This window comes from Thermomonas sp., assembly GCF_035369645.1.
Lineage (GTDB): Bacteria > Pseudomonadota > Gammaproteobacteria > Xanthomonadales > Xanthomonadaceae > Thermomonas.
This window is the reverse complement of the sequence record NZ_DAOOUM010000019.1, coordinates 1-42,208: the sequence shown is the minus strand read 5'-3', so window position 1 is coordinate 42,208 and position 42,208 is coordinate 1. Positions and strand designations below refer to the sequence as shown.

42 protein-coding genes and 1 pseudogene are annotated in these 42,208 nt (G+C 61.8%); 28 read left to right on the top strand and 15 right to left on the bottom strand.

Annotated features, from left to right (window positions below; genetic code table 11):
- Window positions 1-151, top strand: a 151-nt coding sequence (locus PK789_RS11665; protein ID WP_503011905.1) for a pentapeptide repeat-containing protein, incomplete at its 5' end; no start/stop codon positions are given.
- Window positions 152-815: 664 nt separating this feature from the next.
- On the opposite strand, the pseudogene PK789_RS05470 reads toward PK789_RS11665, so the two are convergent.
- From PK789_RS05470 to pilG, 5 genes and pseudogenes are all read right to left on the bottom strand, one after another.
- Window positions 816-2,501, bottom strand: a pseudogene (locus PK789_RS05470) (Hpt domain-containing protein); the annotation flags it as partial.
- Between the two features lie 79 nt (window positions 2,502-2,580).
- On the bottom strand, window positions 2,581-4,596 hold the full coding sequence (locus tag PK789_RS05465; RefSeq protein WP_324307570.1) for a methyl-accepting chemotaxis protein: 2,016 nt from the start codon (window positions 4,594-4,596) through the stop codon (window positions 2,581-2,583).
- Between the two features lie 33 nt (window positions 4,597-4,629).
- Complete coding sequence (locus PK789_RS05460) at window positions 4,630-5,211, bottom strand: chemotaxis protein CheW (protein WP_324307574.1); 582 nt, start codon at window positions 5,209-5,211, stop codon at window positions 4,630-4,632.
- A 275-nt stretch (window positions 5,212-5,486) separates the two neighbouring features.
- Window positions 5,487-5,852 carry a response regulator transcription factor gene (locus PK789_RS05455; protein WP_324307569.1) on the bottom strand — a complete coding sequence of 122 codons (366 nt, stop codon included), beginning with the start codon at window positions 5,850-5,852 and terminating at the stop codon, window positions 5,487-5,489.
- Between the two features lie 20 nt (window positions 5,853-5,872).
- Window positions 5,873-6,274 carry a twitching motility response regulator PilG gene (pilG, locus tag PK789_RS05450; protein WP_324307567.1) on the bottom strand — a complete coding sequence of 134 codons (402 nt, stop codon included), beginning with the start codon at window positions 6,272-6,274 and terminating at the stop codon, window positions 5,873-5,875.
- A 156-nt stretch (window positions 6,275-6,430) separates the two neighbouring features.
- On the opposite strand from pilG, the gene gshB reads away from it, so the two are divergent.
- The gene (gshB, locus tag PK789_RS05445) at window positions 6,431-7,393 is read left to right on the top strand and encodes a glutathione synthase (RefSeq protein WP_324307565.1); all 963 of its coding nucleotides are present in this window, start codon (window positions 6,431-6,433) and stop codon (window positions 7,391-7,393) included.
- Entirely contained in the window at window positions 7,393-8,280 is an 888-nt protein-coding gene (locus PK789_RS05440) for an energy transducer TonB (RefSeq protein ID WP_324307564.1), read from the top strand. The genes gshB and PK789_RS05440 overlap by 1 nt, the downstream gene beginning before the upstream one ends.
- Window positions 8,281-8,308: 28 nt before the next feature.
- Here PK789_RS05440 and PK789_RS05435 read toward each other — a convergent pair whose 3' ends face one another.
- The 4 genes from PK789_RS05435 to prmC form a co-directional block, all read right to left on the bottom strand.
- On the bottom strand, window positions 8,309-8,800 hold the full coding sequence (locus tag PK789_RS05435; protein WP_324307563.1) for a hypothetical protein: 492 nt from the start codon (window positions 8,798-8,800) through the stop codon (window positions 8,309-8,311).
- A 47-nt stretch (window positions 8,801-8,847) separates the two neighbouring features.
- Window positions 8,848-9,555, bottom strand: coding sequence for a tRNA (adenosine(37)-N6)-threonylcarbamoyltransferase complex dimerization subunit type 1 TsaB (gene tsaB / locus PK789_RS05430; protein ID WP_324307562.1), 708 nt, complete (start codon window positions 9,553-9,555; stop codon window positions 8,848-8,850).
- Window positions 9,552-10,499, bottom strand: coding sequence for a prolyl aminopeptidase (gene pip, locus PK789_RS05425; protein ID WP_324307561.1), 948 nt, complete (start codon window positions 10,497-10,499; stop codon window positions 9,552-9,554). Before pip ends, tsaB begins: the two co-directional genes overlap by 4 nt.
- 64 nt (window positions 10,500-10,563) lie before the next feature.
- The gene (gene prmC, locus PK789_RS05420; protein WP_324307560.1) at window positions 10,564-11,409 is read right to left on the bottom strand and encodes a peptide chain release factor N(5)-glutamine methyltransferase; all 846 of its coding nucleotides are present in this window, start codon (window positions 11,407-11,409) and stop codon (window positions 10,564-10,566) included.
- A gap of 160 nt (window positions 11,410-11,569) precedes the next feature.
- Here prmC and ahpC point away from each other — a divergent pair, with 160 nt between their 5' ends.
- The 6 genes from ahpC (at window position 11,570) to PK789_RS05390 (ending at window position 16,847) form a co-directional block, all read left to right on the top strand.
- Window positions 11,570-12,133, top strand: a complete 564-nt coding sequence (gene ahpC / locus PK789_RS05415) for an alkyl hydroperoxide reductase subunit C (RefSeq protein ID WP_324307558.1) — start codon at window positions 11,570-11,572, stop codon at window positions 12,131-12,133.
- Between the two features lie 145 nt (window positions 12,134-12,278).
- A complete protein-coding gene (ahpF, locus tag PK789_RS05410) occupies window positions 12,279-13,853 on the top strand; it encodes an alkyl hydroperoxide reductase subunit F (RefSeq protein ID WP_324307557.1) in 1,575 nt (524 codons plus the stop codon).
- Window position 13,854: 1 nt separating this feature from the next.
- The gene (gene oxyR, locus PK789_RS05405) at window positions 13,855-14,760 is read left to right on the top strand and encodes a DNA-binding transcriptional regulator OxyR (protein ID WP_324307556.1); all 906 of its coding nucleotides are present in this window, start codon (window positions 13,855-13,857) and stop codon (window positions 14,758-14,760) included.
- Between the two features lie 15 nt (window positions 14,761-14,775).
- Window positions 14,776-15,423, top strand: a complete 648-nt coding sequence (locus tag PK789_RS05400; RefSeq protein WP_324307555.1) for a hypothetical protein — start codon at window positions 14,776-14,778, stop codon at window positions 15,421-15,423.
- 42 nt (window positions 15,424-15,465) lie between these two features.
- Complete coding sequence (locus PK789_RS05395) at window positions 15,466-16,455, top strand: CapA family protein (protein ID WP_324307554.1); 990 nt, start codon at window positions 15,466-15,468, stop codon at window positions 16,453-16,455.
- Complete coding sequence (locus tag PK789_RS05390; protein ID WP_324307553.1) at window positions 16,452-16,847, top strand: hypothetical protein; 396 nt, start codon at window positions 16,452-16,454, stop codon at window positions 16,845-16,847. Before PK789_RS05395 ends, PK789_RS05390 begins: the two co-directional genes overlap by 4 nt.
- A 6-nt stretch (window positions 16,848-16,853) precedes the next feature.
- Here PK789_RS05390 and PK789_RS05385 read toward each other — a convergent pair whose 3' ends face one another.
- Window positions 16,854-17,786, bottom strand: coding sequence for a DMT family transporter (locus PK789_RS05385; RefSeq protein ID WP_324307551.1), 933 nt, complete (start codon window positions 17,784-17,786; stop codon window positions 16,854-16,856).
- Between the two features lie 86 nt (window positions 17,787-17,872).
- Between PK789_RS05385 and PK789_RS05380 the strand changes: the two genes are divergently transcribed.
- Genes PK789_RS05380 through rlmM form a run of 3 tightly spaced genes read left to right on the top strand, consistent with a single transcriptional unit; the run spans window position 17,873 to window position 21,251 of the window.
- Window positions 17,873-19,618: a glutamine--tRNA ligase/YqeY domain fusion protein gene (locus PK789_RS05380; RefSeq protein WP_324307549.1), complete on the top strand. Its 1,746-nt coding sequence runs from the start codon at window positions 17,873-17,875 to the stop codon at window positions 19,616-19,618.
- Window positions 19,619-19,627: 9 nt separating this feature from the next.
- Window positions 19,628-20,191, top strand: a complete 564-nt coding sequence (locus tag PK789_RS05375) for a nucleoside deaminase (RefSeq protein ID WP_324307573.1) — start codon at window positions 19,628-19,630, stop codon at window positions 20,189-20,191.
- Window positions 20,187-21,251, top strand: a complete 1,065-nt coding sequence (gene rlmM / locus PK789_RS05370; RefSeq protein ID WP_324307572.1) for a 23S rRNA (cytidine(2498)-2'-O)-methyltransferase RlmM — start codon at window positions 20,187-20,189, stop codon at window positions 21,249-21,251. Before PK789_RS05375 ends, rlmM begins: the two co-directional genes overlap by 5 nt.
- A 26-nt stretch (window positions 21,252-21,277) precedes the next feature.
- Here the strand turns inward: rlmM and murA are convergent, their stop codons facing one another.
- Both murA and PK789_RS05360 read right to left on the bottom strand, forming a co-directional pair.
- Window positions 21,278-22,534: a UDP-N-acetylglucosamine 1-carboxyvinyltransferase gene (gene murA / locus PK789_RS05365; protein ID WP_324307547.1), complete on the bottom strand. Its 1,257-nt coding sequence runs from the start codon at window positions 22,532-22,534 to the stop codon at window positions 21,278-21,280.
- Window positions 22,534-22,767, bottom strand: a complete 234-nt coding sequence (locus PK789_RS05360; RefSeq protein ID WP_324307545.1) for a BolA family protein — start codon at window positions 22,765-22,767, stop codon at window positions 22,534-22,536. The genes murA and PK789_RS05360 overlap by 1 nt, the downstream gene beginning before the upstream one ends.
- A 54-nt stretch (window positions 22,768-22,821) precedes the next feature.
- Between PK789_RS05360 and PK789_RS05355 the strand changes: the two genes are divergently transcribed.
- The 13 genes from PK789_RS05355 to mgtE all read left to right on the top strand — a co-directional run bounded on the left by PK789_RS05355 (window position 22,822) and on the right by mgtE (window position 33,981).
- Window positions 22,822-23,820 carry a KpsF/GutQ family sugar-phosphate isomerase gene (locus PK789_RS05355; protein ID WP_324307544.1) on the top strand — a complete coding sequence of 333 codons (999 nt, stop codon included), beginning with the start codon at window positions 22,822-22,824 and terminating at the stop codon, window positions 23,818-23,820.
- On the top strand, window positions 23,820-24,368 hold the full coding sequence (locus tag PK789_RS05350) for a KdsC family phosphatase (RefSeq protein WP_324307542.1): 549 nt from the start codon (window positions 23,820-23,822) through the stop codon (window positions 24,366-24,368). The genes PK789_RS05355 and PK789_RS05350 overlap by 1 nt, the downstream gene beginning before the upstream one ends.
- On the top strand, window positions 24,365-24,919 hold the full coding sequence (lptC, locus tag PK789_RS05345; RefSeq protein WP_324307541.1) for an LPS export ABC transporter periplasmic protein LptC: 555 nt from the start codon (window positions 24,365-24,367) through the stop codon (window positions 24,917-24,919). Before PK789_RS05350 ends, lptC begins: the two co-directional genes overlap by 4 nt.
- A gap of 31 nt (window positions 24,920-24,950) precedes the next feature.
- Window positions 24,951-25,436, top strand: a complete 486-nt coding sequence (lptA, locus tag PK789_RS05340) for a lipopolysaccharide transport periplasmic protein LptA (protein ID WP_324307540.1) — start codon at window positions 24,951-24,953, stop codon at window positions 25,434-25,436.
- Window positions 25,436-26,155, top strand: a complete 720-nt coding sequence (lptB, locus tag PK789_RS05335; protein WP_324307539.1) for an LPS export ABC transporter ATP-binding protein — start codon at window positions 25,436-25,438, stop codon at window positions 26,153-26,155. The genes lptA and lptB overlap by 1 nt, the downstream gene beginning before the upstream one ends.
- 72 nt (window positions 26,156-26,227) lie before the next feature.
- Complete coding sequence (locus PK789_RS05330) at window positions 26,228-27,655, top strand: RNA polymerase factor sigma-54 (RefSeq protein WP_324307538.1); 1,428 nt, start codon at window positions 26,228-26,230, stop codon at window positions 27,653-27,655.
- A gap of 59 nt (window positions 27,656-27,714) precedes the next feature.
- A complete protein-coding gene (hpf, locus tag PK789_RS05325; RefSeq protein ID WP_324307537.1) occupies window positions 27,715-28,041 on the top strand; it encodes a ribosome hibernation-promoting factor, HPF/YfiA family in 327 nt (108 codons plus the stop codon).
- Between the two features lie 31 nt (window positions 28,042-28,072).
- On the top strand, window positions 28,073-29,029 hold the full coding sequence (gene hprK, locus PK789_RS05320; RefSeq protein WP_324307535.1) for an HPr(Ser) kinase/phosphatase: 957 nt from the start codon (window positions 28,073-28,075) through the stop codon (window positions 29,027-29,029).
- A complete protein-coding gene (gene rapZ, locus PK789_RS05315) occupies window positions 29,026-29,919 on the top strand; it encodes an RNase adapter RapZ (RefSeq protein WP_324307533.1) in 894 nt (297 codons plus the stop codon). Before hprK ends, rapZ begins: the two co-directional genes overlap by 4 nt.
- A gap of 109 nt (window positions 29,920-30,028) precedes the next feature.
- Window positions 30,029-30,421, top strand: coding sequence for a PTS sugar transporter subunit IIA (locus PK789_RS05310; RefSeq protein ID WP_324307532.1), 393 nt, complete (start codon window positions 30,029-30,031; stop codon window positions 30,419-30,421).
- Between the two features lie 36 nt (window positions 30,422-30,457).
- On the top strand, window positions 30,458-30,727 hold the full coding sequence (locus PK789_RS05305; protein WP_324307530.1) for an HPr family phosphocarrier protein: 270 nt from the start codon (window positions 30,458-30,460) through the stop codon (window positions 30,725-30,727).
- Entirely contained in the window at window positions 30,727-32,460 is a 1,734-nt protein-coding gene (gene ptsP, locus PK789_RS05300; protein WP_324307529.1) for a phosphoenolpyruvate--protein phosphotransferase, read from the top strand. The genes PK789_RS05305 and ptsP overlap by 1 nt, the downstream gene beginning before the upstream one ends.
- A gap of 159 nt (window positions 32,461-32,619) precedes the next feature.
- Window positions 32,620-33,981, top strand: coding sequence for a magnesium transporter (gene mgtE / locus PK789_RS05295; protein ID WP_324307528.1), 1,362 nt, complete (start codon window positions 32,620-32,622; stop codon window positions 33,979-33,981).
- Window positions 33,982-34,006: 25 nt separating this feature from the next.
- On the opposite strand, the gene PK789_RS05290 is transcribed toward mgtE, so the two are convergent.
- Entirely contained in the window at window positions 34,007-34,942 is a 936-nt protein-coding gene (locus PK789_RS05290) for an aspartate carbamoyltransferase catalytic subunit (RefSeq protein WP_324307527.1), read from the bottom strand.
- A gap of 114 nt (window positions 34,943-35,056) precedes the next feature.
- Window positions 35,057-37,357, bottom strand: a complete 2,301-nt coding sequence (locus tag PK789_RS05285; RefSeq protein WP_324307526.1) for an NADP-dependent malic enzyme — start codon at window positions 37,355-37,357, stop codon at window positions 35,057-35,059.
- A gap of 86 nt (window positions 37,358-37,443) precedes the next feature.
- Between PK789_RS05285 and gltS the strand changes: the two genes are divergently transcribed.
- The 3 genes from gltS to PK789_RS05270 are packed head-to-tail and all read left to right on the top strand — an operon-like array spanning window position 37,444 to window position 41,236.
- Window positions 37,444-38,640 carry a sodium/glutamate symporter gene (gene gltS / locus PK789_RS05280; protein WP_324307524.1) on the top strand — a complete coding sequence of 399 codons (1,197 nt, stop codon included), beginning with the start codon at window positions 37,444-37,446 and terminating at the stop codon, window positions 38,638-38,640.
- Between the two features lie 5 nt (window positions 38,641-38,645).
- On the top strand, window positions 38,646-39,905 hold the full coding sequence (locus PK789_RS05275; RefSeq protein WP_324307523.1) for an FAD-dependent oxidoreductase: 1,260 nt from the start codon (window positions 38,646-38,648) through the stop codon (window positions 39,903-39,905).
- On the top strand, window positions 39,902-41,236 hold the full coding sequence (locus PK789_RS05270) for a hypothetical protein (protein WP_324307522.1): 1,335 nt from the start codon (window positions 39,902-39,904) through the stop codon (window positions 41,234-41,236). Before PK789_RS05275 ends, PK789_RS05270 begins: the two co-directional genes overlap by 4 nt.
- 7 nt (window positions 41,237-41,243) lie before the next feature.
- Here PK789_RS05270 and PK789_RS05265 read toward each other — a convergent pair.
- The coding region (locus PK789_RS05265) for a hypothetical protein (RefSeq protein WP_324307520.1) at window positions 41,244-42,208 on the bottom strand (965 nt) is incomplete at its 5' end.

Here is a 42,208-nt window from a genome sequence, read left to right as displayed (position 1 = left end):
TCGGCTTCGACACGTTCGGCTTCGACACGTTCGGCTTCGACACGTTCGGCTTCGACACGTTCGGCTTCGATGCGTTCGGCTTCGGCGCGTTCGGCTTCGATGCGTTCAACCTCGGCACGTTCGGCCTCAACGCGCTGGGCACCGTCAATAAACGGCAGGCTGGATTCGGGCAATGCATCGCGCAACGCGGTGATGTGCGCTGCCAGCGCTGCGTGCAACGGCACTTGATCAGGCGTAGTTTGCAGTGCTTTGGTTGAGGCCTTGACCGCTGCAGCCATCTCCGCGATGGCCGCGATACCCGTAGCATCCGCATCGGCTTGTGCGCCAAACAGACGCTTCACATAACCTTCTGCAGGCGCGGTGAAGGCGGTGACCGATACCACTTCGGTCATCGCGAATGCGCCATTGAGGGTATGAATGGCGCGAATCAAACCATCGTTGACCGTCGCTTTGCCGCTGCGTGCTTTTTCCAGCCAAGCGTCCACGGTTTCCAGATGGCTGCCCACCTCGGTACCCAAAATATCCAGCAAGATCGGATCCACGGTAACTGCAGTGGTCTCCGCCGTTGCGGCGTGCTCGCTCGACGATGCAATAACCGGCTCAACGTGCGCAGGCGCGGCGCTTGCTTGCACAAGCGGCAACGCGGTCAATTCCACATCCTCGCCCGCTGCCAGACGATCAGCAATTGCCTCCATCGCCGCAATATCGACCGCGACCTTGCCTTCGCCCAACAAGGCGGCGTGTAGCTGTGGCAACAGTTGATGCGCAAGACCTGCGAATGACAGCACCGCAGTCGTGGCAGGACGTGATCCATCCAGCACTCGGTTCATCATGCTTTCGACATGCCAGGCAAATTCGCCCAGCACCTTGGCACCAACCAGACGACCACTGCCTTTCAGGGTGTGGTACACACGACGGATCGGGCGCAGGCGCTCGGCATCTTCCGGTGCTATCCGCCATGCCGGCATCAATGTATCGAGATTGGCGATTTCATCTTGGAATTCCTCCAAGAAAATTTCGCGGATTTCGTCGTCGATTTCTTCGCCCATTGACTCGAAACCAGCGGCCACTGGTTCGGCATTGGTCGCCACCTCCGCCGCTGCGGTAACAGCAGCTGGCGCGGCAACGGCGATCGGTTCTTCTTCGCTGCTGACAGATGTTTGCGCGGGTGCCGCAGCTTCGTGCGCAGTCAATTCCACCGGGGCTTCACTGCTGTCCTCAGCCGCATCACTCACCGGTGGCACTGTCGCCGCAACATCAGCCTGCGGAATTGGCCAATAGCGCAAAACTTCCAAGTATTCGCGGGTCTTGTCCAACAAATCCAAGCGCTGACCCAGTGGGTCATGCAGGGACTCTAAATAATATTCCATGCTGGCCAATGCATCGGCCAGTGTGTCCAACTGACGGCCGCCAGGCACGTACTTGCGGTCAATCAGTTCGGCTTGGGTATAGGCTTGCAGCGCATCCAAGTAACCGGCTGGCACAACCTGATCCACCATCCGCAACACACCCGCCACTTCCGCAAGCAAGCGCGGCACTTTGGCAAGACTGGCATGATCCCAGTTGGTTTCGACAAAGGCCACGAAGGCATTGCGCACTTCGGCAAAATTACCGATCGTGGCCTGGGTCAATGCCCCCATGACCTTGCCTGATTCTTGTGCCAGCAAGCTGCTGCTATCGGTTCCGCTGCCCAAGCGTGCGACCTGATCATCCAAAGAATGATCGATGTAAATCAACGCCCCGGCCACATCCAGCAGGTCCGCTTCGTTGAATGGCCGTTGGCTACTGGCGATGGCCTGTACCAATGCACGCTGTTCCTGGACGACGGCGCTGGCACTGTCTAAGCCCAACATGCCAAGGGTGTCACCGATTTTATCGAGTGCATCCGCTTGCGGCATCAAATCTTGGACGTTGCTGCGGTTGCCGCGCAGGTAGAGATCCAGCGCGTCTTTCACTTTCAGCATGTCTTCCTTGATTGCGGAAGACACAGTGTCCAACAGGGCACGATTGCGACCGGCCAGACTGCCACGCGCATGTTCGATTTCGGCCTCGCTCGGCGCGACCAACAAACTGGGCAACTGATCTTGTGACAGCGGCGCGGCACCATGCGCAGCACGCAGATCATTGATCAACGGCAGTAGCACAATGGGGATATCACGATGGCCGCCTTGCAGGCGTTCCAGATAATCCGGCAACTGCACCAGACCGCGCATCAGGGCCGCTAAGGCTTCATCGCGATTGGGTGTCGTTGCCGCCTGTAATGCTGCCGCGACCTGCTCCATTTCCACCGACACCATTGCCGGTGTCTGTAGCTCAAGCATGCGCAAAGTGCCCTGCACTTGGTGCAGGTGACCCATGCAGGCATGCATTGGTGCGGCGTCAGCAGGTGCTTCCGCAAATGCTTCAAGCTCGATTCGAGCCTGACGCAAGGCCTCGTCGATCTCTGGCTTCACCCAGCCCAGCGCGGCATGGTCGATGGCGTCTCGCTGTACCGTGGTCATAACCAGGCTCCGCTAAATCCAAGCAAAACGTTTCTGCCCTGAAGGATGCTGTTCATCCTGATCCTTGTCTCAATCGACGTCAGGCAGGCAGCTTGAAGTCGGCGACCGAGCGACGCAGGTCGGCGGCAAGCTGTGCCAGGTTTCCAATGGATGCCGCCGTTTGACTGGCACCTTGCGAGGTTTGCGCGGTGATCGACTGAATCGTATTCATCGCTTGGGTGATATTGGTCGCCGCCGAGGATTGCTCCTGCGCTGCTACCGAGATCCCTTCAATCAAGCCAGACAAGTCGGACGACACCTTTTCAATTTCACCCAGCGCAGTACCTGCATCTTCGGCCAAGCGTGCACCCGCCACCACTTCCGAGGTGGTTTGCTCCATCGAACTCACCGCTTCGTTGGTATCTGCCTGAATGGTTTGCACCAGCGATTCGATACGCTTGGTCGCGCTGGAAGAGCGTTCTGCGAGGCGTTGCACTTCGTCGGCCACCACCGCGAACCCACGGCCCGCTTCACCGGCGGAGGCCGCCTGAATGGCCGCGTTCAGCGCCAAGATGTTGGTCTGTTCGGAAATGTCGTTGATCAGTTCCACGATCGAGCCGATTTCCTGCGAGCTTTCACCCAGACGCTTGATGCGCTTGGAGGTTTCCTGAATCTGGTCGCGAATGCTGTCCATGCCGGCAATCGTTTGCCGCACCACGCCCGCACCATTGGTGGCGATTTGCACCGAGCGGCGCGCCACCTCGGCGGAGTCGGCGGAGTTACGCGACACCTGATTAATGCTGGTGGCGATTTCGTTGATACGGCCCGTGGCGGAATTGATTTCCTGCGCCTGGTGCTCGGCCGCATCGGCCAGATGCATGGCGGTGGCCTGCGTTTCTTGCGCGCTGGCCGCCACTTGCACCGAGGTGTCGTTAATCGTGGCCACCAAGGTGCGCAGCTGCTCCACGGCGAAGTTGATCGAGTCCGCAATCGCGCCGGTCATGTCTTCGGTAACGGTGGCTTTTACGGTCAAGTCACCTTCCGCGAGCGAACCCATTTCGTCCAGCAGGCGCATGATCGCCTCTTGGTTACGGTCGTTCAGCTCTTTGGTGGTCTGATAACGAACACGTTGCGCGCGCCCCAGGGCCCACAACAAGCCGACGATCGAGAACAGTGCCACCACACCTGACAGGATGCTGACCCAGACGCCGCCGATAATGCTGGTGTCTTTCAGTGAGCCAAATGAGGTGAACGCGGCAAAGAGGCTTTCGCTATCGCTGAGCAATTTGTCTGAGCCTGCCGCCAGCGCGCTGGCCGAGGCCTGCGCCACGATCAGACGCTTGGAGTCCCCAACGATGGCGTCCAAGTCTTTCTTCATGCCCTGCCACATGCTGTGGGCTTGGTTCAACGGGCCCACAGCACCTGCGGCGCTGACTTTGCCGATATCGGCACCGCCGCTGACCAAGGCATTCATCTGCCGATCGAACACTGCCGCATCGCGACCCAGCGCATCGGCTGCCACCTGCGCACCGGCACCACCGGCACGCAGCTCGGCAATACGACGGGCCATCGTGGACGAGGTCACCACTTGGTTCAGCGCGGTGAACACCTGCGCCGAACTGGCACCACCGGAAGCCAAGCCGCGCACCACTTCGTTCAACTGCGCTTGCAGCTGCGGAATTTTGCCGGTGAAGCTATCAGCGTGGCCAGCCAGCGCCAACACCGCCTGCTGTGAGCCCATGACTTCGTCGGCACGCTTGGCCAGCGGATCCCATGTCGCGGACACAGTACGGATTGGCGCAGTCACCCCGGCGGTATCACCGAAGCGGTCATTGAGCAGTTTGATGTCGGCGTCGATCTCGCCTTTGGTGCCCTTCAGTGCATCGAACGCCTGGCCTTTGCCGTCGATCGCTTCGCGGCCTTGGTTGGCCAATCGCTGCGAGTTCAACTGCAAGCGCGACGCCGCAGTACTGGCACCGCCCAAGCGCGAAGCCTTGGTGGTTGCATACAAGGTATTACCGGCAAACACGACCAGCGAACCGATCAGCAACCAAATCCAGAAGTTGGTGCTGAGATTGCGGCCTTTACCGGCGGCGGAATCCATCAAAGTGCTCATCGTGCGACCTCGGCTTGCTTGGGGTTCCGCCAGTTAGGCGGCGGCTTGGCGGAATTCGGGAGTACGGGCAAGGCGCTCAAAACTGAAAACGCCCCAATCTTGATCATTCATGCGGTAAGCGCGATCAATGAAATGCGCATAGCGCCCTTCACTGAGGGTATCGGCAGCGATGCCCTGCGCATCGACAAAACTACGCTGCCCATAGAGTTCGTCAATCGTAACGGCGACATCACCGCCCGGCTGACGCATCACCAACACCCGCTGGCGTTCGTGCAGGACGGTACGCTCACCTTCCAGAAACTGCTTGAGATCGACCACCGGCAGCAAGGTGCCGCGAATATTGGCGACCCCCAGCATCCACGCCTGTGAACCAGGCACATGGGTGAGCGCCGGTAGCGGCAGGATTTCGATGACTTCGTTGAATCCGGAGGCCAACCGGTGCGCACCGACGCGGTAGGCAACACCGCGCCACAACCCCGGGGCGTCCAACTGTTCGGGCAAGCCAGCAATATGCGCCAGGCTGCGCTGTTCGTAGTCGGCCAGCACCAAGAATGGCGAACGCTGCTCACGCGGGCGCGCTGATGCGCGCGGAGCACGCTTGGGCTTTTTGCTGATGACGGGTTCGGACGCCACCGGTGCGGGCTCTGCCTGTTCCGATGCGGGCTCCTCCGCGGCCATGATCTCGACAACAACATCGTCGGCGGCATCGCTGGTGGGTACGGCGGCCTCGGCCTGCGCCTCTGCATCCGGCACGATCACAGCGTCGGCCACTTCGACAGCCGACGCCTCAGTGGCAACTGCCGCCTCTTGCGCAGCCGGTACCGACGTGGGCTTGACCGTCTCGGTCTGCGCCTTGCCTTTCTGTTTTTGCTTGCCGCGCTTGGCCATGTTCAGTGCCCAATCAGTGCGTTGATGCGCGCGATCAATTCGCTCTCGCGCGGCGGCTTGGTGATGTAATCCTTGGCACCCTGACGCATGCCCCAGACGCGATCGGTCTCTAGCCCTTTGGTGCTCACGATCACGATAGGAATATGGCTAGTTTCACTATCGCGCGATAGCGCACGGGTCGCTTGAAACCCATTCATGCCGGGCAAGATCACGTCCATCAGCACCAAATCCGGCTGATCGCGCTTGCAGGCGGTGATACCGTCCTCAGCGCTACCCGACGTGGCGACCTGATGGCCATTGCGTTCCAGCAACTGCACCATGACTGCGGTTTCAGTCGGTGAATCTTCGATAAGCAGTATGCGTGCCATGCTGGTCCTGTCCCCCCCGGTCAGGCGTTGACGTATGTCCGAATTGCGCCAAGTAGTTCTTCACGTGTGAACGGCTTGGTCAGGTATTGCTCGGAGCCGACAATACGACCTCTTGCCTTGTCGAACAAACCATCCTTTGACGAAAGCATGATCACTGGCACGTTTTTGAATGTTTGGTTGTTCTTAATCAGGGCACAGGTCTGATAGCCGTCCAATCGCGGCATCATGATGTCCACGAAAATGATCTGCGGATTGTGATCCGCGATTTTCGATAGCGCCTCAAACCCATCGGTCGCCGAAACCACGTCGCAACCCTCGCGCACAAGCAGCGTTTCCGCCGTGCGCCGGATTGTCCTGGAGTCATCAATGACCATCACTCTCAACCCCTGAAGGTTGACGCCTGTACCTTCTTGCTGCGCCATGTGTTCCCCTTGCGCGTTGACCCTGACCGCCACACCCAGCGGCGATGACAGTCATCTATATCCCAGCATGGGCCCAGCGTGTCAAGCATTTGCCGCAACTGCGTGCAATTTTGCATGCCTGCTAACATCCACTTGCCCTTGTTTGGACGCCTTGCAATGCCAGCCATTCCCCGTCTCGATGTCGTGGTGGTCATGGACCCCATCGACACGATCAAGATCAGCAAAGACTCGACCTTTGCCATGTTACTGGAAGCCCAACGCCGCGGGCATCGCCTGCATTACGTCAAACCCGGCGGCCTGTATGTTCGCGATGGGCAAGCCATGGCAACGGCGGCGGCGCTACAGGTGCGCGATGTGGCTGGCGACCATTACACCGTGGGCGCTTGGTCAAACTGGGTGTTCGCACGTGGCCATGTGGTGTTGATACGCACCGACCCGCCGGTGGATGCCAATTATCTGCACGACACCCAAATCCTTGGGTTGGCGCAGCAGCAAGGCGCGCTGGTGGTCAACGACCCGCAAGGCCTGCGTGATTTCAATGAAAAATTGGCAGCATTGCTCTTTCCGCAATGCTGCCCACCCACCTTGGTTAGCCGTGACAGCAAGACGCTGAAAGCGTTTGCGAGCGAACAGGGGGAGGTGGTGCTGAAACCGCTGGACGGCATGGGCGGGCGTTCGATTTTCCGCAGCCACGCCGGCGACCCCAACTTGAATGTGATTTTGGAAACCCTGACCGATGGTGGCCGGCATCTGGCGATGGCGCAGCGCTATTTGCCTGAGATCGTGCACGGCGACAAGCGCATTTTGCTGGTGGACGGCAGACCGGTGGACTATTGTCTGGCACGCATTCCACAAGGCGACGAATTTCGCGGCAATCTGGCCGCCGGCGGGCGCGGCGAGGGCCGGCCCCTGAGCGAGCGTGACCACTGGATCGCAGCGCAAGTTGGCCCTGAATTACGCCGTCGCGGCATGCTTTTTGTGGGTCTGGATGTGATTGGCGACGCACTGACCGAGATCAATGTCACCAGTCCCACCTGCATCCGCGAATTGGACGCGCAGTTTGGTCTGAATATCGCCGGTCTATTGTTTGACTGTATCGAAGCACGCGCCCATTCCTGATGATCTCTAGTACTGCCCCAACCTTGCCGGCTGCGCCGCGCATTGGTGAAACCGAGCGTCTGCGCGCCACCGTGGTGCTCTCGGTGCTGCTGCATGCGCTGGTCATTCTGGGTATTGGCTTCAGTCTTGAGGATGCCGCCCCGCTGGTGCCCACGCTGGATGTCATCCAGACCCGCACACAAACCCCGTTGACGCCGGCGCAGGCCGATTTCCTGGCGCAAGCCAATAACCAAGGCGGTGGCGAGCACGACAAGAGCAGTCGCCCCAGCGCGCCACAGGCTGGCCCATTACCGCAACCCGTGGATGGCTTGGCACCCCGCCCACTACACGCACAATCCCCCACCCCCAGCCCGCCGCAAAAACCGCCGGTGGTGACCTCCACACAGGGTAACAGCGCATTGCCTTTGCCCACGCCTACAGCGGAGGCTGCCGACAACGGCCAACCCCCTGGGCGCGAAAAAATCGACCGCGACATCGAAATGGCACGCTTGGCCGCAGAAATCCAACTGCGCTCGGCCGAATATGCCAAGCGTCCGAAGCGCAAATTCGTGTCCGCCAGCACCAAGGAATACGCTTGGGCGCAATACCTGCGCAGCTGGGTGAGCCGGGTCGAGCGGGTCGGCAACCTCAACTACCCGGATGAAGCCCGCCGCCGCCATATCGGCGGTCTGGTGGTGATCAGTGTGGCAGTACGCCGCGATGGCAGCGTGGAAAGCATGCGCATCATCCGCAGCAGCAATATTCCGATGCTGGACGATGCGGCACTGCGCATCGTCAAGCTGTCGATCCCGTTTGCACCGCTGCCCAAGACGCCGGAGGACCCGGATATCTTGCACATCACCCGTACCTGGCAATTTTTGCCGGGCGGCGAATTGGTAGACCGCTGAAACCTAGGCGTGATGACCTGCGCCTGCCTTAGCGATACAGGCAATCGACCAATGCGTTTTCACCCAGAATCAACGCATCCAGTGATTTTTCCCAGCCGCTTTCTTTTTGTGTCAGCGGTCGAAAGTCCACGGCGTCTCCGCTGCCTAATGTGGCCACGGCAACTTCGGTTTCAGTGATCTGGAACCCCCCGTTGGCGGCCTGCAACTGCAACCGGCTCTTGACCGAATAACTACTGAACCGCGCGCGATAGTCAAACTTGGTGGTCGCCACGAGCTGGCCTGCGCTGGGGTCACTGGATTCCACATGGATCCCAGTTTGCGTGGCCAAACATGATTGCGCCTTATTGATGATCTCATCGGGTGCCAATGAAATAGCGTAATGCGAGCCCAAGACCCGACGAATCGGCCGCGCGTCCTGATCCGCCGCGACATCCAATGTTCGCCCGTTATAGGTTACGTCCTCGGCCAGTGCCGACGTTGCCACCAGTGCCAGTACCCACCCAAGTACTCGAATATTCACGCTACCCCCCAATAGCTGCTTCCATACGGGGGAGCATAGCCAAAAATTTAGACTGCTGCGGATGCGGGTTTGCGCAATGCCTGCTGTTGGGCCAAGGTCAGGGCGACGGCGTTGCGCAGATAGGCCGGCTCAACGCGCTCTGGGGCCATCGCCTCACCACGCGCATATGCCTGTACGGCCAATCTGGCCACATCGGCCGCATGCGGCAAGGCGCTGCTATCAACACCCTGCAAGTGTCCCTGCAGCCGCTGCTGCAACGCCGCATCCACTGCGGCAAAGCCTGTGCCCACGCCGTACCAGTCATTTCCTTGCAGTGGTTCAACAAGCTCGGGTTTGGTCACGGTTTCCACCGACAACGCGCGCAGGCCGTCCGCTTCGGGGGCAAATGCGCCCAGATAGACCTCGCCCATGCGCGCGTCGATGGCGGCCAAGCGCCGGCCCGGTGCATCTGTGCGCAACGCCAGTGCCGCCAGGGTGGACACTGCCAGCACCGGACGATCTAGCGCCAACGCGATGCCCTGGGCAATGCCAATCGCCAAGCGCACGCCCGTGAATGCGCCGGGGCCACGCCCCACCGCGATGGCATCCAACTGCGCCCGCGCAATGCCGGCCTCGGCCAGCAATGCCTCGGCCCACGGCAGGGCCAACTCGGTATGCCGACGCGGGGCAACTTGGAAGCGTTCGCAAACCTGCCCATCCACCCAAACGGCAACGGAACAGGCTTCGGTGGCGGTTTCAAATGCGAGCAGTTTCATCTGGTGGCAAACGTGTCGGTGGCCTGCACTAGGGCAGCGATGTTTTCGGCTTCGAACGCCGAATGCCCGGACGCAGCACTGACGATGAGTTCTGCTTGCGGCCACGCTTTGTGCAAGTCGAACGCATTTTGGATCGGGCACACCACGTCGTAACGGCCATGCACGATCACGCCCGGAATACCCGCCAGTTTGTGCGCATCGCGCAGCAACTGATCTTCCACTTCGAAGAAACCACCGTTGACGAAGTAATGGTTTTCGATGCGTGCGAAGGCCAAGGCGAATGCCGCATCGCCGTGGCTGCTCATGAAATCGGGGTCGATATGCAGATAGCTGGTGGCACCTTCCCAGATCGCCCATGCCCGCGCGGCGGCCAAGCGGGTGGCCTCATCACTGGAGGTGAGGCGGCGATGGAAGGCGGAGATCAAATCGTGCCGCTCCACCACCGGGATCGCGTTGACGTAGTGCTCCCACGCATCCGGGAACAGGCGTGATGCACCTTCTTGGTAGAACCATTCCAATTCCCAGCGGCGCAGCATGAAGATGCCGCGCAGCACCAGCTCGGTGACGCGCTGCGGGTGGGTTTGCGCGTAGGCCAGCGCCAGCGTGGAGCCCCAACTGCCGCCGAAGACTTGCCAGGTGTCGATACCCAGATGCTCGCGCAACTGTTCGATATCGGCGACCAAGGTCCATGTGGTGTTGTCGGTCAGATCGGCATGCGGGGTGCTGCGCCCGGCACCGCGTTGGTCGAACAACACGATGCGGTACTTCGCCGGATCGTGGAAGCGCCGCATATTGTCGGTACACCCCGCCCCAGGACCGCCGTGCAGCATGACCACCGGCTTGCCATTGGGGTTGCCGCATTCTTCCCAATACAGGGTGTGGCGGGCATCCACCGCCAAGCTGCCGGAGCGGTACGGGGTGGTTTCGGGGTACAGCGTGCGCATGGGCAATCCTGCGGGGGTGGAGTCGGTAATTTTAACCCCATCCAAGCATGGGCTTTGAGAGCGCCTACGTGCGTTGCCCCAAGGTGACGCGATCACGCGACTCCAGATCGCGCACGGTTTTGACGCCATAAAACCCAGCGTCGCGCAGCAAGGTGCGCACCGCCGGGCCTTGGTTAAGCCCATGCTCCAGCAACAACCAGCCACCGGCACGCAAATGCGCCGGAGCGGCGATTGCAATCATGCGGATGGCATCCAGCCCATCCACGCCGCAGGACAGCGCCATCGGGGGTTCAAAGCGCAAATCGCCCTGTGCCAAATGCGGATCCCCGTCGGCGACATACGGCGGGTTGCTGACGATCACGTCCATCCGCTCCCCCAGCAGTGGCGTCAGCCAGTCGCCGTGACGGAATTCGACATTGCCGATGCCATTGCGCTGCGCATTGCCGCGCGCAACCGCCAGTGCATCGGCGCTGGCATCGGTGGCCACCAGCTGCGCCTGCGGGCGCTCCTTGGCCAGCGCCAGCGCAATCGCGCCGCTCCCGGTGCCCAAGTCGGCCACCCGCACGGCGGCATCGCTGAGGATGCGCAGCAAGGCTTGTTCGACCAGCAATTCGGTTTCCGGGCGCGGGATCAAGGTGGCCGGCGTCACCGCCAAGTCCAGCGTCCAAAACCCCCGGTTGCCGGTCAAGTACGCCACCGGCTCACCGTGGATGCGCCGCTGCAACAAGGCGTCAAAACGCGCGGCAGTATCGGCATCCACAAGGTCATCGGCATGTGCAAACAGCCAACTGCGCGGCTTGTTCAGCACATGCAGCAGCAAGTGGTCGGCATCGACAGCCTCTATGCAGGCACGCGCCTGGGTCAGCAGCTTGGCAACGGTGGGCGCGGTCTGGCGGGCGGTCTGGGGCATGCGCAAATGGTACCGGCAACGCGACACTTGACCTTGAAATTCAAACAATAGTCATAATCTATCGATAGGATACCAATAATCAATTTCACAAATTGATAGCTGCCGCCTAAGCTGGCCGCACATCTGATCCACCCCACCCACACCACACCGGAGCATTCTCATGTCCCTGATCAACACGCAAGTGCAGCCGTTCAAGGCCAATGCCTTCCATAACGGCAAGTTCATCGAAGTGACCGACGCCAGCCTGAAAGGCCATTGGTCGGTGCTGATCTTCATGCCGGCTGCGTTCACCTTCAACTGCCCCACCGAAATCGAAGATGCCGCCGAGCATTACGCCGAGTTCCAGAAGGCCGGTGCCGAGGTCTATATCGTCACCACCGATACCCATTTCAGCCACAAGGTGTGGCACGAAACCTCACCGGCGGTGGGCAAAGCGCAATTCCCGCTGATCGGCGACCCCACCCATCAGCTCACCAACGCCTTTGGTGTGCATATCCCGGAAGAAGGCCTAGCCCTGCGCGGCACCTTCGTGATCAACCCGGAAGGCGTGATCAAGACCATGGAAGTGCACGACAACGCGATTGCGCGTGACGTGGCCGAAACCGTACGCAAGCTGCAAGCCGCGCAATACGTGGCCAGCCACAGCGGCGAAGTGTGCCCGGCCAAGTGGAAGGAAGGCGCCAAGACCATCGCGCCGTCGCTGGACCTGGTCGGCAAGATCTAAGCCTTTACAACGCCCCCTCTCCACCTTTGGAGAGGGTTGCGTGAAAGCGATGCGGCGCGTCACTTTCACGCAGCCCTGTTCACTCCCGCCCCTCTACCTGATGCGCAGAGCGGGCAACTGCGCCGCAATTTCGAAGGAGCCACCCATGTTGGATGCCACCCTCAAAACCCAACTTTCCGCCTATCTGGAAAAACTTCAGCACCCGATCACGCTGGTGGCCTCGCTGGATGCCAGCGATGCTTCACGCGAGCTGGATGCGTTGCTAGGCGAAATCGCCACGCTATCGCCCAAAATTTCCCGCGCCAGCGGCGATGCCGCACGCAAGCCGTCGTTTGAAATTCGCCGCACCGGCAGCGATGTGGCGGTGGCGTTTGCCGCCATTCCACTCGGTCACGAATTCACCTCGCTGGTGCTGGCGCTGCTGCATGTGGGTGGGCATCCAATGAAAGTCGAAGATGCGCTGGCCGCGCAGGTGCGCGCGCTTGAAGGTGATTATCAGTTTGAAACCTACATGTCGCTGCATTGCCAGAGCTGCCCGGACACCGTGCAAGCACTGAATATGATGAGCGTGCTGAACCCGCGCATTCGCCATATCGCCATCGATGGTGCGCTGTTTGAAGACGAAGTTGCGGCCAAACAAATTCTATCGGTACCCACCGTGTATTTGAACGGTGTGGAATTTGATGCGGGCCGCATGAGTATCGAGCAGGTGTTGAGCAAGCTTGATACCGGTGCGGCCGCACGCGCCGCCGAAGCCTTGAACGAACGCGCACCTTACGACGTGCTAATTGTCGGCGGCGGCCCGGCCGGCGCAGCCGCAGCCATTTATGCCGCACGCAAGGGCATCCGCACCGGCTTGCTGGCCGAGCGCTTTGGCGGCCAGGTGCAAGACACCATGGCGATCGAAAATTTCCCCTCGGTGGAATACACCGAAGGCCCGAAACTGGCCGCATCGCTGGAAGCACATGTGCGCAGCTACGGTGTGGAGGTGATCACCTCGCAACGCGCCAAGACCCTGCACGCCGCCGGGAGTGATGGCTTGGCCAGCATCACCCTGGAAAGCGGCGCCAGCTTGCGCAGCAAGACCGTGATCCTGGCCCCTGGCGCACGCTGGCGGCAAACCGGCGTGCCCGGCGAAGCCGACTACCGCACCAAGGGTGTCACCTATTGCCCACACTGCGATGGCCCGCTATTCAAAGGCAAGCAGGTGGCGGTCATCGGTGGCGGCAATTCCGGTATCGAAGCGGCGATTGACTTGGCCGGCGTAGTCGAGCATGTGACGGTGCTGGAATTTGACAGCAAGCTGCGCGCCGATGACGTGCTGCAACGCAAGCTGCACAGCTTGCCCAACACGGCCGTACATCTGAACGCGCAAACCACCGAAATGCTGGGCGATGGCAGCAAGCTCACCGGGCTACGCTTCACCGATCGCAGCAGCGGCGAGACCAGGGATTTGGCAGTGGGCGGCGTGTTTGTGCAGATCGGTTTGCTGCCCAATACCGAATGGCTGCAAGGCGCGGTGGCGCTGAGCCCGCGTGGCGAAATCATCATCGATGACCGCGGCCACACCAATGTGGCAGGCGTGTTTGCGGCGGGTGATGCCACCACCGAAGCGTACAAACAAATCGTGGTGGCGATGGGCGGCGGCTCGACTGCGGCGCTATCAGCCTTCGACCATCTGATCCGTGTTTCGGCACCGGCTGAGGCCAAGGCCGCGTGAGATGAACCTGCGCGACCTCAACTACCTCATCGCGCTGGCTGACCTGCGCCACTTTGGCAAAGCCGCTGCGGCCTGTTTCGTCAGCCAACCCACCTTGTCCACCCAGATCAAAAAGCTGGAGGACGAGTTGGGGGTGGCCTTGATCGAACGTGCGCCACGCAAGGTCATGCTCACCCCCGCCGGGCAAGATGCGGTGACGCGCGCGCGGCGGATCGTGGCCGAAGTGGCGCAAATGAAAGACGCCGCACGCCGCAGCCATGACCCGGAATCGGGCAGCCTGCGGCTGGGTGTGTTCCCCACGCTAGGCCCGTATTTGTTGCCACACGTGGTACCGCCATTGCGCGAACGCTACCCGCAACTGGAACTGCTACTGGTCGAGGAAAAAAGCGACGTGCTGCTGCAACGCCTGCGCGAAGGCAAACTGGATGCCGCGCTGCTCGCCTTGCCCATCCACGATGAGCAATTGCACGCGCAGTGTTTGTTTGAAGAACCCTTTGTATTTGCCGCGCCACGGCAGCACCCGTTGGCGAAAAAATCCTGCTTGCGGATGTCGCAACTCTCCGATGAAACCCTGCTGCTGCTGGAAGATGGGCACTGCCTGCGCGATCAAGCTTTGGATGTGTGTCGGCTGGCCGGTGCGCAAGAGAAATCCGGCTTTCGCGCCACCAGCCTAGAAACCCTGCGGCAAATGGTGGCCGCCGGTGTGGGCGTCACCCTGCTGCCGGCGTTGTCGGTGCACGCGCCAATTGCGGCATCGCCCAATATCCAGCTGGTGCCGTTTCACACCCCGCCACCCAGCCGCAAGATTGCCCTGGTGTGGCGTAAATCCTCGGCCATGGACGCGTTCTTACAAGGCATGGGCGATGCCATCGCCCGCGTGGTGCAGGCACAATTGGCGCAGCCCTGACCCACGGACGCACCCATGCGGCCACGTAATGCCATCATTTTGCTCATAGGCGGATGCCTGCTCCTGGCATGGTGGCTATCGCATCCGCCAAGTGCGCGCCTGCCGCAAGCCACCCGTGACGCACTTGCCCATGTGGCCTGCCCGATGCCACCGCGTGTGGTACGCGGCGATATCCCCCTGCAAACACCCGTCCCCAAGGGCTTGACCTTGGCCGCCATCGACAATGCCACGCTCACCCCCTTGGCGGGGTTTAGCATCGATGCCCGCGTGTTGCACCGTGAAAATTATTTTGCCGATGCCGGTGCCAAGTTCTCCCCCACCGATCTGGCCTTGGGCTGGGGCCGCATGCGTGAAGACGCCGTGTTGGACAAGCTTTCGATCAGTCAAGGCAGCCGCTTCTTTTACTATCACTGGCGCAACGAACCGCCCATTCCGCCCGCTGAGATCGTGCGCAGCGCTACCAATATGCACATCATCCCCGCCAGCCCCGATGTGGCAAGCGCGCTGAAGGATGTTCGTGCCGATGACAATATCCGCATCGACGGCTGGCTGGTACGCATCGACCGCAATGATGGCTGGCATTGGGTCAGCTCATTGACCCGCGACGACAGTGGCAATGGTGCCTGCGAGCTGGTGTTTGCCTGCGCGATCACCCGCGAATGAGCATGCCTCGCCGCTGCAACAAGATTCCGGCATGATGCGGGCATGAACCGCACACGCATCGCAGCAACATTACTGGCCACGCTGTCAGCTAGCGCGCCGGCGTTCTCGGCAACACCCTCGCGCGAGGTCGCCATCGTCTTCGTCGGCGACATCATGGTGGCCGAACGTCCCGGCGAACTGATTGCGCAAGGCACCGACCCCTTCCAACCGTTTCAATCCCTGCTGGATACGCATGATCTACGTATCGGCAATTTGGAATGCGTGGTGGCCAACGGTGGTAGCGCACTGGCCAAGCCTTTCACCTTCCGTGCCGACCCGCAGGTGTTGCCGGCGTTGAAGCGGCATTTCGATGCGGTGTCGTTGGCGAACAATCACTCGGGCGATTTCGGCAAGGCTGCTTTTGCCGAACAGCTGGGCCTGATGCAGCAAGCTGGCCTGCCGTGGTTCGGGGGCGGCCACACGTTGGAAGAAGCACATAGACCGCTGATTCTGGAGCGCAACGGCTTGCGTATCGCGCTGCTGGGCTATGTGGAATTCAAGCCCCGTGCCTTTGAAGCCGATGCCACCCGCCCTGGCGTGGCCTGGAGTGGCGAGGACGAGCAAGTCATCGAGGACATCATCGCCGCGCGCCGTGTGCAGCATGCCGACATCGTGATTCCGTTCATGCATTGGGGCTGGGAAGAAGAAGCCCAGCCCAGCCCGCGTCTGCGTGAATTTGCCCAGCGCATGATCGATGCCGGTGCCGACATGGTGGTGGGCGATCATCCACACGTCACCCAGGGTGCCGATGTGTACAAGGGTAAGCCGATCATCTACAGCCTCGGCAATTTTCTGTTCAATAGTTTTGACACCGTCGCCACTACCACCGGCTGGGTGCTATCGGCCACGCTTGGGCCGGAAGGCGTGCGGCAGTGGCGCACCCATGTGGCCAGACTGGATGCGGACGGCGTGCCGCATCCTGCTATCGCTGCATCCAGCCCCTGCGGCCACGCTGGTGACACCACGGTGCAGCAATGCAAAGGGGCACCATGAACCACCGCGCAATGCACATGCTGATTGCCTTACTCGGCGTTGCGGCCAGCGCCTCGGCATCCGCCGATAGCGTGCGCTGCCATGTGACTTATGGCGGGGAAGCATGGACCATCGATGCCACGCCTACCACCTTGCCGTATCTAGTTCGCAACCAAAAAATCGGGCGCTATTTCGAATTCAAACTCACGTATGCCAACCTGCCCAATACCGGCCGTTTCGTGCGGATTTATACCTATGGCATGAGCAGCGGCGACCCGGTATTGATCCATCAGGCGTCGTATCGGCCGCCGTTCGATACCCGTAATGCAGAGTGGGGCTTCACCGGCTTTCAATACGTGTATGAACCCAGCAAAGGCAGTGAGTTCCAATATTGGTGCCAATACCAGCCATAGCCACACTCACGCCTCTTGTGCGGCACTGGCTTGCTTGGATTTCATCCCCGCCACAAAAATCCCGACCAAACTCACCGCCAGTCCGGCCCACTGGCGCGGGCTGGGCGAAAGATCCAGCACCAGCACATCCAACACATACGCCACGATGGGTTGTGCCAACAACAGCAGGCCCGCCAACGCCACCGGCAGTGCCACCATCGAACGCGAAATCAAAATCCAACTCAAGCAATGGCCCACTGCGGCCAGCGCCAGCAATAGCGCCCACACCCGCCACGAGGGCGGCGTGAATACCTCCGCTTCCGCCCACCCCATCAAACCCAAACACAGTGCGCTGCCAAACGCCGCGATGCACAGCACTTGCTCCACCGGCACCCGCGTATTGCCCACACCCGCCGCATGCTGCGAACGTTTGATGCCCACGTTGTAGGCGGCATAGGCCAACCCGGTAGTCAGCCCCAGCCACACACCCCAGCGGTATTGCGCGGGCAAGGTGGCCCAGTCCGCACCCAGCAGCAGCCACAGCCCAAAAAATGCCAACAGCACCCCGGCGATAAACCGCAGGCCCAAGCGCTCACCAAACAGCAGCACGCCGGCCACCGCCATGAAAAACACCTGCGTATTGGCCAGCAAGGTGGCCAGCCCCGGCCCCACCAGCAAAATACTTTTGTGCCACATCCAAAGATCAATGGCGAAGGCCAGCATGGGTACTGGCAGCCAGCGCCACGTTGCACGCGATAACGGCTGCCAGCCATGCCGCGCACTGACCAACAACGCCAGCAACACGCCTGCCAGCAACATCCGCCAAAACGCCACCGCCGTCGGCGGCATCCCGGTCAGGCGCACCATCAAGCCATTGCTACCGATGATGGCCGCGCCGATCAGCAGTTCGGTGGTGGCCACCGACCTGGAAGGGAGTGCAGGTGCCGTAAAACGTGACATGACAGACCCGAGGCCAGACAAACAACGATCTTGCCACACGGCACGTTCGCTACAATGCGCGATTGCTCCCAGATACCGTTGCCGCCGTGTCCGACTCCGCCCCCAGCACCACCGACGCCGTTTCCGAGAAAAAAGACTTCATCCGCCAGATCGTGCGTGAGGATCTTGCCTCGGGCAAACATCACGCCATCAAGACCCGCTTCCCGCCGGAGCCCAACGGCTATCTGCATATCGGCCACGCCAAGGCGATCTGCCTGGACTTCGGCATCGCCGCCGAGTTTGGTGGCGTGTGCAATCTGCGTTTGGACGATACCAACCCGGCGCGCGAAGACCCCGAATACGTGCGCGCCATCCAAGATGACGTGCGCTGGCTGGGCTTTGATTGGCACAGCCTGCGCCACGCCTCGGATTATTTTGGCGTGTATTACCTTGCCGCCGAAAAATTGATCGCCGATGGCAAAGCGTTTGTCTGCGACCTGAGCGCCGAGCAAGTCCGCGAATACCGTGGCACGCTGACCGAACCCGGCCGTAATTCGCCGTTCCGCGAGCGCAGCGTCGAGGAAAACCTCGACTTGTTCCGGCGCATGCGTGCGGGCGAATTTGCCGATGGCGCACGCACCCTGCGCGCCAAGATCGACATGGCCAGCGGCAACATCAATCTGCGCGACCCGGCGCTGTACCGGATCAAGCACGTCGAACACCAGAACACCGGCAGCGAGTGGCCGATCTACCCGATGTACGACTTCGCCCACGCGCTGGGCGATGCCATCGAGGGCATCACCCATTCGCTGTGCACGCTGGAGTTCGAAGACCACCGCCCGCTGTACGACTGGAGCGTGGACAACGTGGACTTGGCCGGCCATCCCGAATTGCTGGAACCATTGCTGGGCAAAGGTCTACCGAAGGAAGCCGGCAAGCCACGCCAGATCGAGTTCTCGCGGCTCAATTTCAATTATCTGGTGATGAGCAAGCGCAAATTGATGGCGCTGGTTACTGACAAGTTGGTCGATGGTTGGGACGACCCGCGCATGCCCACCTTGCAGGGCATCCGTCGGCGCGGCTACACCGCTTCGGCCTTGAAATTGATGGTCGATCGCGTGGGCATCAGCAAGCAGAACTCATTGCTGGATATTTCCATTCTGGAAGGCGCACTACGCGACGATCTGGATGCGCACGCGCCGCGCCGCATGGCGGTGATCGATCCGCTGAAAGTGGTGCTCACCAACCTTCCCGAAGCGCACGAGGAAACCCTGCGCTTCGCCAACCATCCCAAGGACGAGGCGCAGGGCGAGCGCGACATTCCCTTCAGCCGCACGCTGTGGATCGAGCGCGAAGACTTCGAGGAAGTGCCGCCGAAGGGCTTCAAGCGCCTCACGCTGGGCGGCGACGTGCGGCTGCGCGGCGCGGGCATCATCCGCTGCGACGCAGCGATCAAAGACACCGATGGCCGCATAGTCGAGTTGCATTGCACGCTCGATCTGGAATCGCGCCCCGGCATGGAAGGCGCCAACCGCAAAGTAAAAGGCACCATCCATTGGGTCAGCGCCCAACATGCCATCGCCACTGAAGTGCGCCTGTACGACCGCCTGTTCACCGTCCCCAATCCAGATATCGACGACGGCGGCAAGACCTATGTGGATTATTTGAATCCCGAGTCGCGCAACGTCGTCACCGGCTACGTGGAACCCGCCGCCGCGCAGGCCGCACCGGAGCAGGGCTATCAATTCGAGCGTCTGGGCTATTTCGTCGCTGACCGCTACGACCACAGCGCCGACAAACCGGTGTTCAACCGCAGCGTGACCCTGCGCGACACTTGGGCGCAGAAGGCGTAGCCCATGCCAATGCCCCTGCCCGTGCAGCTGCATATCACCCTGCCGATTTGGGTGATGGAACTGGATGTTTCCGGCCGCGATTTCTCCACCGATGCGGCCAAAGTCGCGTTCGCCATCGAGCTGTCCAAGCACAACGTGGAACGCCAAAGCGGCGGCCCGTTTGGCGCGGCGGTGTTCAGCGCGCAGCATCAGTTGATCGCGGTCGGCGTGAACCGGGTGGTGCGCCAAAGCTGTTCGCTGGCGCATGCCGAAACCATGGCCTATATGCTGGCGCAGCAACGCCTGCAACAATTTCGCTTGAATGAACTCGGCGACCCGGTGACCTTGGCGACTTCGGCGCAACCGTGCTGCCAGTGCTATGGCGCAACGATGTGGGCTGGCATCGACCGCCTGCTGATTGGTGCCCGCGCCGAAGACGTGATGGCGCTGACCGCGTTCGACGAAGGCCCGCTACCCGCAGACTGGGTGGGTGAGCTCAACAAGCGCGGCATCGAAGTGATCCGCGACGTGCAACGCGACGCCGCCTGCGCCATCCTCAAGGCCTATGGCGAACTGGGTGGGCCGAATTATTGACGGGTTGCTGTGCTACTGCCGCCAAGGCTTTGAACCCGAGCTTGCCGGCGAGTTGACCGAACGCGCCGCGCAGGTGGGCATCGCCGGCTATGCGCGCACCGAGCGCGATAGCGGCGTGGTGGTGTTTTTCAGCGAGGACGCCATCGCGCTGGATCATGCCTTGCCGTTTTCGCAATTGATTTTTGCGCGGCAAAAATTGCGTCTGCTGGCCGAACTGCGTGAGCTGAATCCGCAAGACCGCATCGCACCGATGTTGGACGCACTGACTGGCCACGCATCCGAAACACTGCGCTTTGGCGAATTGGTGATGGAGCACCCCGACAGCGACGCCGGCAAACCATTGGCCGGCTTGGCACGCAGCCTGGGCAATGCGCTGCGGGCGGCACTGCGCAAGGCCGGCATCCTCAGCGCCAAGGACAACCCGGGCCTGCCGCGCCTGCATGTGTGCCTGCTGGCCGGCGATCACGCCTTGCTGGCGCGCAGTGTGGCCGCCGACAGCGCGCCGTGGCCGCTGGGCATCCCGCGCCTGCGCATGCACGCCGATGCACCCTCGCGTTCGGCATTGAAGTTGGAAGAAGCGCTGCTGGTGCTGCTGACCGATGAGGAGCGCAAAAAGCTTCTGCGCGATGGCATGCGCGCCGCCGACTTGGGCGCTGCCCCCGGCGGCTGGACGTGGGTGCTGACCCGCCACGGCCTGCGCGTGCAATCGGTGGATAACGGACCGCTGCGCCAGCATGTGCTGGACAGTGGTTTGGTGGAACACCTGCGCGCCGATGGGTTTACTTGGCAGCCACAACACCCGCTGGATTGGATGGTCTGTGACATGGTGGAACAACCGCGCCGCGTGGCCGAACGCATGGCCACCTGGCTGCGCGAAGGTTGGTGCCGGCACACCATTTTCAATCTGAAATTGCCGATGAAAAAACGCTGGCAAGAGACCCAACTGTGCTTGGATTTATTCGCCCAACACGCCCAAAAACCGCTAACGATCCGGGCCAAGCAGCTCTACCACGACCGCGAAGAAATCACCGTGCTGGCGATGTCGCCCACCCGCCGTTGATGCCGGTGGTGCGGCAGCACATCAGCTCAATCTACCCGTCGGATCTTTGCACCCAGCGCCGACAGTTTGGCTTCGATGTTTTCGTAGCCGCGATCGAGGTGGTAGATGCGGTCGATGGTGGTTTCGCCATCGGCCACCAGCCCGGCCAAGATCAACGATGCCGAGGCGCGCAGGTCGGTGGCCATCACCGGGGCACCGCTCAGTGTTTCGACACCGCGCACCACTGCCGTATGGCCATCCACACGAATGTCCGCGCCCAGGCGCAGCAGCTCGTTGACGTGCATGAAGCGGTTTTCGAAGATGGTCTCGTTGATCACGCCCACGCCATCGGCCATGCAATTCATCGCCATGAATTGCGCCTGCATGTCGGTGGGAAACGCCGGGTGCGGCGCGGTGGTCAGGTTGACCGCACGCGGGCGCTTGCCGTGCATGTCGAGGTGGATGCGGTCGCCTTCGCAGGTCACCGTGGCACCGGCTTCGCGCAGCTTGTCCAGCACCGCGTCCATGCTGTCGGGGCGGGCGTGGGTGGCGGTGATGCAGCCGCCAGTCATCGCGGTGGCCACCAAAAAAGTACCGGCTTCGATACGGTCGGCCACCACCGCGTGTTCGCAGCCGTGCAATTGCGCAACGCCTTCGACCACAATACGCGGGGTGCCGGCTCCACTGATGTTAGCCCCCATCGCGTTGAGGCACTCGGCCAAGTCCACGATCTCCGGCTCCATCGCCGCGTTTTCCAACACGGTGGTGCCGTCGGCCAAGGCGGCCGCCATCAGCACGTTTTCGGTGGCCCCCACGCTGACCAGTTCAAACACATGGCGTGCGCCCTTCAGCCGGCCCGCACTACGCGCTTTGATGAAACCGTGATCCACCGTGATCTCGGCCCCCAGCGCCTGCAAGCCTTTGATGTGCAAATCGACCGGGCGCGAGCCAATTGCGCAGCCGCCGGGCAGCGAGACTTCGGCATCGCCAAACTTGGCCAGCAACGGCCCCAGCACCAGCACCGACGCGCGCATGGTTTTGACCAATTCATACGGCGCAACGTGGCTGTTCACGCTACGCGGGTCGATGCTCATCACATCGCCCTCGTGGGTGACGCCTGCGCCCAGCCCAGCCAGTAATTTGGCGGTGGTCAGCACATCGTGCAGGCGTGGCACATTGGTGATGCGCACGGGGGCATCGGCCAACAAACTGGCGCACAAAATCGGCAGCACCGCGTTTTTGGCACCCGAAATACGCACGTCACCGCGCAGCCGGGCACCGCCTTCCACCAGAATCTTCTGCATCAGGCGGCCGCCTCTTGCGGGGTGAGGGTTTTGAGTTGCAAGGCGTGAATCTCGCGGCCCATGTATTCGCCCAAGGTTGCGTTCACCATGCGATGACGCGCCAACGGCAGCTTGCCGGCAAACGCCGCACTGACCACCACAGCTTCAAAATGCACGCCATCTTCGCCGCGCACATCCACGCGGGCATCGGGCAGGCCGGTTTCTATCATCTGGCGGATCTGGTCGGCGTTCATGGGCGGCTAGGTGGACTGAAGTAAACTGAACGGACAAGTTTAGCGGAAACCGCCGTGCCTTCTGCCAGTCACGCCCCATCTGATTCATTTGATTTCGCCGCCAGCGGCCGTCGCGTCTTTGCCATCGAGGGCGAAGCACTGACTGCCGTGGCCGCGCGTCTAGACGGAGCCTTCAGCGCCGCGTGTCGGGCCATTTTGGCCTGCCGTGGGCGGGTGGTGTGCACGGGGATGGGCAAGTCCGGGCATGTGGCGCGCAAGATCGCCGCCACCTTGGCCTCGACCGGCACCCCCGCGTTTTACATGCACCCGGGCGAAGCCGCGCATGGCGACTTGGGCATGGTGACCGATGCCGACGTGGTGCTGGCCCTGTCGTATTCCGGTGAAAGTGATGAAGTCTTGCTGCTACTGCCGGCGCTCAAACGCCAAGGCAATGTGGTGCTGGCGATGACCGGGCGCGGCCAGTCCACGCTGGCGCGTGAAGCCGACACCCATCTGGATGTGGCGGTGCCGGTGGAAGCCTGCCCGCTGCAACTGGCGCCCACCTCCAGCACTACCGCCGCACTGGCGATGGGCGATGCGCTGGCCGTGGCCTTGCTGGAAGCACGCGGCTTCACCGCCGATGACTTTGCCCGCTCGCACCCGGCCGGTGCCTTGGGCCGCCGCCTGTTGCTGCATATCACCGATGTGATGCATGTGGGCGATGACGTGCCCAAGGTGGGACCGGCTGCCAGCATCAGCGAAGCGCTGGTGGAAATGAGCCGCAAGCGGCTGGGTATGACCGCGGTGGTGGATACCGATAACCACCTGCTGGGCCTATACACCGATGGCGATCTACGCCGCAGTTTGGACGATGCCAATGTGGACTTGCGCCACACCCGCATCGACGCGGTGATGACCCGCGCGCCGCGCACCATCAGCGCCGACGCCTTGGCCGCTGAAGCCGCGCAATTGATGGAAACGCACAAGATCAACGCCTTGCTGGTCACCAATCGCGCCGGCCAGGTGGTGGGCGCGCTCAATATCCACGACCTGCTGCGCGCACGGGTGGTGTGATGACGCTGCCCCCCACCTACTCCGCAGAATTGCTGGCCCGCGCGGCAAAAATCCGTCTGATCGGGTTTGATGTCGATGGCACCCTGACCGATGGCGGCCTGATCTACAGCAGCGATAACCACGAGTCCAAGTGCTTCCACGTGCAAGACGGGCTGGGGCTGGTGCTACTGCGGCAGGCTGGCATCGCAACCGCACTGGTCAGCGCGCGCCACAGCCCGGTCACCGCTGCGCGTGGGGTCGATTTGAAAATCCCGCATCTGCATATCGGTGAGCGCCACAAACTGGCGCGGATGCGCACGATCGCCGCTGAGCTGGGCATCGGTATGGACGCGGTCGCCTTTATGGGCGATGACCTACCGGATCTGGCCACCCTGCGCGACGTTGGCTTGGCCATCGTCCCCGCCGATGCCCACCATTGGGTGCAGCCGGCGGCCCACTGGGTCACCCCACGCCGCGCCGGCCACGGTGCAGCGCGCGACGCCTGCGACCTGCTGCTGTACGCGCAAGGCCGCGTGGACGCCATCCTTGAACATGGTGAACACCCATGAACTGGCGTCTGCTCGCCACCGCATGTTTGCTATTGGCCGCCATTGCTAGCGGCTGGTCGGTCTGGCGGCAATTTCATCCAGAGCAAGACGTCGTGCTGAACACCCGCCCCGACTATGTGCTGCACGATTACGAAATCGTATCGCTGGACAAACTGGGCAAAGAATCGTTCACCCTGCGTGGGCCGCGTTTGCAGCGTGATCCGGCCGATAAAACCATGACTCTGATTACCCCACAATTCCAAGTGCCTGACCGCGAACAGCACTATTGGGATGTGCGCGCACAACGCGGCTTCGTACCTGCCGGTGGTGGCCAGCTGGAATTGACCGGGCAAGTGATCGCAATCAGCCCCCCACAAGCACCGCCGGCCACACGCATCGAAACCGAATCACTGACCTTACTGCTGGGCGAACATCACGCCCAAACCAGTGATGCCGTGACCATTACCCAGCCCGGTCTTACAATGCGCGGCATCGGCATGCGCGCGGATCTTGACCGCCAGCACGTCTCCCTTCTCTCACAGGTCCGCGCCCGCTATGTCCCGCAGCATTGATCTTTGCGCTTCCCTACTGGTTCTGCTCACCATGGCAGGTACCGTCAGCGCCCGCAGCACCGACCGCAACCAACCGATGGATATCAATTCCAATGCCAGCGATTGCAGCAGCTTGGGCGCCAATGCCAGCTGCACACTGACCGGTAATGTCACCATCGATCAAGGCAGCTTGCATGTGAAGTCGGCCAAAGCCGTCATCCAGCAAGCCAATGGCAACCCCAGCCGCGCCCTACTCAGCGGCGGGGTGACCTTGCAACAAGATATGGATGATGGCGACCGCATCGACGCCAGCGCCGCCAATGTCGATTACGACATGAAAAACGAAACCATGGTGTTCACCGGCAATGTGGTGATCAAACAATCGCGCGGCAGTATCAATGGCGAACGGGTGGTCTATAACCTCAAGTCCGGCCAGTTGCAAAGCGGTGGCGAAGGCGGTGGCCGGGTCAAGATGCGGATTCTGCCCAAAGACACCGCGGCCTCGTCTGCGCAAAGCAGTGCCAAGGGCAACCCCTGATGCTGGTCGCCGAAGGGCTGCGCAAGCGCTACCGGTCCCGCGAGGTGGTGCGTGACTTCGGGCTCACGCTGAAGCCAGGGGAAGTGGTTGGCCTGCTGGGCCCCAACGGTGCCGGCAAGACCACCTGTTTCTACATGATCGTGGGCTTGGTCGCCGCCGATGCCGGGCGCATTTTGCTGGACGGCACCGATATCACCGACCTGCCGATGTATGCCCGCGCCCGCCTTGGCCTTGGCTACCTGCCACAAGAGCCTTCCGTGTTTCGCAAACTCAGCGTGGCCGACAACATCCGGCTGGTGCTGGAATTGCGCAAAGACTTGGACGATGACGGCCGCGAGCACGAGCTCAATGCCTTGCTGGATGAATTACAAATCGGCCACGTCACCGACCAGCCGGGTGCCAGTCTGTCCGGCGGCGAACGGCGGCGTGTGGAAATTGCCCGTGCCCTGGCCGGCAAGCCGCGCATGATTTTGCTGGATGAACCCTTTGCCGGCGTGGATCCCATTTCGGTGAATGAAATCCAGCGCATCGTGCGCCATCTCAAACAACGTGGTATCGGCGTTTTAATTACCGATCACAATGTGCGCGAAACCCTGGGCATTTGCGACCGCGCTTACATCCTGGCCGAAGGCGGCGTACTGGCGCAGGGCGCACCGGCAGCACTGCTGGATAACCAAGACGTGCGTCGCGTTTATCTGGGTGAAGACTTTCGTCTGTAACCTTCTGCCACAGGTGGCAGTCGCGGCCCGGGTGCGGCCAATTTCCTTGCAACTGGCGCTATGCTGCAAGCAATGAAGCCGCACCTGTCCACCACCACCTCGCAAAATTTGGTGCTGACGCCGCAACTGCGGCAGGCCATCCATTTATTGCAGCTGTCCACCGCCGAGCTGGAAGCCGAAGTGGCCGAGGCCGTGGCCAGCAACCCGCTGCTAGATTGGGTGGAAGAGGGTGACCACGGCAGCGACATGGCCGATAGCAGCACGCCAGCGCCCACCGAGCCCGGCCCCGCCGAAGCCGATACATCCCATTCGGCGGATGAGGACCGCTGGGAACACGAGCCGGAACCGTGGCCCGAACGCGCTGGCAGCAGCAGTGCGCGTGAGCACGACGACTTCGAACACTCCGCCGGCGAGGACAGCCTGCACGACCATCTGCTATGGCAATTGCATTTAGGCCATTTCAGCCCACGTGATAGCCGCATCGGCATTGCCCTGATCGACGCCATCGATGACGACGGCTACCTGCGCGAAGACTTGCACGAATTGCTGGCCAGCCTGCGCCCCGAGCTCGACACCACGCTTGAAGATGCGCTGCCGGTACTGCGCAGAATCCAGCAATTTGACCCGGCCGGCGTGGCGGCACGCGACTTGGGCGAATGCCTGTCCCTGCAATTACGCGCCCTGCCGGAAAGCACCTGCGGCCGCACGGTTGCCCTGCAACTCACCGCGGATGCCCTGCAGCGCCTCCCCAAATTGGGTATCGCTGGTATTTGCTCAGAAACCGGTTGCAGCAGTGCGGATGCCGAAGCCGCGGTGCACTTGCTGCGCTCACTCAACCCACGCCCGGGTGCGCAATACGGCGCGCTGCCCAGTGGCAGTTATGTGATCCCCGATTGCGTGATCTGGCGGCAGCAAGGCCTATGGCATGTTGCCTTGGGTGCCGGCGCAATGCCTAGAGTTGCCATCCAGCGCGATTATCAACAAATGCTTCGGCATACCGGCGGTGCCGATGCTGATTATTTGCGCGGGCACCTGCAAGAAGCACGCTGGCTGCTGAAAGGGCTGGAGTCCCGCGCCGACACCCTGCAACGGGTGGTGCGCTGTCTGGTGCAAGAACAAACCGGGTTTTTGGAATTTGGCCCGCAAGCGCTGCGTCCGTTGACCCTGCGCAGCGTGGCCGAAACGCTGGGCCTGCACGAATCCACAGTGTCACGCGCCGTGGCGCGCAAATATGTGCGCACACCGCGTGGCACCTTGGCCCTGCGAGACTTTTTTGCCTCCGGTATCGACACCGATGCCGGCGGCAGCGCGTCCAGCACCGCCATCCAAGACCGCATTCGGCAACTGGTGGCGGCCGAAAATCCACGCAAGCCCTTGTCGGATGCTCGGCTTGCCGATACGTTGAAGACTGAAGGTGTGCCGGTGGCTAGGCGCACCGTGGCAAAGTACCGTGAAGCGTTGCAAATTCCGGCATCGCACGAACGCGTGCGGATCGGCTGACACCGTTCCGCGCACCCGCCACGGGCAACCGCTCGTGGTCCATGCAGAAGGAGGTCAAGATGCAGATCGAAACCTATGGCCAGCAAATGGAAGTCACGCCTGCCCTGCGCAGCCACGTGGAAACCCGCTTTGAGCGCCTCGCGCGGCATTTCGAAGGTGATTGCGAAATCCGTGTGCAGCTGGCGCTAGAAAAGCCCCAGCACAAAGCCATCGCCACCATCAATGTGGCCGGGCGCACCTTGCATGGCGATGCCGTCGGCCCCGATATGTACGCGGCCATCGACTTGTTGGTGGACAAACTCGACCGGCAACTGATCAAGCACAAGGAAAAACAACTGGAACAGCGTAAGGGCGAGGGTTTGGCCAAAAGTGGTGTGTTCGAGTGATGGCGATGCAGCCTTCGCCTTGGGCTGACCTGTGAGCAGCACCCGCATCACCGCCACCGAGCTGTTTGCCAGCCAGCAAGAGCGCTTGGCTCTGCGCTGGCTGGCCGGGCAGGAACGTGGCGGGCAACGGGTGTTGGAAGCCGTCAATACGGTCGCGCGCCGGCCATCGCTGGCGGGCTACCTCAACGCGATTTACCCCAACAAAGTGCAGATTCTTGGCACCGAAGAACTGGAATGGCTGGACGGACTGGATGCGCGCCAGCGCTGGGAAACCATCCACAAGATCATCGACTTTCGTCCACTGGCGCTGGTCATCAGCAAAAATCAAAGCTGCCCAGAAGACCTGCGCAGCGCCGCCGAGGAAACCGACACCCCCCTGTGGCTGTCACCACGACGCGGCCATGAACTGCTCAACCACCTGCAATACGTGCTGGCGCGCACGCTGGCCCCGCGCGTCACCCTGCATGGGGTGTTCATGGAAATTTATTCCATCGGCGTGCTGATTACCGGCGAGTCGGGCTCAGGCAAAAGCGAGCTGGCTCTGGAACTGGTTACCCGTGGCCATCGGCTGGTGGCCGACGACGCCCCCGAATTCACCCAGATCGCCCCCGATGTGCTGGACGGTGCCTGCCCCGAACTTCTGCAAGACATGCTGGAACTGCGTGGTCTGGGCGTGCTCAATATCCGCCAAATGTTTGGCGATACTGCGGTCAAGCGCAACAAATACCTGCGCCTGATCGTGCACCTCAGCAAACCATCACTGCACGCGGACAGCAGCGGAATGGAGCGCCTGACCGGCGATCTGGGTAGCCGTCGGGTACTGGATTTGGATGTCCCGATGATCACCATCCCGGTGATGGCCGGCCGCAACCTGGCGGTCTTGACCGAAGCCGCCACCCGCACGCATATCCTGCGCAGTAAAGGCATTGACCCGGCGGCTGCGTTCATGGCCCGGCATAGTCATTTTTTGGAAAGCGCGGCGCAATGAATACCCCGCCCGTCCCCGCTCCACTCCCAGCCCCACTCCCCGCACTGGTCATCGTCAGTGGTATGTCCGGTTCCGGCAAATCCGGCACCCTGCACACTTTGGAAGACTTGGGCTATTACTGCGTGGACAACCTGCCGGCCGAACTGCTACCGGAATTCATCCGCCGCATGCAGGACAATGCTGCAGCCCCGTCCAAAATTGCCGTCGTGATCGATGCCCGCACCTTGGGGGATCTATCGGATGTGCCAACCGCACTGTCCGACATCGGGGCCTTGGGTGCCGATCCGCGCCTGTTGTTTTTGGAAGCCCGTGACGATGTCCTGCTGCGGCGCTACGCCGACACCCGCCGCCGCCACCCGTTCAGCCACCTTGGGCTGGGGCTGGCCGATGCCATCGCGCTGGATCGGCAAGCCTTACGCCCATTGCGGCAGATCGCCGATATTCTGCTGGACACCAGCGAAATGAACATCCATCAGATGCGTCGGCGCATTCTGTCGGAGTTTGGGCTGGAAGGTGCTGAGGTGTCACTGCTGTTTGAGTCCTTCGCCTATCGCCACGGCGTGCCGGCCGATGCTGACTTTTTGTTTGATGCCCGCGTGTTGCCCAACCCGCATTGGGATGCACGCTTGCGCCCGCTGTCCGGGCGTGACGCACAGGTGCGCGACTACCTCGACCAGCAGACGGAAGTCACCACCTACGTCACCCAAGTGCAAGGGTTTTTGGATACCTGGCTCCCAAAGCTGCGCACCAACACCCGCAGCTATGTCACCGTGGCATTTGGGTGCAGTGGCGGCCGCCATCGCTCGGTATATTTGGCCGAACGCATGGCCCAGTACTTCCGTCATCATGGCTGGCCGGAAGCCAGCGCACACCACCGCGAACTGGACTGATACGCCGGCATCCGCGCCATCGCAGCCAAACCATCGCAGCCAAGCCACCGTACCCATGCAATGCGTAATGTGCTTTCGCAGCGTCATCGTGGTCTGTTAAGTTTGCAGCATGACCGTCGGCATCCTCCTCATTACTCACGAAGGCATTGGCAGCGCACTGCTGGCGGTTACCACGCGCCTGCTACGCAATTTGCCATTGCCCTGCGAAGCGTTTGATGTCCCCTTCGATGGCGACCCCGACAGCCTGCTACCACTGGCCAGTGCGGCGATGCGGCGGGTGGATGCCGGGCATGGCGTCTTGGTGCTGACCGATCTGTACGGTGCCACGCCCAGCAATCTTGCCGCGCGGCTTGCCAGACTGGGAACCCCCGTGCGCCGGGTGTCCGCACTCAGCCTCCCCATGCTGCTGCGGGTCATGAACTATGCCGAACTGGATCTGGACGATCTGCCTGCGGTTGCTGCCGCAGGGTCACGTAATGGAGCCATTACCGATGATGCTTGAACACCCCATCTTCCCCTGCGGCTGCGGAGCGCACGCATGATTCGCCGCGACCTGACCATCACCAATCGCCTGGGTCTGCACGCACGCGCCACCGCCAAATTGGTGCAACTACTCTCCACCTTTCACTGCCAAGCCACACTGGAAGCACGTGGCCGCGAGGTCAACGCAAAAAGCATCATGGGGGTGATGTTGTTGGCCGCCGGCCCCGGCTCGCAGGTCACCTTGCAAGTGGATGGCGAAGATGCACAAGCCGCTGCCGATGCGGTCACGTCGCTGTTCGAACGCCGTTTTGACGAGGACAGCTGATGCGCCAGTTGCTGCCCGGTACCGCTGCCGCGCGCGGTTGCGCACTCGGGCAAGCGCGCGTGCGTTTGCCGCATGCATTGGATGTGGAAGAAACCAAAATTGCCGCCGATGCGGTGGAATCCGAGCTGCAACGCTTCCACACTGCGGTTACCACGGTGCGGGCCGAAATGCGCGAGCTGCGCGATCGCTTGCATGGTGCGCTGGCACACGAGGTGGGTGAGTTCATCGACCTTCATGCCATGCTGCTGGATGACCCTGAACTACTTTCGGGGATCGATGCGCTGATTCGCACCGGTCACTATTCGGCCGACTACGCACTGCGCCTGCAACGCAACCGCTTGGCGGCGGTGTTTGAAAGCATGGACGATGCCTACCTGCGTAGCCGCATCGACGACATCGACCAAGTGATTGGCCGCTTGCACGCCGCGCTCAATAGCCACCATGCGGTGCTGCAAGGCGTGTCCGGCGAGATCCTCATCACCGACAGCGTGGCCCCCGCCGAACTGGCGCAACTGCAGTCGCAAGGCGTGGTGGGCGTGGTTACCGCCGGTGGCAGCCCGCTCTCGCACAGCGCCATCTTGGCGCGCAGCCTGCACCTGCCGTTGGTAGTGGGCAACCCGCAATTGCTGCAAAAAGCCAACGATGGCGATGTCCTGGTCATCGATGGCGGCACCGGCTTGGTGATATTGGAGCCCAACGCGGCCGACCTGCGCGCCCATCATGCGCGCGTGGCCGAAGCCCGCCGCGAGCGTCGCCAACTCAACCGGTTACGGCGGGAACCTTCGCGCACCCGCGACGGCGTTGACGTCAAACTCTGGGCCAATGCCGAATCCCGCGATGACGTCAGCGAGGCACATGCGCTAGGCGCCGCCGGGGTAGGCTTATATCGCACCGAATTTTTGTTTCTAGGCAGCCAAGTCCTGCCGGATGAAGACGCCCAATTTCGCGCCTATCGCGATGCCGTGCTGGCGATGACCGGGCGCACCGTCACCATCCGCACACTGGATTTAGGTGCCGACAAAGCCGACAAAACCGGGCTGGCCCTGCGTGACGAACCCAACCCGGCGCTGGGCTTGCGCGGCGTCCGCCTGTCACTGGCCCGGCCCGAGCTACTGCGCACGCAAATGCGTGCCATCGCCCGCGCCTCCGGCTATGGCCCGCTGCGTGCCTTGGTGCCGATGGTGTCGGGTGCCGAGGACATGCACGCGATGCGCGCGGCGTTGACCACTGCGGTGCACGAGCTGCGCGCCGAAGGTTGCGAAGTTGCCGAGCACATCCCGCTGGGGGCGATGATCGAAGTGCCATCCGCCGCACTGGCCCTGCCAAGCTTCATCAACGACTGTGATTTCCTCTCGATCGGCACCAATGACTTAGTGCAATACCTGTTGGCCGCCGACCGTACCAACGAGTCCCTGGGCGAGCTGTATTCGCCGCTGCACCCTGCCGTGGTGCGGGTATTGCACGATGTAATCCGAACCGGCCAGCGCCGCCAAGTCCCGGTGACCGTGTGCGGTGAAATCGCCGCCGATCCCAACTTCGTCCCGCTGCTGCTGGCCTTGGGCCTGACCGAGCTCAGCCTGCATCCGGCCACCTTGTTGGAAGTGCGGCAAACGATTCGTGAAAGCACACATGCGCGTCTGCGTGCCGCCGCGCCAGCGTTGTTGCGCGCACCCAATCGCGCCGCGATCCAGCGCTGGCTGACGCGCAACACGCTGGCGTCAGCGCAAGGATAAGTCACGCGCTGGGCACCCGCACTGCCGTGTGCCACTACGGCGTGCGCAGCGCTTGGACAGTTGTCATCTGCGCAAGCGATAATGCAACCATCATGACCGCCTGATCTCACGCCTGCCTGCCCTGCATCGCGGCGTCCACCTCTATCGCCGGAAGCCACCATGGCAGAAGCAATCCGCCACGACAAGACCGCGCGTCAACTGCGTCTGCTCTCCGATGCCTTGGATAGTGGCCGGCTGGGGCCGGTGCGGCGCATGGTCAACACGCTGTCGCCGGCGGAAATCGGCAACCTGCTGGAATCGCTGCCACCGGGCAAACGCAGTGTGGTGTGGGGGCTGGTGGATGCCGAAGACGACGGCGAAGTGTTGGTACACGTTGGCGAGGAAGTGCGTGAAAGCCTGATTGCGGATATGGATCAGGACGAACTGGTGGCCGCCGCCGCCGACCTCGACATCGACGACTTGGCCGACTTGGTCGAAGACCTACCCGATACCGTCATCGACGAAGTCTTGAAGTCGATGGACCGCGAAAACCGCGAGCGCCTGGAACAAGTGCTCTCGTATGCCGAAGACAGCGCCGGCCGCTTGATGAACCCGGACGTGGTCACCGTGCGTGCCGACACCACCATCGACGTGGTGCTGCGCTATCTGCGTCTGCGCGGTGAACTGCCCGACCACACCGACCATCTGTATGTGGTCAGCAAGCGCCACCAATACCTGGGCCGAATCGCCCTACAAGCGCTACTCACCCACGAGGCCGGCACCCCGATCAACCAGTTGATGGATGGCGAGCAACCGGCCATCGATGTCAACGAAACCTCCAGCGAAGTGGCGCGGCAATTCTCCGACCACGACTGGATCAGCGCGCCAGTGGTGGATGACAACAACATCCTGCTGGGCCGCATCACCGTCGATGACGTGCTCGATATCATCCGCGCGCAGGCCGAGCACCAAGTGATGTCGGCTGCGGGTTTGGACGAGGACGAAGATCTGTTCTCGCCGGTGCGGCGCGCCTTCCGGCGGCGCATGTTGTGGCTGACCATCAATCTGGCCACTGCATTTTTGGCGGCCTCGGTGGTCAATCAATTTTCCAACACAATCGCGCACTTGGTGTCGCTGGCGGTGTTGATGCCCATCGTGGCCGGCATGGGGGGTAATGCCGGCACCCAAGTGCTGGCGCTGATGGTGCGTGGCTTGGCGTTAGGCCAGATTGGCGGCACCAATATCGGTGCGCTGGTGTGGAAAGAGGTGCGCATCGCCATCATCAACGGCATCGGCATCGGCTTGCTATTGGCTTTGATCGTGCTGGCATGGTTCCACGACCCCAAACTGTCCTTGGTGATTGGACTGGCATTGACCATCAACTTCACCTCGGCGGCACTGGCCGGGGTGTTTGTGCCGGTAACGGTGAAGCGCTTTGGCTTCGATCCGGCACTGGCTGGCGGGGTGATCTTGACCACCGTCACCGACGTGATGGGCTTTCTGTCGTTCTTGGGGCTGGCGACGCTGATTTTGCTGCGCTAAGTCGGCGGTTTTGACGCTGGCTACGTCAGTTGGTGAGTACCACTTCCAACACCGCCATCCGTACCGCCACCCCATTGGCCACTTGGTTCAGAATGCGCGACTGTGGCCCATCGGCCACTTCGTCGGTAATTTCAACCCCCCGATTCATCGGCCCCGGATGCATCACGATGGCATCGGCCGCAGCCCGTTGCAGGCGCGCAGCTGTCAGCCCGTAATCGCGGTGGTAATCCTCCAGTGAGGCCACCAAGCCTTCGGCCATGCGCTCGCGCTGCAAACGCAGCATCATCGCCGCGTCCACGCCTTCCAGTGCGGCATCCAAATCCTCGGTGACGATGCAACCGTGCAGGGTGTCATCGTCCGGCAACAATGCCGCCGGCCCACACACACGGATCTCACCGCAGCCCAGCGCACGCAGCGCATGCACATCCGAGCGCGCCACCCGCGAGTGCTTCACATCCCCCACGATCACCACTTTCAGCTTGGAAAAATCCTCGCCCTTGGCCTGGCGCAAGGTCAGCATGTCCAACAAGCCCTGGGTGGGATGGTGGCTGCGGCCATCGCCCGCATTGACCACCGCAACCCCGGCTTTGGCCGCTGCGGCCAGCGCCGCCACCGCGCCATCGCTTTTATGGCGCACCACAAACCCGCGCACGCCCATCGCCTCGATCGTGCGGAACGTGTCCAGATCGGTCTCGCCCTTGGTCACCGACGAGGTGGACGCATCAAAATTGAGGCTGTACGCACCCAACCGCTGCGCCGCCAGTTGAAAGCTGAGGCGGGTGCGAGTGGAAGGCTCGAAGAACAAGGTACACACCGCCACTCCCGCCAATGCCTGGGGTGCCTGTGCGCCCTCAGCAAACGCCTGTGCACGCTGCAATACGTGCTTGAGGTGATGCACTGGCAGCAACTCTAGGTCCAGCAAATGGCGGAAAGATGCGCTGGTGTCGGCGTGCAGGCTCATGGCAACGAGAAAATGGGGCAGTGGAATCAGCCGCCTATTGTACGGCGTTCACGTTGGCCCAATTTTTGGCCGCGCCCAACATGCCACCGCAGCAATGCGGCGGCACGTACTCGCTTACCCACTCCGTGACTTCAACTCGTCGCGGATATGTGCCTCTACCGACGCAATCGCAGTCATATTCGCGATACGGCGTGCCGACGAGGCCGGGGTCAGGATATGCGCGGGCTTGTCCAAGCCCATCAAAATGGGGCCGATGGCCACGCCGCCGGTGGCCACGCGAATCAAGTTATAGGCGATGTTGGCGGCATCCAGATTGGGGAATACCAGCAAATTGGCGCGCCCGCTCAAGGTGGTATTGGGGAAGATACGCCGCCGCAGGGCTTCATCCCATGCGGTATCACCCATCATTTCGCCATCCACTTCGAGCTTGGGCGAACGCTTGCGGATGATTTGATATGCCTGCCGCATTTTCGCCGCGCTGGGGTCTTGGTGGCTGCCGTAATTGGAATGCGACAACAGCCCAACCTTTGGCTCGATACCAAGCAGCTTCAAGCGGTAGGCCGCCTGCAAAGTCGCCTCGGCGATCTGTTCTGCCGAAGGGTCCAACTGCACATGTGTATCGACAAAGAACCACGCGCCAGCATCGTTGATGACCGCCGTCATCGCGGCGGTGCCACTGACGCCGGCATCAAAATTGAACACGCTGCGCAAATAGCCTAGCTTCTTGTGATAACGGCCAACGATGCCGGTGATCATGGCATCGGCTTCGCCACGTTCCACCATCAAGGCGGCAATCAAGGTGGGCCGCGAGCGCAGCAGATTCTTGGCAGCGTCCGGGGTCACACCCCGCCGCTCGGTCAGCGCGTGGTACTGCCGCCAGTAGTCGTCAAAGCGAGGGTCGTCGTTGATATTGGTCAGCTCGAAATCCACGCCGGCGCGCATGCGCAGGCCGAGTTTTTCGATACGTGATTCAATGACTTCGGGCCGGCCAATCAACACCGGGAATGCCAAGCCGTCGTCAACCACCGCCTGCACCGCTTGCAGCACCACATATTCTTCGCCCTCGGCATACACCACGCGCTTGCGATGCGCGCGCGCGCGGTCGTACACCGGCTTCATCATCAAACTGGTGCGATGGATGAACTGTCCCAATTTTTCGCGGTAGGCGTCTACGTCCAGCAATGGCCGCTGGGCCACACCCGAATCCATCGCCGCCTGCGCCACCGCCGGTGCCAACTGCGTCAATAGACGCGGGTCGAACGGGCGCGGGATCAAATACTCGCGACCAAACTTCGGCACCTCACCGCCGTAAGCACTGCCCAGATCGGACGCTTCTTTGCGTGCCAACGCCGCAATCGCGCGCACGCAAGCCAGCTTCATCGCCTCGGTAATTTGCGTGGCCCCCACATCCAACGCACCACGGAAAATATACGGGAAGCACACCGCGTTATTGACTTGGTTGGGATAGTCCGAGCGACCCGTGGCGATGATGGCATCCGGACGCACCGCCTTGGCATCTTCCGGCAGGATTTCCGGATACGGGTTGGCCAGCGCCAAAATAATGGGGTTGGCCGCCATGCTGGCGACCATCTCGGCCTTCAAGATGCCACCGGCAGACAGGCCCAAGAACACATCCGCCCCGTCCACGATCTCAGCCAGCGTGCGCTTATGCGTGTCGCGTGCGTAGCGCGCCTTGTCGGGGTCCAAATTGCTGCGGCCGCTGTGGATCACGCCTTCGCGATCAAATGCCACGATATTTTCAGGCTTCACGCCCAACGCCACCAACATATCCAAACACGCAATACCCGCTGCGCCTGCGCCGGTGGTGGCCAGCTTCACATCACCAATATTTTTACCGGCCACTTCCAGTGCATTCAGCACGGCCGCACCCACAATGATTGCAGTGCCGTGTTGGTCGTCATGGAACACCGGAATTTGCATCCGCTCGCGCAATTTGCGCTCCACGATGAAGCATTCCGGCGCCTTGATATCTTCCAGATTGATACCGCCAAACGTGGGCTCCAAACTGGCGATGATGTCCACCAGTTTGTCGGGGTCGCGCTCGTTGACTTCGATATCGAAGACATCGATGCCGGCAAACTTCTGGAACAGCACGCCCTTGCCTTCCATCACCGGCTTGCCTGCCAGCGGGCCGATATCGCCCAGCCCCAGCACCGCAGTGCCATTGGAGATGACCGCCACCAAATTACCGCGCGCGGTGTACTCGCTGGCCTTGGCCGGATCGGCGGCGATTTCTTCGCAGGCAAAGGCCACCCCCGGCGAATACGCTAATGCCAAATCGCGCTGGGTCACCATCGGCTTGGTGGCCGTCACTTTGATTTTGCCCTTGGGCTCCAACCGGTGGTAATCCAGCGCGGCTTGTTTCAGATCGTCATTGGCGGGGATATCAGACATCGGGGTATGTTCCGAGGTGCATGGAGTACAGATGATGGATGATACCGGCTCTACCCGGCTGTGGCCCTCTTTAGGAAATTCCCCGGATGCTTGTCCTCGACGCCGTGCAAACCCTGGCGCTTGCCGGGATCGCCCTGTTTTTGGGCTATGCCCTGTGCCGTGTGATTCCGGTATTCGGCCGCTATAACCTGCCACCGCCGGTGATCGGCGGGCTGTTGTTCGCGCTGGCGGCGTGGGCCGCACATGCCCACGGCAGCGTGTTGTTTGTGCTGGACAGCAAGTTGCAACCGGCACTGATGGTCGCGTTCTTCACCACCATTGGCTTCAACGCCAGTGCCCGTTTGCTGAAAATCAGCGGCCGTCAGGTTGCCGTATTCTTGTTGATCGCCAGCGGCTTTGCGGTACTGCAAAACCTGCTGGGGATGGTGGTGGCTGCGGGCTTTGGGCTGCATCCCCTGTTTGGCGTCTTGGTGGGCTCCACCACCTTGACCGGCGGCCCGGCCACCGGCTTGGCATTTGCGTCGCTGTTTGAGCGCGCCGGGGTGAGTGGGGCCGAATCCATCGCGGTGGCCTCGGCCATGGCCGGGATCGTTTGCGGCGGCCTGTTGGGCGGGCCGGTCGCGACGTTGCTGATCCGCCACTTTCAATTGCATTCGCCACATCCACACGACCACCACGCACCAGACGCTGCCGTCGCGGTGGCAACCACCACCGAGGCCCAGCGCGAGCACACCGCACTCAAAAGTATCGTCACGATTCTGGTGGCGATGTGGCTGGGGGCGTGGGTCAGCAGCGGCATCACCGCCACCGGCCTGACCTTGCCGGCCTATGTCGGCGCGATGCTGGTGGGTGCGCTGCTGCGCAATCTTGATGACCGCAGCGGCTGGCTTGGGCTGTCGGTGACCACCATCGAGCTGATTGGCAATGTCTGCCTGGCGTTGTTTCTGGCGGTGGCGCTGATGAACTTAAAGTTGTGGGAACTGGCCGGCATGGCCGCCCCACTGCTGGTGAATTTGATCCTACAATCGGCATTGGTGGCGGCATTTTGTATTGTCGTATTCCGGGTGATGGGGCGCGACTACGACGCTGCGGTGATGGGTGGCGGCTTCATCGGCTTTATGTTGGGCACCACCGCCAATGCAATGGCAGTGATGCGCACCCTGGTGGAGCGCTACGGCGTGGCCCCTCGTGCATTTTTAGTGGCACCGTTGGTGGGCGCGTTTTTCATCGACTTCACCAATGCCCTGATTATCACCGGCTTCATCAATTTTTGGCCGCACTGATGCCCATGCCCATTGCACCCACTGCGCACACCGCATCTGGCTTGACCGCCGATGTGACCGCCGATGTGGCGGTGATCGGTGCCGGCGTGGTTGGCTTGGCCACCGCGTATGCGTTGGCACGCCGTGGGCTGCAAGTGGCATTGCTTGAGCGCGCCAGCGGGCCGGCACTGGGCACCTCCTTCGCCAATGGCGCGCAGTTGAGCTATGCCTATACCGATGCGATGGCCGGGCCAGCGCTATGGCAGCAGATTCCCGGCATGTTGTTGGGCAACGATGCTGCATTTCGCACGCGCGCCTCGGCAGACCCGCACTACTGGCGCTGGGGGCTGGCGTTTTTGCGCAATGCCACCGCACACCGTTTACAGCAAAACACGCTGGCCACCTTGGCATTGGCATTGGAATCACGCGCCGCTATGGCCGCGCTGTTGGACCTGCACCCGATTGCATTTGATCACCGCATCGCCGGCAAACTGCACGTCTATTACGATGCCGCCGCCCTGCCCAAAGCGCGCGCGATGATCACTGCCAAACGCGCGTTTGGCATCCAACAACAATTGCTGGATGCCGATGCTGCCATCGCCATCGAACCGGCACTGGCCGATGCGCGCGGCATCGCCGGGGTGGTGTATTCGCCAGATGAAGAAGTGGGCGATCCGTGGCGGTTTAGTCATGGGTTATTGGATGTGCTGCGTACCCATTACCGGGTGCAGGCCCTGTTTGATACCGAGGTGCGTACCCTGCGTCGCGAACGTGCGCATTGGTTCCTTGAAGCTGCCAATGGCCACGCCTTGCGCGCCCAACACATCGTGTTATGCGCGGGCATCGACAGCCATGTTCTACTAAAACGATTGGGGTTGCGCTCGCCGCTGATGGCGGTCAAAGGCTATTCGTTCACTGCCTCCTGCGGTGCGCATGCGCCCAAGGCCAGCATCACCGACACCGCGCGCAAATTGGTGTTTTGCAATTTAGGTGGGCGCATCCGGGTGGCCGGTTTGGCCGATCTCAATCATTGGGATGCCACGCCCGACCCCGTGCGTTTCCAACAACTGCTTGCACTGGCCCGCGCCTCGTTGCCGCAAGCGGCCGATTACGCCCATATCGAAACCCCATGGGCCGGCCTGCGCCCGGTCACCCCTCACTCTAGCCCGGTGATTGCGCGTGCCGGCGATGGCCTCATCCTCAATATCGGCCACGGCATGTTGGGCTGGACCTTGGCGATGGGCAGCGGCGAACGCGCCGCGCAATGCGTGCTGCGCGCGCAATGAGCACACTGCCATCCACTCGCCCGCCGTTATCCAATACTGCCGCAACAGCATGCGTCTTACTGGCGGCGCTGCTGCTGCAACTGCCGCTGATTCTCAACCCTGGCTACTTCAGCCACGACGAACTGCAATGGGCGGCGCTGGCCAACAGCAGCACGCCGTCGCCATGGTTGGAAACCTCCGCATTTCAATATCGACCACTGACCTTTTCGTTGTGGATGGCGCTATCACGGGTCTTATTCGATACACCGATGCTGTTTCATGCCGTGCTGGTGCTGTGGGGCGCACTCAATGCAGTGGCGTTGTATTGGATTGCGCACGGCGTTGGCATGCCGCGCTGGCCCGCCGTGTTCGGTGCACTGGGGTTTGTGCTGACCCCGTATGCCGCCTACACCCACGGCTGGGTAGGCTGCATGGCCGATTTGATCTGGCTAAGTTGCGCACTGGGTATTGCGCTATTGGTGCAACGCGCGCGCGCGCGATGGATGGCCGCCATCATCAGCGCCACGCTGACCACGCTGGCCCTCCTTGGCAAAGAAGCTGCCTTCGCCATCCCGCCACTGCTGGCACTGGCGTGGTGGCTGGATCGCGACAGCAATAGAAGGCCCCTGTGGCGGGCCGCCATGCTGGCCGCCGGCGCGGTATGCGCGGTGTATCTGGACTTGCGCGTGGATGTGTTGCTGCACGCCCCGCGCGAAGGCAGCCAATACACCTTGCGCCTTGCCCACGTGCCACAACGCTGGCTGGAGTACCAACTATTCACCCCCGTCGTGCCTTTGCTGGAGACCAGCACCACCCTGCATCGTCTGCGCCCCCTGTGGCTGGCGGGCGTGTTGTGGCTGGGTTTGTTGGCCGCCTTGTGGCAAACCTCACGTCGCCTGACCGCGCTGTTTTTGCTAGGCGGGTTTGCCGCTTTGCTGCCAGTGCTGGCACTGGGCAGCAGTTGGAACCACTACGCCTACGGCTTTGCCGCCATCACCGCGATGAGCGTGGCCGCCGCATGGCCGCACGCATCGCGTATGGGCCGCGTGATGATAGCCACCTTCGCCTGCCTGAGTGCATTGCACGGGGCATCAGTGATGTTGCGCATCCAGCAAGTTGGCAACATCCAAGCCGTATTTTCACCCGCACTGGCGCACGCCCTGCGCACCCACCCAGCCGGCATCACCCTGCAACTGGCACCCGACGCCAAAGACTGGATCTTCGTGCGCCTCACCCACAGCATCCCAAGCTACCAAGGCGTTGCAATAGGCAACCGCGTGCGCATCGTGCCCGCCGACACCCCCGCCGATTACCGCATCCATGCCGATGGAACGTTGCAGGCGTTGCGCTAGCGCGCACTCACGCTACTCGCAACTGCGCTGCTTGCGTAATGCCATCGTTGACGCGATCTGTGTGGTTGCAGGCCGCGGCCAGTTTTTGGGCAAACGGTTCGATGGGAGAATGCTGGTAGCGCATGCCGTGGGTGGTGCGCACATCGGCAACCGCCCAGTCCGCTGCATGTTTCCGTAGCAGCACAACGAAGTGCTCGTAGCGGTCGAGGCCATAGGTTTTCCATGCGTATCGGTTTTCGATGACGACGCGGTACGCCTGCGCCTGCCCGCTTGCGCATTCCTCGGCGTAGTGCTGGATGTCGCACCACAGGGTCTTGCCGTAATCGACAAGCTCCTGCGTGCTGGTGATCGCAGTTGCCTTGCCGCGCCAATCCTTGAAGCTTGGCAACACCGCGCACGCCCACGTTGCCACCTGCATCATCGCTGCGCGACGCGCGGCCTCGCGGCGCGCCTGCACCATTTCGCGCACATTGCAAAGCCCCGCCAATTGCTTGGCGATCTCGGGCCATTCCCGGCCAAAGCTGGCATTGGCAACACCACAGACATTGCTGACCTGCCATTTGCGAAAACGGTGTTCACGCTTCACCAAACCAACCGTCGCCTGGCAGGGCTTGCCGTCCCTTTCGAACTCGGCATGAAAGGCCAGGAACGTGCCCTTGATGCAAGCATCACGGTAGTTATCGATGCAGTGCCGCATCGTCTTGCCCTCATCGTACAAGGCCAAGGCATTGGTCAATGCACGCACCTTGCCACTGTGATGCGCCAGCTCGGTGACTGGGCTGTGCCAACTGATGGCTTGCAATGCCAGCCGCTTGCGGGTTTCGGCAGCGTCGACAAGTTGCAACCAGCGCTGCCAACTGCCATTGACCGCACCTGCCGGTGGCGCAGCTGCAATGCGCAACCACCACGCCACCACGCGGCGAATTTCGTCACGGGCCACGGCAACCGCAGCAGGATGTTGCGCGCACTCCG

Coding starts and splice junctions, on each gene's coding strand:
- ptsP (WP_324307529.1), top strand. CDS start 30,727: ATGCGCCAGTTGCTGCCCGGTACCGCTGCCGCGCGCGGTTGCGCACTC.
- PK789_RS05375 (WP_324307573.1), top strand. CDS start 19,628: ATGCCCCTGCCCGTGCAGCTGCATATCACCCTGCCGATTTGGGTGATG.
- murA (WP_324307547.1), bottom strand. CDS start 22,534: ATGCAGAAGATTCTGGTGGAAGGCGGTGCCCGGCTGCGCGGTGACGTG.
- PK789_RS05455 (WP_324307569.1), bottom strand. CDS start 5,852: ATGGCACGCATACTGCTTATCGAAGATTCACCGACTGAAACCGCAGTC.
- gltS (WP_324307524.1), top strand. CDS start 37,444: ATGCTTGTCCTCGACGCCGTGCAAACCCTGGCGCTTGCCGGGATCGCC.
- PK789_RS05330 (WP_324307538.1), top strand. CDS start 26,228: ATGAAGCCGCACCTGTCCACCACCACCTCGCAAAATTTGGTGCTGACG.
- PK789_RS05440 (WP_324307564.1), top strand. CDS start 7,393: ATGATCTCTAGTACTGCCCCAACCTTGCCGGCTGCGCCGCGCATTGGT.
- oxyR (WP_324307556.1), top strand. CDS start 13,855: ATGAACCTGCGCGACCTCAACTACCTCATCGCGCTGGCTGACCTGCGC.
- rapZ (WP_324307533.1), top strand. CDS start 29,026: ATGAATACCCCGCCCGTCCCCGCTCCACTCCCAGCCCCACTCCCCGCA.
- pip (WP_324307561.1), bottom strand. CDS start 10,499: ATGCGCACGCTGTACCCCGAAACCACCCCGTACCGCTCCGGCAGCTTG.
- PK789_RS05285 (WP_324307526.1), bottom strand. CDS start 37,357: ATGTCTGATATCCCCGCCAATGACGATCTGAAACAAGCCGCGCTGGAT.
- hpf (WP_324307537.1), top strand. CDS start 27,715: ATGCAGATCGAAACCTATGGCCAGCAAATGGAAGTCACGCCTGCCCTG.
- ahpC (WP_324307558.1), top strand. CDS start 11,570: ATGTCCCTGATCAACACGCAAGTGCAGCCGTTCAAGGCCAATGCCTTC.
- pilG (WP_324307567.1), bottom strand. CDS start 6,274: ATGGCGCAGCAAGAAGGTACAGGCGTCAACCTTCAGGGGTTGAGAGTG.
- gshB (WP_324307565.1), top strand. CDS start 6,431: ATGCCAGCCATTCCCCGTCTCGATGTCGTGGTGGTCATGGACCCCATC.
- PK789_RS05270 (WP_324307522.1), top strand. CDS start 39,902: ATGAGCACACTGCCATCCACTCGCCCGCCGTTATCCAATACTGCCGCA.
- mgtE (WP_324307528.1), top strand. CDS start 32,620: ATGGCAGAAGCAATCCGCCACGACAAGACCGCGCGTCAACTGCGTCTG.
- prmC (WP_324307560.1), bottom strand. CDS start 11,409: ATGCCCCAGACCGCCCGCCAGACCGCGCCCACCGTTGCCAAGCTGCTG.
- PK789_RS05310 (WP_324307532.1), top strand. CDS start 30,029: ATGACCGTCGGCATCCTCCTCATTACTCACGAAGGCATTGGCAGCGCA.
- PK789_RS05465 (WP_324307570.1), bottom strand. CDS start 4,596: ATGAGCACTTTGATGGATTCCGCCGCCGGTAAAGGCCGCAATCTCAGC.
- PK789_RS05305 (WP_324307530.1), top strand. CDS start 30,458: ATGATTCGCCGCGACCTGACCATCACCAATCGCCTGGGTCTGCACGCA.
- ahpF (WP_324307557.1), top strand. CDS start 12,279: ATGTTGGATGCCACCCTCAAAACCCAACTTTCCGCCTATCTGGAAAAA.
- tsaB (WP_324307562.1), bottom strand. CDS start 9,555: ATGAAACTGCTCGCATTTGAAACCGCCACCGAAGCCTGTTCCGTTGCC.
- PK789_RS05290 (WP_324307527.1), bottom strand. CDS start 34,942: ATGAGCCTGCACGCCGACACCAGCGCATCTTTCCGCCATTTGCTGGAC.
- PK789_RS05275 (WP_324307523.1), top strand. CDS start 38,646: ATGCCCATTGCACCCACTGCGCACACCGCATCTGGCTTGACCGCCGAT.
- lptB (WP_324307539.1), top strand. CDS start 25,436: ATGCTGGTCGCCGAAGGGCTGCGCAAGCGCTACCGGTCCCGCGAGGTG.
- lptA (WP_324307540.1), top strand. CDS start 24,951: ATGGCAGGTACCGTCAGCGCCCGCAGCACCGACCGCAACCAACCGATG.
- PK789_RS05400 (WP_324307555.1), top strand. CDS start 14,776: ATGCGGCCACGTAATGCCATCATTTTGCTCATAGGCGGATGCCTGCTC.
- PK789_RS05360 (WP_324307545.1), bottom strand. CDS start 22,767: ATGAACGCCGACCAGATCCGCCAGATGATAGAAACCGGCCTGCCCGAT.
- lptC (WP_324307541.1), top strand. CDS start 24,365: ATGAACTGGCGTCTGCTCGCCACCGCATGTTTGCTATTGGCCGCCATT.
- PK789_RS05395 (WP_324307554.1), top strand. CDS start 15,466: ATGAACCGCACACGCATCGCAGCAACATTACTGGCCACGCTGTCAGCT.
- PK789_RS05350 (WP_324307542.1), top strand. CDS start 23,820: ATGACGCTGCCCCCCACCTACTCCGCAGAATTGCTGGCCCGCGCGGCA.
- PK789_RS05390 (WP_324307553.1), top strand. CDS start 16,452: ATGAACCACCGCGCAATGCACATGCTGATTGCCTTACTCGGCGTTGCG.
- PK789_RS05385 (WP_324307551.1), bottom strand. CDS start 17,786: ATGTCACGTTTTACGGCACCTGCACTCCCTTCCAGGTCGGTGGCCACC.